Below are 55082 nucleotides of genomic sequence, written 5' to 3'. Positions count from 1 at the left end.
CCCGCCCCCACCGGGACCTGGACCTGATGCACGATGCCGCCCAGGAACCCGCCCTGATCAAGCTCCTGGAGAACGCCGGGTTCGCCGAGAAACACGACATCGTCCCTGGACGGCCTGTCCGGTTCGTCATGCGCCATCCTGACGAGCGGGAACTCGACCTGCACCCGCTGACCTTCCAGCCCGACGGCTCCGCCGTACAGCCGGCCAACGACCAGGGGGACGTCTTCCCCTATCCCGCCAGCGCCTTCACCACCGGCACGATCCTCGGCGTGACCATCGCCTGCATGTCGGTCGAGCAGCAGGTCCACTTCCACCAGGGCTACGAACCGACCGATCGGGACCGGCACGACATGGCACAGTTGCGCAGGGTGTACGGCGTCGCCACCCACTTCTGATTCCTGTCGGTCCTGCCGCGTGTCTTCGCGCCATACCTGACGCGGTCTCTCGTCCCACCGCCCGCAGGTCGCAGGCAATAACGGTCAGTGGGTCGAGGTGGCCACGCGCAGGCCCAGGGCAATGAGGACGGCGCCGCTGACAGCTTCCAGGCGACGACGGATCACCGGCCGGCGGAACCAGGCCCCGGCACGGCCCACCACGGCCGCCAGGGTGAGATACAGAGCGGTCTCGATCGCCACCTGTGCCAGCGCGAGCAGAGCTGTGGTGGTGAACAGCGGCCGGTTCGACGGCACGAACTGCGGATAGAAAGCGATCATGAACACTGCGGCTTTCGGGTTCGCGAGCATCACCACGATGCCCTCGCCGAAGGCCGCCCACCAGCCCCGCGCGCTGCGCGACGGCGCCTCTTCAACGACCTCCGGTGTGACTTCGGCCCCGCGGCTGCGCCAGGCCGTACGCCAGGCCTTCACCCCGAGATACAGCAGAAACAGCCCACCGATCACGCGGAGGACGACGAAGGCCACCTCCGAGGCGGCGACCAGGGCGGCCAGGCCGCCTGCGGCGCACAGCGCCCAGACATACAGGCCCGCCTCCAGTCCCAGCACCGTGGGCACCGCTCCGGTGAAGCCACGCAGCGCGGCGCGACGGAAGATCAGTGCCATCGCCGGCCCCGGCGAGGCCGAGATCAGCACGACAGCGACCACGAAAGCGGGCAAGGACGCGACCAGATCCATACGGTGATCGTGCCAGCGCGCTTTCCGCGAGCTCAACTTGTTTCCGACGCGGAGGCCGGGCTCAGGACATGAGTCACTCGACCCGCATACGCCCGGGCCGGAGGATGATTCCCGACCCGGGCCCTTGATCTTTCTGCAGGCCGCTTCCGTGCTGGAGTGGCCCGCGCGGGTCATCGGTTTCTTGAGCGTCGCGCCCGTGGCCGACGCGAACGTGTTTCCCGTGTACCGAAGGTCGTGGATGTCGATCTTCGGGAGTCCCGTCTTTACCGACGCCTCCACTCAGACTTTCGTGCTGCCGCGCTACGTTGGTTCGAACCCAAAACCTGTCATCACCTGCGAAAACGACTTGCCGGCCGCGGATACACGGCTACGCGAGCCGTTCTCACCCGTCCTGTGGCGCCGTGGACCGGCGGGGTGCGGGATCGAGCAGGTTGAGCGACCGGAGGAGCGGTTCTCCCATACCCCCAGCGACATTCCTGGCCGCGGGCCGACGGGCCCGGCCCGCGCATCGCTCTCCTCGGCTCTGAACGCTTTGGGGGGCGAGTTGGCAATTGCAGGACGGAAGGCAAGCAAAGTCGAGGAAGGTCATGACGACAGATGCAGAACTGATCGGCAGATCGCTGGCCGGCGACGAGGAAGCCTTTGTGGAGGTGATCCGCCGCCACGAGAGTGCGATCGGGGCTTACCTCGCGCGGCGGGTGGGGCGTGAGGCGGCCGAGGACCTGCTCGGCGACGTGTGGGTGGCGGCCTTCGAGTCCCGGAAGACCTATGACCGCTCGTTCGGTGAGGCGCGGCCATGGCTTTACGGGGTGGCACTGAACAGGCTGCGGCATTACTGGCGGTCCCGGCCGGCCGAGGATCTCGTACCGGACGTGTCGAGCATGGCGAACGGGTGGGATCCCTGGCCGGCGGTGGACGCCCGCGTGGACACCCAGGCGGTGCTCCGGGCGGCCCTGACGAAGCTCAGGCCGGAGGAACGAGAGGTCCTGACCCTGGTCGCCTGGGAGGACCTGACCGTCGCCGATGCCGCGCGGGCGCTCCGGATGCCGGCCGGGACGGCACGCCGCCTGCTGCATCAGGCCCGGATGACGCTTCGGAGCGCGCCGGAAGTGGCCGCGCTATTGACCGATCTCAACAGTGTGAAGGAGAGCAAGTGATCGTGGACGAGATGGACCTGGTCAGTCAGCTGAAGGAAACCGCGCCCCTGCGGCCCGAGGCGTACGAGCGAGCGCGGATGACGCTGCGAGGAGCGATGGCCGCGTCCGAGCCCGCACAGGTGCAGGAGATGGCTCCAGTGGCCGGCGCGGCTCCGGCGCGGAGAGGGAGACTCTCCGGGACGCGTAACCGCCGCTTGGGCATTCTGGGCAAGGTCAGCATCGGAGCCGGCATCGGCGCGCTCGCGGCCGCGGCGGCCATCGTGGTCGTCGCCCCGTCGACGCCCCAGCCCGCGGCGCCGGCCGGGTCGACCTCCCAGGCGCCCACAGGCAACATCAAGCTGGTGGCCCTGGTGACCGACATCAAGGCAAGTGACGGCTCCCTGTCGGGAGACGCGTCGCTGGTCGTGAACAACCAGACCGTCAACGGCAGGTCGCCGTACGTCACCTACAGCCTGTACACCGACAGCGGCGAGTACTACGTGACGGACGCCGAGAGCGCCCTCCCTGCGGCGATCGCCGGTCATGACAACCTCGCCGAGGACGTGAACGCCCGTGAGGTGGCGGCGGCGCGCTTCGCGGCGACGGGCGACCTCGACACCGCTCGGAAGCAGATGGTCAACGCCACGCCCAACCCGTTCGGGCTGGGCCTCAGCCCCGCCGAGCAGAAGGCGGCATGGGACAAGGCCCTGGCCGAAGAGGCGCGCATTCTGAAGCAGAAGGGGGTCACGACTCCGCCGAAGCAGCCCACCGGCAAGGCCCTGCAGAACCTCATCAACAACCATCTCTGGATCAACAGCGTCGACGCGCTGGCACGCGGGGCGGCCAACCCGAAGATCCGGGCGGGCGTGCTCCGCCTGATCTCCACCATTCCCGATGTCACCGTCAAGGATTCGACGACCGGCGGGCAGCCCACGCTGACCCTCACGGCGGGACGGGCGCTGTTCCTCGGCAGCGACGAACAGGTGCTGACGATCGACGCCAAGACCGGGATGCCGATCCGCTCCGCGGTCGGCGCCCCAGGAAAGAAGCCCTCGTCCGTGACCACCTTCAAGGTCTCCCGGGTGACGGTGGCCGACGTCAAGGCCGGCAAGTTCTGATCCACACTCGGCGCCCGGAACTCAGCCGGGCTTGACCGTACGAGCCGTCCCTACTGGGGCGGACGGCCCGTACGGTCGCGTCGTCGTACCGGCCGCGTCGCCTTCGGCCACGGGACGTCGACGCCGGCGTGGCGCGGACACGCCCACAAGCCTTGCCCTCCCGGTAGCGGCTGTCGCCTATCGTCTGTCGGTCGAGTCCTCGGCGATCGTTCGATGAGTTTGCGTCCGGACGCCGGTCTACGTTCGTGCCGGAACAAGCCGGGAACGCAAGGAGGAGGACACCATGGGCACAATCCACATCGACCTGTTCGCGACGCTCGACCTGGTCGGCCAGGCGCCGGGTGATTCCGAGGAGGATCCCGACGGCTTTCCGTTCGGGGGATGGCAGGCGCCCTTGTTCGACGAGACGGTCGGCCGGCACGTCGGTGCCGGAATGGAGGGCATGGACGCCCTGCTGCTGGGCCGCAAGACCTACGACATCTTCGCCGCGTTCTGGCCGAACCAGGTCGACGGCGTCGACGGCGGGATCGCCACGCTGTTCAACAGCCTCCCGAAGTACGTCGCCTCGCGAGGCAACCCGGATCTGGACTGGGCGGGCTCGACGCAGTTGGCACCCGACTTGGTGAGCGCCGTGCACGAACTGCGTGACAAGCACGAGCACGTCCACGTGATCGGAAGCCTGAACCTGGTGCAAACCCTCCTGCACGAGCGCCTCTTCGACCGGCTCGACCTGTGGCTCTTCCCCCTCGTGCTCGGTGTCGGCAAGAAGGTGTTCGACGGTGGTGTGGTGCCTGCCAACCTGATGCTCCTCGAACCACCCGTCACCTCGTCCACAGGCGCTGTGCTCCTGCGTTACGGCCTGGGTGCGGGAACCCCCGGCGTCGGAGACATGCGACGCGAAGACCGCGGCGTCGGTTCGAGCTGAACAGTGGCCCTGTCGGAACGGCATCGCGGAGCTTTGTTTCCACGATGCCGTTCCGATCGCCGACCACCGCGGTTCCTACGCCTGGCCTCTACTTCGACCTCCGATGGTGACGGGCATGGCGACCGGCCGGTAGACCAGACCATCGGTCCAGGTCACCGCGTCGGGCGAAATCGTCAGACGGAGAGTGGGCCGCTGCATGACCAGAGCTCTGATCGCCTCGGTGAGCTCGACCCTGGCGAGGCTGGCGGCCAGACAACGGTGTGGGCCGTAACCGAATGCCACATGCGGGTTGGGAGGGTGGTCGGTGAAGCGGTGGATGTCGAACCTGCCCGGGTCGGGAAACGCCTGCGGGTCGTGGTTGGCCGCGTTCAGGTTCGGCATCACGACCGTCCCCGCGCTCAGCGAGCCGCCGGGGACATCGGTGTCTTCCGTGATCCGCCGCATGAAGGCACTGGCGGGTGGCCCGTCAAAGCGCAGGATCTCCTCGACGGCGGTCGCCGCCAGGGCCGGGTCCGCGACCAGCTCGGCCCACTGTCCGGGATGCAGAAGCAGCCGGAAGACCCCACGGCCGATCATCGATGCCGTCGTCTCGTGACCGGCCGTGATGAGAGAGAAGACGGTGTTGACGAGCTCGCCCTCTGACAGCCGGTCATCCTCGTCCCTGGCCTGGATGAGCAGGTCGATGAGGTCCCTGCCGGGCTCGGCCCGATGCTGGGCGACCAGTTCCGCGGCATAGGCCATGAATTCGGTGTAGCCCTCGTAACGCGCCTGCTCGGTGGCCGTGGAGGTGGTCAGGAACATGTCCGTCCACCGGACGAACTGCTCGTAGTCGTCCATCGGCACGCCGAGCATCTCGCAGATGACGCGGCCTGGTAACTGCAGCGCGTATCCCTCGACCAGATCGAAGTCGTCGCCCAAGCCGTCGAGGAGCTCTCGGGCGATCTTCGCAATGCGAGGGCGCCACGGTTCGATCTGGCGCGGGGTGAAGGTGCCGTGCATGATCCGGCGGTAGCGGGTGTGGTCCGGCGGGTCCTGATTGATCAGCGCGTCCGGGTCGTCGTCGATGCCGACGCCGCTCACGAACCGCGGCAACCCCGGCAGACGCAGGTTGCGGCTGGAGGTGGGCGAGGCCAGCAGGGCCCGGACGTCCTCGTACCTGACGGCCACTGGGACACGGTCGCCGCTGGGCATGGGTGCCGGCTCCAGCGGCCCCGACTCCCGCCTGCGGGCGAACTCCGGTGACGGCGTCGCAAGTGGTCCCGGCACGATATCCGGCCAAGTTCCGTTCGGATCCAGCTCGGTGGTCATCGCAACCCCTTCCGGTTCCGGGCACCAGGGGAAGGCCCACGCGCAACGTATGAAATGCCATGTCGACCGTCAACAGGCGAATCAGGGGCGCAGAACAGGGAGGTAACCAGGTCAGCGTTTCTGCAGCTCAGAGCACATGCTGTTTGAAGACTTCCCACGTAGACGGCGCGGGTTCGATTCCCGCCACCCGCTCCACACACGAAGACCCGGCAGGATGCCGCCGCCTTGTACTGCATGCTCCGCTGAGGGCCGTTTCGATCGATTCGATGCTAGAAGGTCATAGATTGCGGGGTTAGAGGTGTCGGGAAGGAACGAGGTTCGCGGGTGACGAGGCTGGAACTCCGGCGATATGGGTGGATGCTCACGCTGGCCGCAATAGTTCTGCTCGCAGACCAGATCTCCAAGTTCTGGGCGATCTCGGCGCTTTCGGACGGCGAGCACATCACGGTGATCCCGCAGGTGATCCGGTTTCGGCTGTTGTTGAACCCCGGTGCCGCGTTCTCGATCGGCGAGGGGTCGACGTGGGTGTTCACCCTGGCCGCGGCCGCCGCGGTCGCCGTCATCCTGTATGTCGCGCGTCGGCTGCAATCGACCGCCTGGACCATCGTGCTGGCCGCATTGCTGGGCGGCGCCGCCTCCCATCTGCTCGACCGGCTCTTCCGCGCTCCCGGCTTCGCCCAGGGGCACGTCGTCGACTTCATCGACTATGGCGGCCTGTTCGTCGGCAACGTCGCCGACATAGCGCTCACCGGGGGCTGTGCCGTTCTCATGCTGCTCAGCCTGCGTGGCGTGCCTCTCGGTGTCGTGGCCGACAACGCGCATGCATCCTCTCCAGAACGTGCGCCCGAGCCGGAATCGTGATCCTGCCGGCCGTAGACGTGAGTGGATAGGCCCACCACCTGGGCGCGGGCTCATCCTTGTTCAGGAACGCGCCAGCACCTCGAACAGGGTCTGCACCCCGCCAAAGATCTCCACAGCGGCGAAGGCAGCGATCAGGAATTGAAGGCAGATGGCCATCAGGCAACCTTGACCGCCGGCCATCCGGCCAGAGGCAGGTCCCTGGGGTCCGAGCCCGCGCCACACCGCACGAGGCTCGAAGAACAGGAACAAGATGGCACCGATGTCTCCGACCGTGAAAAGCCAGAACCACGCCCACCGATTGCCCAGACGGGGCCGTGCCGTACCGATCATGATCACGAACGTGGCGATCCATGCCACCTTGACCAGCCAGCCCACGTGCGGAACGGGAACCTGGAACGGCCAATCAGGAAACAGCCCCTCGCCGTCGTCGCTTGAACCCCACCGCACCACCGGACGTGGAGCCACCGCGCTGAGATCGTCCATCAGATCGCGCCTCATATAGGTCAGCGTCGACGGCTCTTTCGCCTGGTACCAGAACAGAGGGCCACTGGACCAGCGCAAACCACGCAAGTGATCATCACTGGCCTCGTAGATCACATACGTGATCTGCCCAGCGCGTAGCGCCGCCTGGAAGTCCGTGGCAGAACGCTCCCGGGGATTCGCGCTGAGAACGGTTAAAAGAGCGCCCCAGAGCAGCACGACCAGAAGGACCACACGCACCCACAAGCCCACGATCCGATACGGCCCCCGCATGACCAGCGTTTCCTGCTGCAGGCGCACGTCTCCCCCGGCATGTGATTACGTTTGAACCATAAGCATTCTCCTCGAAACGGGCACAGTCTGCTCGTTGGGCAATAGACGCCGTTAACCGGGGCGACAAGGGAATCCACAGTCACTCATAACCGGCCTGACGCCCAGGTCGGCGCCGCTACGAGGCGCGATCGGCACACTTCCCGAGGTGACAGCGCGGGTTCGATTCCCGTCACCCGCTCTACACACGAAGGCCCAGGTCAGCCAAGCAGTTCCGGGAGAAGCGTGAACGCTGGCACATGCCGAGGTCGGATGAATGTGAAATCCCGGCGGTCGAGCGTCGCGATTTGAGTGACATCCAGTCGTTCTGCGATGGCAACCACAGACACGTCAGCGGGGTCCAGCCGAGCATCTCGGTAAGCGCGGACGAGTTCTGCCATCCGTCGGACATCGGCCGACAACAGGTCGACTAGTTCGAACTCCTCGGTCACCAGATCAAGAAACTGCGCATGCACGCGAGGCCCCATGTGCCTGTTGATGGTCCACCCAGCCTCGATCAAAACGGTTGGAGGCAACAGGAGCGGCCCCTCCAGCTCCTCGAGGAGGCGCACGCATGAAGCGTGGTGCTTGTCATCCCGATCGACGACAGCGATCAAAGGGCCGGTGTCCAGGAGTGTGGCAGTCACGTTGACCGATTGAACCGCTCCGCCAGCAGATCTTCGACCCGTTCTGATAGATCCCCTTCACCGGAGGCACCGATCCCCGCGATCGACAACCTTCGACGACGAACCGGCTCAGACGGCTGTTCCTCCGCCACCTCAGCCAAGGCGGGATCTGTCTTCACCAAGCGCAGGAGGCGACGCGCCTGGTCCGGCGATAGCCGATCCACCAGGTGATGAAGCTCCTCATGCGCATGCCCGGCGCTCATAGCCACGAGTCTACGCAAGCGATTCTCCCTGCGTCAGTGACTCGCCCTCCAGGGCCGGCCCCACTGTCGCTCGTCAACAAGAAGCCGTATGTCGAGGTTCACGCCGTCCTCGCCCACGGGGTACGTGCAGGTCATGGGCTGATCCTCGGCCATTAGCGGTCCATCGTCTCTGACGCCGTTTCGAGCAAAGAGCAGGGTCGGGCTCAGCGGTCGTCGGCAGTGCCCACGATCACGTCAACCTCTCTCGTGGGCCGCCTCGCCGAGGTACCGCTCCGCGAGTTCGCGTGCCCTGGAGCGGACGCGAGCGATCCCCGTCGGGCTGTTGAACGCGGCGTAAGGCGGCCAGAGGAAGACCAGGACGGCGAGTTCTTCCGCCACCAGAGCGCATTCCAGAGCCTTGCGGTCCCCGGGGCGACGGTCCAAGTAGGCATGGATCAGCGCCGAGGGGACGACCACGCCCGAGGGGGTCGCGCGCACGCTGAGAAAGGCCAGGTCGGATACGGCCCGGCCGACTCCGGCCGACTGCCAGTCGCAAAATACCGGCGGGCCCTCGGCGTGCACGATGTTGTCGGTGTGACAGTCCCCGTGGACGAAGACCGGCGGTAGCGCACTGATCTGATCCCGAAGTTCGGCGCGACGGGCGATGAGCTCGCGAAGCTGGGGAAGCGTGGCCGCCCAGAAGGCGGTGATCTCCGTGAGATTCCGGGCGGCGAGGGCCTCCAGCAGCGCATCGGGCCGGTTCCAGTCGCCCGCTGTCGGCAGCGGCATGCTGTGCAGGGCGGCCAGGTGCCTGCCCAGGTCGGCCCACATGCCCGGAGTCCATGACGCGACGCCTCGTGGCCGGCCCGCCGCCGCGAGCAGTACGGCCACACCCTCCTCGATGTCCAGAAAGTCGAGGAGGCGTGGGGTGCACACGGGAGCCGTCGGTGCGAGGTACCGGTAGAAGCGCAACTCCCGCCGGGCGGCCGCCAGCGACTGCGTACCCAGCGTGGCCGACGTGGCCTTGAGATACGCGGCCTCACCGTCGATCGTCCGCACGGGATGGACTCCGGCGCCGGACCGGGATTCGACCCGCACGTCGCGCCGCTCGGCGGCCACGCGAAACTCTCGTAACGCCAGTTCGACGAGTTCCCTTGGCACGAGAACAGCATGCCACCGTGATCAGCGACGAAACGAACCCACACGGTGAGGTCGGATCTCAGCTGTCGAGCGGACGGATCATCAGCCGCTCGCGGAGTCCGGGATCGTTCGGATGAGGCTGTGTCTCCCCGGTCATCGTGAACCCGCTCCGCGCATAGAGCCGTTCAGCCTGGTCGTTCCCGTCCACCACCCACAGCTCGACCACAGGGTGGCCCTCTGCGGCCGCCCAGGCGACGACCTCCTCCACCAAGAGCGCCCCGACGCCCCTTTCCCGCGCGGCGGGGCTGACCCACATGCTGTACAACTCGACCGCCCCGCCCCGATCTTCGGGAAGCCAGCCGCCGACCAGCCCGACCGCCGTCTCACCGGCGCGTGCGACCGCCTTCAACCCACGCTCGGGCCGCATCCAGTCGCGCCAATGTTCCTCGTCGTACGCCTGCTCCCGTTCCAGCGTGGAGGAGAAGGCATCTGGAGACTCGGCCAAGGCCTCCAGCCGGACGTCGCGGAACAACGCCCAGTCCTCGGGTGACAGCCGGCGGACCTCAGTCGTACGGATGGACATCTCTTCATTCCCCAGGTCGTAGGTCACATGACCGTACGGCGCGCAGGCCAGGACACCAAACGGTTTACGCGTTCCGAGGCTCCTGTACGTGCGGCGAGCTCAGCGCATCAGCCGCGAAGTCAGCCCTGATCGATGCGGACCAGGTTGCCCGCAGGGTCACGCACGGCGGCGTCACGGGCGCCCCACGGCCGGCTGGCGGGCTCCTCCAGCACCTCGGCGCCGGGCGCGGCGACGACCTTCTCGAAGGTCGCGTCCAGGTCGTCGGCGCGGAACTGGATCATCTGCAGCTCACCTTTGGCGAGCAGGGCGGCGAGGGCGTCGCCGTCCTCCTGAGAGCGGCCGGCGTGCGGCTGCGAGAGCACGATCGTGATCTCGGGCTGGCTGTCGGTGACGAGGGTGATCCACCGGAAACCTTCGCGGGCGACCTCGTTGCGCACGGTCAGACCCAGCGTGTCGCGGTAGAAGACGAGGGCGGCGTCGGGATCGTCGACGAGGACATGCACGCCACTGAGTGAAACTGTCATGCCCCTGACATTAGGCGGACGCGGCGACGGATGAAGTGTTCTGCTGCCCGCGCCCCCGCCGCGGCCGGGTCAGCACCATCGCCTGGCAGCCCGACAGGAGGCGGAGGTCGTCGTGGTCGCCCGCGCGGTACGCGCTCGGCGTCTGCCCGACGAGCTCGGTGAAGCGGGCGCTGAAGGATCCGAGGCTCGTGCAGCCGACCGCGAAGCAGACGTCCGTCACGCTCAGGTCGCCGCGGCGCAGCAGCGCCTTCGCCCGCTCGATGCGCCGCGTCATGAGATAGGCGTACGGGGTTTCGCCGTAGGCGTCGCGGAAGCGGCGACTGAAATGCGCGGTCGACATCAGCGCCGTACGAGCGAGCGCGGGCACATCGAGGGGTCGCGCGTACTCGCGGTCCATCCGGTCGCGGGCCCGCCGCAGCCGCCGGAGCTCGTCGAGGTCGGAGGTCATACGACCATTGTGCCCGCACCGGCCGATCCGCAGCCAGAACGAACGGGATCTACGCGGAACGAGGCGTCTCGTTGGCCGGGCCTGTGCGCTGGGGTTCCCTTCGGCCGAAGGCGCCCGGTCCGGCGTGGAACAGGCCGATGAGAAGTACGCCGAACGCGGCGGAGCCGAAGGCCCAGACGGGATGGCGGTCGGCATGCGCCCAGCAGACGAGCAGCACCGCCAGGACGAGCCCGGCCCACCCGCTGATGAAATTGGTCACCGGTCCGTTGCCGGTCATGTTCGGATAACGCTCCCTGGTGATGCCACGTACGAAATGAGGGAGGGCGTTCCCGCCCATCACTCCCCCGAGAAAGCTGAGGATGATCGTCTGACCCACGGCGTCTCCTTAAGGGGCGCTGGACTGGTGATCGAGGAGAGGGAGAAGCACGGCGTCGACCAGGTGGCGGATGAAGGCGTCGTCGAGTGGTTCGCCGGTGACGAACAGTCTCGAGAACAACATGGCCGAACTGATCTCCACGAACAGGGTGTCGTCGACCGACGCGGAGAGCTCCCCACGTCCGACGGCCTGGGCGATGACCGCGCCGAAGACCTCGCGCTTGTCATCGACGAGTTGCGCTCGCACCGTTCCGGCGAGCCCCTGATCGCGGTGCATCGCGATCATGAGGCCGAGGATGAGGGCGGCGTCCTGACCGACCAGGTTGTCCCGCATGAGGTGCAGGACCGCCAGCAGGTCCTCGCGCAGGTCGCCGGTGTCGGGCGGTGACTTCGCCGGATTGCCGGCGCGCCGCCTGACCGCGGTCACCACCAACTCGGCCTTTCCTGGCCATTTGCGGTAGATGGTGGCCTTGCTGGCCTGGGCCCGCGCGGCCACGGCGTCCATGGTCATCTGGTCGTAACCGACCTCGGCCAGCAGCGCCAGCGTGGCCGTCAGGATCGCCTCCTCACGCAACTCGCTGCGCCTGGGCGTCTCCATTGCCCGTCACCCCGATTCGAAACGAAACCGTTTCGTACGGTACTCCGAAGATGGAGTGTACGCAATCGTTTCGTTCGCGCATGACCCGCGGGACCACGCCTCGGCTTCTGAACGTGGCGCTCATCCCGCAGCCGGATCGGCCCGAGTTTTCAGCCGGCCGCGACCATTCGGCGGCCGAACCCGACAGGCAGGGGCATACGAAGGCCGGCGGCTACGGACATCGCCTGAACGATCACGGGGTTCAAGGGACGGGAGCCGATGGTGGCCAGGACGAAGTCGGTGGCGAGCGCCCAACAATCCGGGGCCCTGTTGAGCAGATAGTGGTTGGCGCCGGCCACCTCGAACCTGCACACGTCAGGAGTGATCCGCCGGGCGCGCTCGGCATAGGCGAGAGACTGTTCGGGAGTCGCCTGGCTGCGGTCCGCGTCCCCGTGCATGATCAGTACTTTGCGGCCGGCGAGTTGTTCGGTCGCGTCCCCGGCCGGGAGCCACGGGGCGACTCCGGTGACGCTGACGACACTGGGATGGCCTGCCGTCCAGAAGGCGGCGCGGCCACCGAGAGAGTTGCCTATGAGCGCCACCGGCACCTCGCCGTACCGCTGTTGGATCTCCTCCAGAGCCCACTGCGTGTCGACGGCGGTGTGAGCTTCACCGCCGTTCCACCCTCGATAGCGGTAACGGAGCAGATGCACCGCTATGCCGTCCTCAGCGCCCTGGTCAGCGATCTGCGCCATCAGACTCCGCAGGCCCCATTCGACGATCTTCAGATGACGCCCGCGGCTGTTCATCGAACCGCCGGGCAGCACCAGTGCCACCGCCCGTACGCTCGCCGCGCCCTGCCGCTCGGTCAATTCCGGTGTACGTTCCCGCTGCCACATCGCGACTCCCAACGATCCGATCTGATGGATCAAGGCTCTCAGCGCGAGATCCTTGGCAACAGAACGATCGATACGCGACAGGTGAGGACAAATGTCACACCTCCTCAGAACCGCCGTCAGAGTGCGGGTGGCAGGTAGGGGAAGTTCCGCGTCGGCTTGGCCGTGACCGACTCCTTGGTGATGCCGAGGGTGACCGGGGTGTTGCCGGCGAAGGAGAACATGACGTCCGGTGCGTTGTCGGTGAGCGAGCGGCCGTTCCATCCGGCGAACCCGAAGGAGGCAGGGGTGCCGACGGTGTAGGGCAGCACGTTGGGGAAGATCCTTCCGACGACGGTCCGCGCGTAGGCCTCCGGGTTCTCGGCGGTGCCGTACGCCCGCACCACGCCGGCCACCATGTCGGCCACCGTCTCGCCGTGGATCTCCATGTCCTCGGCCGGCCGGTTGGTGTTCAGCCAGTCGCCGAGGTCCTCGTTGAGCTGGGTGAACAGTGGATGGATCATGGGTAGGCCGGCCCGGTTGATCGGGCGCCGGCCTCCTGCGTCGGTGGCGAGGGAGGCCAGGCCCCACACCCCCAGTGCGCGGTCCGGGCCGGCCACCGGCAGCAGTTCCTCGTCGGCGATCTCCAGCACGATGGAGTAGACCGTGTGCCCGGCGAACGCGTTCTTCGCCTTCTCGGGGTTCCAGCCGGAAAGGTCGATCGTGGTCCCTTCCTGGAACGCCCTGCCGACCGCGTGCAGGACGTCCGGCTCGATCCAGAACGGGTCACCGGCCTCGCCGACCCACACCCGGCCGCCACCGTCAAGCTCCACGGTCTCACCGGTACGGCCCTGGGCGATCAACGTTCCGGCGGTGAAGGCCTCGGGCGCCTCGGGGCCGGCCAGGCGCCGCACCTGGTACGTCTGCGTTCCCTGCCCGTCGCGCTCGCCGAAGGTGAAGCGGTAGGTCAGGTCCTCGACGGCGTCACCGTTCGCATCGATCTTGAACTCGTACGTGCCCTCCGGGTGCAGGCCCCGGGGAATGTCGTCGCCGGCGAGCGAGTGACTGTGGTTCGTGACGAAAACGGTGCCGCGCTCGCCCCGGAAGACATAGAGATCGGTGATGTCCAAGCGCGGGTCCTGGCGAGCGATCGGCGAATCGAGGTGATGGGACATGTCGCACTCGCTTTCTCTGAATGATCCAGCAGGGCAGGAAGTGGCCGCCGAAGGGGGCCGGATGCGTGGCGCGGAGCCGCCGGCAGGCCATCGCCACGATCCTGGCCAGGGATGCTCGAGGCCGGTAGCCGTCAATCCGGAATGAGGTAATAACCTGCAGTTATGGGTGGGACGCCGCCGGATTTCGAGAGCCTCCTGCTGTTGACCCTCGTCGCGGAGTTGGGCAGTCTCGGGCAGGCCGCCGAGCGGATGGGGATCAGCCAGCCCGCCGCCAGCAAGCGCCTGGCCATGCTGGAGCGGCGGCTGCGGCTTGCCCTCGTGGACCGGGGCAGCCGTGGTTCGGTGCTCACCACGGAGGGCAAGGCGGTCTGCCAGTGGTCCGAACGGGTGCTGGCGGAGATGGAATCGCTGATGGCCGGTGTGGCCGCGCTACGCGCCGACCGGGACGACGACCTGCGGGTGGCCTCCAGCATGACGCTGGCCGAGCACTTCCTCCCGCGGTGGATCGGCGCTCTGCGGCAGCGGTCGCCGGACGTCCGCGTCAGTCTCAAGGTGACCAACTCCGAACAGGCGGCGGCGATGGCCGGCCGCGGTGAGATCGGCATGGGCTTCATTGAAGCGCCGGCGGTTCCGCCCGGGCTCAGCTCGCGCCAGGTGGGCGCCGACCGGCTGGTCGTCGTGGTCGCGCCGAACCATCCCTGGGCGCGGCGACGCCTGCCGGTCGAGCCTGCCGAACTCGCCCGTACGCCGCTCATCGTCCGCGAGCCGGGATCAGGCACCCGGGAGACCCTGGAGCGCATCCTCACCGGTATCGACGTGGAGCCGGCGCGGCCGCTGATGGTGCTGGACGCGAACGCGGCGATACGCGCCGCCGTGGTCGCGGGTGTCGGACCGGCGGTACTCAGCGTGATCACCGTGCGGGAGGAACTCGCCGACGGGCGACTGCTGGAGGTCCCGGTAGCCGGAGTGGAACTGCACCGGCGCCTGCACGCGGTATGGCCGAAGGGCCGACGGCTGACCGGCTCCGCCCAGGAACTCCTGAGCATCGCATCACGTCGGCGGCGGGCGCGCGCGACCTCTGTCCGTGAGTCGTGAACCTTCTTTCACGCAGGTACGTCAGATGACTATGCCCATCGATGTGCCGGGCCGGATACTACGGCGGGAATTCTTGGCGGTTTCCCTGCTCGCGGCCGCCGCGGCGGCCTGTGGAGGTGTCGGAGGTGATTCGCGGGTGCTGACGGTCGAAGGCGTGAGCCGTGAGGTTCCGAAGAACGCGCCCCTCGCCGAGGTCGTGCGGGGGCTGACCGCCTTCGGCCATGCCTTGTACGAGACGACGGCGAATACGACGGCCAACACGGTGATCTCGCCGCTGAGCATCGCGTACGCGTTCGGCATGGCCAGGGCGGGAGCCGCCGGCGCCACCGCGTCGGAGCTGGACAAGGTCTTCGGTTTCCCCGCTGCGGGACCGCACGCCGCGTTCAACGCGCTGAGCAGGCAGATCGTCACGGTCGACGGTCCGCCGCCGGCACCTGACCGCAAGGCCGTGAGGGACGCGCAGAGCAGCGAGCCGAGTGCACCCGTGGTCGGGATCGCCAACGGGCTGTTCACACAGCAGGGCATGCCCGTCAAACAGGAGTTCCTTCGTACGCTCGCCTCCCAGTACGGCGCCGGTGTGCGCACCGTCGACTTCGGCGAGGATGCCGCCGGCGTCATCAACGCGTGGGTCGACGAGCAGACCGCGGGACGTATCAAGAAGCTGTTCGAGCGGCTGGACGCGGCGACCCGGCTGGTCATCGCCAACGCCGTCTACCTCAAGGCGGAGTGGGAGCAGGGGTTCACCGACCAGCCAGAGGAGAACGCCACGTTCACCAGGGCCGACGGATCCACGGTGCGGACGAGGCTGATGCGTCAGAGCTCCGACCTGAGGTACGCCTCCGGCTCGGGCTGGCAGGCCGTCGAACTGCCGTACGCCAAGAGCGACCTGGCCATGTGGGTGCTCGTACCCCAGAGCGGTGCGTCCCCTGCCGAGCTGCTCAAGCCGGACGCCCTACGGCAGGTGGCCGCCGGGCTGACGACGACCGGTGTCGACCTTTCCCTCCCCGGCTGGGACTTCGGCACCGACCTCGACCTGAAGGCGGCGCTGAAGAAGCTGGGGCTGAACGCGGTCTTCGACGATGCCGACTTCTCCGGCATCGCCGACGACCTTGTCATCAGCCAGGCGGTCCACCGCGCGAACATCACTGTGGACGAGTGGGGGACCGAGGCCGCCGCGGTCACCGGGCTGGCGTTCGCCGTATCCGCTCGGGTCCGTCAGGACATCGAGGTCCGCGCCGACCATCCCTTCGCATTCGCGATCATGCATCGGCCCACGTCGACGCCGTTGTTCATCGGCCATGTGGGGGACCCGACCGCATCGGCCTGATGACGTATGAGGGAGACGGGCAGAGGTGCGCTGGCCGGGCTGATGGTCGGCGCGGTGCAGGCCGCCATGTGGGCGACGAGCGCCCGATGGGACGGACATTCGGGCGTGCGAGGTCCCTACTCTCTCGGGATGACGGCGGCGGTCTTCCTGGTCGGCGCGGTCGCGGCGGCTCTGGTCCGGTTGCGCCGCCGGCCCCTCGTCGTGTTCGCCGGCGGGGTCGCCGCGCTGGCCCTGGGCCATGCTCTGTGGAGGATCATGCCCCAGACCACCGACTACGGCTTCGAGCGCTCGCTGCTCGGTGGGGTGCACCTGCTGGCCGCGGTGGCCGGGTTCGCCATCGCTGCCGGGGCACTGGCCGCAACGCGACGGTGGTGGTCCGGGATCGCGACGCTGGGCGCGCTCGCCGGCGTCTGTGTGCCGGCCGTTGCCTTGGAGGAGCCCGCCCGGCGCTGGCATCTGGCACGCGGCTTCGAACGGCTCGGAGTGCCCCTGGTCGCGCCCGACGTCTCCGGGCACAGGCTCTTCGCGGTCGAGGCGCCGATCCTCGGTCAGCCGGGCGAGCCGGTGATCATGCTGGACTACCGGCGCGACAGCGCGGAGACAGTGGGCGAATGGCGCCTGGGCTTCCAGGTGACCGTTCACCGGGGCTCGGTCGCGACCGCCGCGGAGGCGTGCGCGACGCCGGAGCCGTGGGAAGACGGGAGCGGGTCCTGCCGCGAGGCCTCACGGGACCGGTGGATCCGCCACGGATCGCAAGGCCGGATCGCGGTGTTCACCCACAGCGGTGGTGCGTTGGTGGAGCTTGAGAGCTACGGCGCCGAGGAGACCGCCCTCCTCGCGGCCGGGGAGACGATCCGGCCGATCTCCGCCGAGGCTCTCGCGGAGCAGGTCCGCCCGGTGCGGTGAAGGCGACGGCGATCGTCGCGGTCGGCTCCGCACCGCAGGCGGGCGGTCAGCGCGCCTGCGTCTCCTGCTCGCGGAGCGCCTGCTCGACGGCGTCCCGTACGCGGGCGTCCTCACGCAGCTTGCGCCGTACGCGGCCGCGGCGCGAGAGAAGGAAGGCCGCGACGATGACCGCGATGAGGACGACGACCATCAGCGACAACGTCCACGGGACGGCCCAGCCGCCCGCCGTCACCTGGACCGGCTTGAGCGCGGTGATGGACCCCGACGCGTCGGTGAGCAGGGGCGTGATGGTCGCGGTCGCGCCCAGCCTGACCGCGGGTGCCGCACCGTGGACGGGCACCGTCACCTTCCAGCTCTCACCGGGGAGCAGTTCCGGGGGTGCGGCGATCTTGCCGGCATCGGCCTGCAGCCACCCGAACGGGCCCGAGACCGACACCGCCTGCTGGGCGGACAACACGGCGTTGCCGGTGTTGTGGATCGTGTAGGTGACGGTGGCGTCACCCGTGGCGAACGGGCTGAATGAGCCCGAGTAATCCATGGAGAGGTTCTCGATCGCGAGGATCGGCTTGAGCTCGCCGCTGACCCGCAGCTTGACCCGGATGCCGAGGCGCCGATCCACGTTGATGCCCTCGGCCTCGTCGGCCTGCGTCAGGGAGGTGAGGATGCCGCCCACGTAGTCGCCGGGCGTGGCGTTGTCCGGCACGGTGACCGTGAAGGGAATCTCGACGGACTTGCCGGGCTGGATCGTGACGCTGTCGCGGCCGGCGTGGAGCCAGGCACCGATCGCGGCGGATTTCTTGTCCTTGGTGAGCAGGTCGAGTTGACCCGTGTCGGTCGTGAAACCGTCGGCGGCGTAGACGCCGAGTTTGAGCGGGGACTTGCTCTTGTTTGCCACGACCATGGCGTCCTTGACCTGGCCACCGGGGTTGACGGCATAGCTGTAGCTGGATCGGTCGGCGCCGTAGTTGTTCGAGACCGTCCTGACCGTCCAGGTGACGTTGCCGTCGTCCGCCAGAGCGGGGCCAGCACCCAGGCCGGCGACCGCGAGGGCGGTGAGCATGGCCAGGACGGCGGTACGGACAAGGGCGGCGATGGTGGTCTTCCGGCGCGTAACGGGCATCTCGGAGTCCTCGGACGATCTGTGGTGAGTCTGGAACGAGAGGCGGGGTAGGCCGCCCGAAGGCGCCTACCCCGCCAGGTCAAACGAGTGCGATCAGCTGCTCAGCGCAGTGACCGTCAGCGTGGCGCGGTAACCACCCTTGGTGACGCTGTCCGGGATCTTCAGATCCAGGTCGGCGCCCAGCTTGGCCGTACCGCGGGGGTGACCCTGCTCGGCCGAACCGAGGCCGCGCGAGACGGACAGGCCCTGACCGTGGTCGTCGTAACCGGAGGCAACCGGCTTGGCGGCCGTGGCGCCCGCGCCGCCGTCGAGGACGTACGGCGTCCAACCGAGGTTGGAGCCGGAGAACGTCTTGTCGGCGTCCTTGAAGTCGCTGACGTTGGCCGAGATCGACCACGGAGCGAGCGAGCGGCGGCTGTCCGACACGAGGATCGGGTTGATCTTGCCCGACGCCTCGAAGTGGTCGCCGTTGCTCTCCTTGGCGGTGCCGAGGTCGACGAGGCCGTTGTAGCCGTCGATCGTCCAGCCGAACTCACCCGGAGCGACGTTCGGCACGTTGACCTGAAGGGCCTGGCCGTCACCGTTGTACGGGTGAACCGTGACCTTGTCGACGAGCGAGCCGACGGGCTGGCCCTCAGCGGTGTTGGTGCACGAGAGGCCCTTCTCGACCGCCGCGTTCGGGGCCGCACAGGTGCCGCTCCGGACGTTCTCGACGACGAGCTTGTCGTTGCGCACCTGCACCTTGACGTAGGTGCGGACGTGCTCCTGGTTCTGAACCGAGTTGTACCAGTAGCGGTTCGGGTCCAGCGGGTCGGCACCGTTGCCGGCGCCGCTCGTGCCACTGCTGTCCGGCTTCGTGATGTCGTAGTACTTCGAACCCGAAGCCGAGTTGCCCGTCACGTAGAGGACGCCGCCGGGACCGGCGTAGACGTCGGCGGCACCGGGCTGCTCGTCCGGGTTCGCCTTCTCGCCGTTCTTGATCAGGTAGCTACGGGAGTAGCTGTGGTCGTGGCCCTGCAGGACCAGGTCCACGCCGAGCTTCGAGAAGGTGGTCGGGAAGTCGACACGCCGGACCTTGTTGTCGCTGTCCTTGGCGTGGTCGGCCGGCGAGTAGATCGCGTGGTGGTAGGTGAGCACCTTCCACTTCGCCTCGTCGCCGTGCTTGTTGATGACGTCGGTGACGAAGCCGATGTGCGCCGCGTCGCCGCCGCCGTTCGCGGAGTTGTAGCTGTTGCTGTTGAGGTCGATGAACAGCACATCCTTGTAGATGTACCAGTAGTCACCGCCCGACTTGGTTCCCGCCGGGTTCCCGTTGTCGTAGTACGGGGCCGTGCGGTCCGTGTTCGGGGTGGTGAAGTGCTGCTCGTAGGCCTTGCCGCCGACGTCGTGGTTGCCGATGGTGGCGGCCCACGGGTACTGGCGGAGCTTGTCGGACGTGAGGAAGGCGTTCCACTGGGTCTCGGTGTTGGCCGTCTCGACCTGGTCGCCGCCCGACACCAGAAGCTCGGCGTTCGGGTTGGCCGCCAGCGCGACGTCCAGGGTGTCCGCGAAGCCGGCCCCGTCCTTCACCGCGTCGCCGGACGAGCCGATCTGCGGGTCGCCGAAGAACAGGAAGTCGTAGTTGCCCTCGAAGTCCTGCGTCTTGAAGGAGTACGCCGGAGACCAGTTGCCCTCGGAGCCGACACGGTAGGAGTACGCCGTGTCCTCCTTCAGGTTGGTGATCGTCGCGTGGCGGTTGAAGCCACCGCTGGTGGCGATGTTCGCCGCGCCGGTGGCGTCGAAGCTGGCGGCGTCGGTCGGGAACTCGCCGTTGACGACCTGCGCGGTCGGGGCGAGCTGGACCTTCTGCGCGTTGTCGGCCGAGGAGTACCAGGTCACGGTGCGCTGGGCCTCGTTGGAGCCCACGCCGAGGATGATCCCGGTGTACGTGGCGGACTCGGCGGCGCTGGCGGGGGTCGCCATGCTGCCGACGACGGCCACACCCAGGCCCAGGAATGCCGCCGTGGCCCCTGCGGCCACGCGGCGCCGCACAAGGCCGGGGGCCTGTGCGGAGTTGCTCGATGTCATCGGTGTTGTGTTCCTTCTGCCGATGGGTGGAGAGAATCGCCCATCAACTTGTCGTCTCCAGGTAAACCGACCGTTAATGCGATCTAGCAGGTCAGCTGAACCTCCCAAGAACCTGAGAGGTCACAACCCGAACACCCGTTGCACAAACCAGACCAGCCCCATAACGGACACGCCCGCAGAAATCACGCCTGTAGCCCAGAGGCCGGCCCTCGGCGAACGGTGACGAAGCACGGCCAGCAAGGGGAAGACGACGGCGATGATCGCCAGCTGCACGGTCTCGATGCCGACGTTGAACACCAGCAAGGACCACAGCAGGGTCCACGACCAGGCCTCGTTGATCCCCAGCGCGCCCGCGAAGCCCAGGCCGTGCACGAGGCCGAAGCAGAACACGACACCGAGGCGGGTCCACCCCGCACGATCCAGACTGAAGTGGCCGCGTCCTGTCGTCTCAAGGTCGGTGGCGTGGCCGCCGCGCCGCCAGATCCGCCACAGGTGCCAGCAGGCGACCGCGGCGATCGACAGTGCGATGACGGGCTCCACGACACTCGCGGGGACGTCGACCAGCCCGAGGGCGGCGAGCATGAACGTCACCGAATGCGCCAGGGTGAAGCTCGTGGCCGCGAGCACGATCTCACGCAGGCGCCGCGACCCGGCGATGAGCGCCAGCAGGAACAGGATGTGGTCGATCCCGGTCAGCAGGTGCTCGGTGCCCAGGCGGAAGAACTCCCAGAACCGCTCGTACCACGCCTGAGCGGTGGAGAAGGACGGGTGCGCGGCGTCGAGCGCGGCGCTGCCCGAGCGTCCGTCGAGTTCGTAGGTGAGGATCGTCTTGGTGCCTTTGACGTAGGTCTCGGCGTCGGGGAACAGCCCGCTGCGCACCTCGTGATCGTCGCCCCGCTCGGGACAGACCCAGTCGAGCAGCAGACGGGTGTACGGCACGCCCTCCCGAGAGGTCATCGTGAAGTCGCCGACCTGCGCCGGTGTGCAGGCCCTGCCGCCCGAGGCGATGGAGAAACGATCGGCGACGTACTTGACGGCCGACTGCGTGTGGGCGTTGAGCGCGGCGGCCTGTCCTTCGGTGTCCTGGGCGTCGAACGCGGCGGTTCCCGACTCGAAGAGGGGATCGTCCTTCTCGTAGTCGGCGGCTGACACGACGAAGAGGTCGTACTCGAGTTCCAGCGTCGTCCGTACGTGACCGTCGTCGCCCGCGGCGACGTTGACGTACACGGTCGACGTGAACCCGTGGGCGAGCGCCGGGCCGGCGCTCAATAAGGCGATCACCGCCGCTGTGATCGCGATGACGATCCCGACGACGGTGCGGCGCACCCGCTGTGACATGTGGCTCCTTACGTTGCCAGTGCACGTTGCACGTCACGGGTGAATGAGAGCCAGACCGCCGACGAACTGCGGAAAAACAAATTCCTGAACGGCTCCTGAGGATGGAAGGCGGCATGACCTGGGATAGGAGGATGTAGGCGCACCATCCGCCATCACTCGGAGGACGATCGCCTTGCGCCCGCTGCTTCGGGCCGTCGCCACGCTGGCCGCGGCCGCAACTCTGATCACCGGATGCGGATCCGGCGGCGACTGGTCACGACCGCACTCCAAGCCCACCCCCGTCGGCGCTCTCGGCACGGGGTTCATCGACCCCTCCGTCACGCCCGTCCCGGAGTCGACCGTCACGCCGCGGCCCGGCTCCTGGACCGAGGTCCGCCCGTCGGAGGACTACCGCGTGGTGCTTCTCACCGCAGGGGACGACCGCCCGACCAAGGCCCTCGTGACGGCGGTGAAGGGCTGGGCCGAGGACGAGGACGTCGACCTCAGAACGGTGGTCGCCGACCCGGCCAACCTCGTCACCGGCATCACCAAGGCTCTCGCGATGGGCCCCGACCTCATCGTCAGTGCGGGCAACGACCTCATCGACCCCCTCGCGCTGGTCACCGCGAACCACCTGTCTCAGCAGTTCCTCGTCGTGGGCGCGGAGTTGGCCGAGCCCACCCACAACGTCACGGCGGTCGACTGGTCCGGCGCGTCGTTCCGCGGCGAAGGGCTCGGCATGTCCTCGACGTACGACCCCGAGTCGTTCACGGCCGAGCGTTGCGCGGCCGCCATCAGGTCGGGCGTCGCGGCCGTCCTCAACGACCTGACCGGGATCGTGATCTGGCTCGACTAGCTCCAGCCTCGGTCGGGAGTGACCGGACCCTGAGCTCGGGTCAGCCGATCGGTGGATCGGCTCAGCCGTCCGGTTGGGCCGCCGGTTCAGCCGCGCCCTCAGGAGATCGGGCGATGCGTGACCTGGTGTGACATTGCGACGCTTGAAGCCGACCAGAGAAGGAAGGCTCGCAATGAACACCCCCATTTCGCTTCCCGCCCAGATCTCCGACGAAGCCCTGAACCACCCCCGCAGCCTGACGGCGTTCCGCTCGGTGAAGCTCCTCGTCAGCGGCTACGTCGCCATCAGTGTGCTCACCCTCGTGGCCGTCTACCTGCTCCGTGACGACGCCGGATTGGTGACCGACACGGTCTGGGTGCGCGGCGTGATCGTCGCCCTCAGCTCCCTGCTGATGCTCGCCTTCGCGACGGGCACCACCCGCGGTCGTCGCCGGGCGTATCTGCGGTTGCGGATCGCCTCGGGCGCCATGGTGGTGGCCGTCGCGGTCCTCGTCGCGCTCCCGGGATTCCTGCCGATGTGGATGAGGATCGAGCAGACCGTCTGCGGACTGCTCCTTGTGGGCGTCGTCGCGATCGTGAACGGCAGGCACCTGCGCTCGTTGTTCGCCACCAGATAAGACGCCCCAATACAGCTAGATTTGTCCGATATGAACATGAGTCGCACAGGAGGACGCGGATGAGCGGTCCGGTGCGTCGCTGGCCCGTCCCGGCAACCGTCCTTCCGTACGCCTTGCTGGCGATCCTGGTCGTCGTCACGGTGGTCGCCAAACGGTCGGCGGGCGCGTCCCTTCTCATCGACCTGGCTCTGTGCGCGCTGGCCGCGGCGTGGATGTTGTGGGTCTTCACGCTGCATCCCGCCTGGCGGGAGCGCACGCGGGTGATGGCGGTGTTCTTCACCGTACTGATCACGATCATGGCGGTCCTGGTGGCCAGGGACCCGTGGTTCGGTTTCTTCACACCCGCCGGGTACATCTACGCGTTCGGGGTCCTGCGCTGGCCGTGGGAGCCGGTCGGCGTCGCCGCGGTGGCGATGGTGTCAGGCACGGCGCAGGCGTACGGCGTGGAGAAGACCTCACTCTTCGGCGTGACCATGTGGGTCGTCATCATGGCCGCGAACGTGATCCCCCTGTGCGGCTTCGCCTGGTTCGCCAGGCGAAGCGCCCAGCAGAACGACGAGCGCGAGCAGGCGCTCGCAGAGGCGCGCGAGGCGAACCGCAGGCTGGAGGCGACGCTGGCGGAGAACGCGGTCCTGCACGAACAACTGCTGGCGCAGGCGAGGGAGGCCGGCGTGCACGACGAGCGGCAGCGGATGGCGCGGGAGATCCACGACACTCTGGCGCAGGGGCTCACCGGCATCGTCACCCAACTGCAGGCGGCCGAGCACGCCGTCGACGATCCAGCAGGATTGCGCCGGCACATCCAAGCCGCGATCAGACTGGCCAGGGAGAGCCTGTCCGAGGCTCGCCGGTCGGTGCACGCGCTCCGGCCCGAGCCGCTGCGGACGGCACGGCTGAGCGACGCGCTGGCGAAGGTGGCCGGCCACTGGTCGTCGCTGCACGAGATCCCGGTGCAGGTCACGACGACCGGTACGGCACGGCCGATGCGGCCGGAGGCGGAGGTCGCGCTGCTCAGGACCGCACAGGAGGCGTTGGCCAACGTGGCCAAGCACGCACGGGCGACGAGGGTGGGAGTGACGCTGTCGTACATGGAGCACGAGGTGGCCCTGGACGTGCGCGACGACGGCGGCGGCTTCGATCCGGCCCGGCTCGGTGACAGTGCCGCCGACGGTCTGCACGTGGATCGCGGCGGGTTCGGCCTGGTCGCGATGCGGCAGCGGATCGAGGGCCTGTCCGGGACGCTGCAGGTCGAGTCGGAGCCGGGCGCCGGCACGGGAATCTCGGCCTGCGTCCCCGCCGAACCGGTGGAGGTCTCCGCGTGAACGCCGTTCCCGTGATCAGGCTGCTGATCGCCGACGATCATCCCGTGGTCAGGGACGGCTTGAGCAGCATGTTCGCGCGCGAACCGGGGTTCGAGGTGATCGGTGAGGCCTCCGATGGGGCCGAGGCGGTCCGGCTCGCCGAGGCCCTGCGGCCGGACGTGATCCTGATGGATCTGCGGATGCCCGGCATGGACGGGGTGAGCGCGACAAGGGAACTGGCCGGGCGCGGGAGCGGCGCGCGCGTGCTCGTGCTGACCACGTATGACACCGACAGCCACGTGCTGCCCGCGATTGAGGCGGGCGCCACCGGCTACCTGCTCAAGGACGCTCCCCGTGACGAACTCCTGCGGGCGGTCCGGGCGACTGCTCGGGGCGAGGCGGTTCTCGCGCCGTCGGCGGCGGCCCTGCTGATGAGCCGGGTACGCTCCGCCGTCCCGGGGCCGCTCAGCCAGCGGGAACTCGAAGTCCTCCAACTGGTGGCGGCCGGGGCGACGAACCGGGAGGCGGCGGCCAAGCTGTTCATCACCGAGGCCACGATCAAATCCCACATGCTGAACATCTACGCCAAGCTCGGTGTCAGCGACCGCGCGGCCGCCGTCACCGAGGCGTTCAACCGTGGACTACTCGTCCCGCGAGCACCGGAACAGCCCTGACCTCGAGGTCGACCCAGGCCTATCTTTCGGCGACCGGCTGGTAGGTGCACACGTGCACACCCGCGTCGCTGATCACCGTCGAGACCAGTTCGAGCGTGCGCAGCGTGCCCTCGCCGGGGAAGATCGTCTTACCCCCGCCGAGGATCACCGGCATGATCATGAGCCGGAGTTCGTCGACCAGGCCCTCGCCCAGGAGGGTGCGGACGAGCGTGGGGCTCCCCATGACAACCAGGTCGCCGCCGTCGGTCTTGTGCAGTTCCCGGAGGCGGGCGACGGCCTCGTCACCGGGGATGCGTGTGGTGTTGTTCCACGTCAGGTCGGCATCGCCCAGCGTCTCGGACACGACGTACTTCGGGATGGCGTTCATCCGGTCGGCGAACGGGTCGTCCGCTTGCTCAGGCCACGCCGCGGCCATCGTCTGCCACGTGCGGCGCCCGAACAGCAGCGCCTCGGCCTTGCTCAGCGCGTCGTCGAAGGCGCCACCCACCACATCCAGATCGAAGAACGGGTGCGACCATCCGCCGTGGGCGAAGCCGCCGTCCCTGTCCTCGTCCGGCCCTCCTGGCGCCTGCACGACGCCGTCCAAGCTCATGAACTCAGTGATCACGATGCGCACGGGACTCGCTCCTCGGGGGTTGTGTCGCCGGGATGGCAGTTGACCTTCTGCCAGGGCAGGCCGACCTTGGCGGCCGCGTGATCGCAGGCTATCTCCGACAAATAATCCTGTCAAGGATGCTTTATTTGTCGGTGCTGACAAACCGGCGCGACCTACGCCCCCGTCGGTCAATAGGCTGTCGAGCATGCTGAGGCTGGAGCGACTCCGGGATGACCACGTACCTGCTCTCCTGGCTTTCGAGCGGGAGAACCGGCAGTACTTCGCGCGGTCCGTGCCGGATCGCGGCAACGCGTACTTCTTAGAGTTCGCCTCACGCCACCGCGCCCTGCTCGCCGAGCAGGACGCCGGTCTGTGCCACTTCCATGTCATCGTGGACGACCAGGGGAACCTGATCGGCCGGATCAATATCGTTGACGTCGAGGAAGGGTCGGCTGAGCTCGGCTACCGGATCAGCGAACACGCAGGAGGCCGGGGCGTGGCGACGGCCGCGGTCGGGGAAGTGTGCCTCCTGGCCGCCTCGGCATACCGGCTCACCGCGCTCACCGCGGTCACCACCCTCGACAACCCGGCCTCCCGGACCGTGCTCGAACGTAATGGGTTCACTCTTGTCGGGGACATCACCCTCGAGGGGCGTGCCGGCGTGCGATACCAGCGCCGGCTCAGCGTTTGAGGCAGGTTCAGAACTACGGGGCGAGCCCGATCCGTCGCAGCGCCAGCGAGGGCGACGGCCGCGGTGAGCTGAACGCCGTAGGAGTCGGCGGCCAACTGTCGGGTCAGATGCCGATCGACTTCCCGGTCGGAGCGAGGTGGGCGAGGGTGATTTGCAGCCCACGCCCGCGCTCAGTCCGCGTGTCTCGCCTTCGGGATCGCCCCCGCGGGGCCACGTGGGTCAGCGGCCGAAGAGGAGGCGCACCTGGGGAGTCGCATGACGAAACGAGCCCCTCGTTCACTGTCCTGGATGGTCAGGGTGCCCCCGTGTGCTTCGGCGATCTCCCGTGCGATCGCCAGCCCCAGCCCGGTCCCCCCTGCGTCCCTGTCGCGGGAGGCGTCCAGCCGGGTGAAGCGGTCGAAGACCATCTCCCTGTGTTCGGGGGCGATCCCCGCGCCGTCGTCGGCGACCTCCAATATCGCCGTGGAATCCTCGGCCCCGACGCTGACGGTGACCCGTGAGCCGGCGTGACGCTCGGCGTTGTCGAGCAGGTTGACCAACACCCGGGTGATCCGCAGCCGGTCGCAGTAGACGGAGACGTCCTGCCGTAGATTCTTGACGATCTCGGTCCGGTAGGTCCGGCGGCCCAGTTCCTCGCCGACCAACCGGCCCAGATTGGTCGGCTTGCGGCTGAGGGGGGCCCGCGCGTCCAGTCGAGCGAGGGTCAGCAGGTCGGTCACGATCGCTTGAAGCCGTTCCACCCCGACGAGCACCGCCGCGGTCATCTTGGGCCAGTCGGTGTGGTTCGGGTACATGAGCGCCTCCTCCAGTTGCGCCCGCATGGCGGTGATGGGGCTGCGCAGGTCGTGGGAGGCGTCCGAGGTGAATTGGCGTAGCTGCTGGTAGGCGCCTTCAAGGCGGTCCAGGGTGTCGTTCACCGTTTCGGCCAGGAACTTGATCTCTTCGTACTTCCTGGGCACAGGGACCCGGCGGTCGAGGTCGGTGGCGGTGATCTCCGCCAGTTCCGCCCGGATGGCGTTCACCGGGGCCATGGCCTTGGTGAGATCACGGAACACCCAGGCGCTGATCATCGCCGTCACCAGCACCGACATGCCGATCGCCAACAGCAGCGCCGTGGTGGTCCCGTACCAGAGGACCACGGGAACCGCTATGTAGAGGACCCAGAACCCGTCCGGCTGATAGACCTTGTAGGCGACGACGGTCACGCATCCGTCCGACAGTCCCTGCGGAGGGCACAACACCTGTGTGGCGCGCACGTTGCCTTTGCTCGAGTGGAAGGTGGCCATCCGCGGCTTGCCCACGAGTTGCGGGGTCGCCGCGACGACCCGCCCCTGTGAGTCCACGACCTGAATCGCCTCGACACTGCCCTGCGTCAGCACGGACGGGAGAGGGCCTTCTCGGATGAGGGGAACGACGCGGTCCCAGGCCGAGGTGACCCGAGTCTGGGCGCCGTCGGCCTCCTTGTTACCTGCGAACAGGAGGAAGAGCAGGCTGACTCCGATGCACAGCAAAGCCGCGAAGGCACCGGTCCCCGCCGTCCTTCGCGCCCGGAACGATGGTCGGTACCAGGCCGGCATCATCACCCCCCCGAACGTGAATTGCTCACCTCCCGCTAGATAAAGAAACCGCACAATTCGGATATAACGTCCCACAGCCAGGCAAAACTTTGCGTCAGGCCGGTGGGCAACCGGTGGCGGGAAGGCGATCAGCGCACCCGCACCGACGATCTCCGCGACGTCGCATTCCCGCCCCAGCAGGTGAATCGAATGCCCGCGATGTGATCGTTAACACGAAACGTGGCGCGCCCGACTCCAGTGGCGTCATCCCCAGACCACCGCCTGCCCGCCGTTCTGGGCGTTGACGCCGACGGATCCACCTGTCAGTCTGAACTTACAGGTGGAATATCGAGACGACAGGAACAGGATTCTGACCAGTGAGGAGCTGCTGGCCGTGCTCGCCGCCATCGGCCATCCGCAGCGGCTACGGATCATCGCCGGGCTGTCCGAAGGCCGGGTCCACGTCAGCGAACTGGCCCGGCGGCTCGGCATATCCCGCCCCCTTCTCTACCTCCATCTGGAGCGCCTGGAGAAGGCCGGGCTGGTCACCGGAGACCTGGAACTGGCGTCGGACGGCAAGGCGATGAAGTATTTCGAGCTGGTGCCGTTCGATCTCCACCTGACAGAGGACGTGGTCCTCGCCGCACTCCGAGCAGATGAAGAAGAAGGGCTCAAAGACGTGCAGGAGACTCCGAGATGAAGAACATCATCGTTCCCGTCGCGGCACTCTTCGGCGTGTTCGCCGTAGTCGTAGTAGGCCTCATCTACTACTTCCGGTTTCTCCAGCATCGTGCGGATGCGGCCGTGATGGCGAGATACCAGGAGCTAGCCGAACAGTCAGGTCAGAACCAGGAGCGACTACACGCTCAGCTCGCCGAGCTGACGTCGCGGCTCGCCGCCGTCGAACAACTCCTGCGAAGCGTCGGATGAGCCATCTGCGGCCCGTGAGCTGAATTCACTCGATGAAGGCCCAGGGTGGCGAGCGGCAACTCGCCACCCCGGGAAACAGAAGTCGCGCGACCACGCCGTTACGGCGTGCCTTGAACCGCACGAACATCCAAGGAAAGGAGAGCAGCTCATGCTGCTCGCACGCAAATCCCCTCGTGCATCCGCTCTGGCGATCTCCCGGCATCCCAGCCGCTCGGCCCAGGTTCCCGCTGCGTCCGTGCTGTCGCGATCGGGCCGATGTGGGGGTGCGGCCTGATGACGGCATACCGGAAAAGGCTGCCACTCACCGTACGGGTGGCCGGTTGGAGTGCGACTCATCCATGGCGGGCGATCGCCGCGTGGTTCGTGTTCGTGGTGCTATGCCTGGGCACGGGCTCGCTGGCCGGAACCCACAGCGCCACAAGCGCGGACTACCGGGTGGGGGAAGCAGGCCGCGCAGAGGCGATCGCGGCGGAGGGCCACCTGGCGCGCCGGCCGACGGAGCGTGTCCTCATCGGGTCCCCGTCCGGTCCTGTGGACGACCTGGCGGCGGACCGCGCCGTTCGCGATCTGACGAGCCGGATGCGCGCCCTTCCCGAGGTGGATCGGGTGGAAGCCCCGGTCCGCTCCGAGGACGGCGCGCTCGTGATGGTCACGATCGTCATGAAGGGCGAGGAACTGGCCGCCAAGCGGCACATCGGCCCGTTGATCGAGCAGACCGCGGCGGTGCAGGCGGCCAACCCGGGCCTGCTCATCACGGAGACCGGCCGGCCTTCGATGAGCCAAGGCCTGGACAAGCAGCGCGCGGATGACCTCTTCCTCTCCGAAGTGATCACGCTGCCGGTGACGCTGGCGGTTCTGCTGCTCGTCTTCGGGTCGGTGCTGGCAGCCGGTGTGCCGTTGTTGCTGGCACTATCCTCGATCGCCGCATCCATGGGGTTGGCGGCGATCGCCTCACACGCGCTGCCAGACGCGGGTGTGGGCAACAGCGTGATCCTTCTGATCGGCATGGCGGTCGGCGTCGACTATTCGCTCTTCTATCTCAAACGGGAGAGGGAGGAGCGTGCGCGTGCCGGAGGCCGCGTCAGCCCGTCGGCCGTGGTCGAGCTTGCCGCGGCCACCTCGGGACGGGCGATCGTGGTGTCAGGTCTGGCGGTGATCGTCTCGACGGCCTGTCTCTATCTGGCCACCGACGTCATCTTCTCCTCCTTGGCCACCGGCACGATAATCGCCGTCCTGGTGGCCATGATCAGCTCGCTGACCGTCCTGCCGGCCATCCTGGCCAAGGTCGGCAACCGGATCGACCGCCGCCGGGCCCGCCGGGCCGTACATCCGCGTTCCGGGCGCAAGGACGCCGGACGGGTGTGGGCGGCGATGTCGCGGCCGGCGACGCGGCACCCCCTCGCCACACTGCTTGCGGCCACGGCGGTGATGTCGGCGCTCGCGCTGCCCGCCCTGGCCTTGAGGCTGAACGTGCCGGGCACCGACACGTTCTCACGGAAGATCCCGGCAGTGCGGACCTGGGACCGGCTGACCGCGGCCTTCCCGGATCTGAACGTGACACATCTGGTCGCGGTCCGCGCCGACCCGGCACACTCCGGCGAGGTCGTCACCGCGTTGAAGGATCTCGCGCGACGTGTGGCGGCCGATCCACGATTCGCCGGAGATCCGGTCGCCGATCCGAAGACCTCCCCGGACAGGCGCGTCAGCACCCTCGAACTGGCGGTGCCGTTCCCTGCGGGATCTGATCAGGCGCAACAGTCGCTCCAGCGGCTGCGGTCCGAATACATCCCGGCCACGGTCGGCAGGCTGACCGGAGCCGAGGCCGCCGTGAGCGGGGACGTCGCCAGAGACGCCGACTATCTCACGCACCAGAACGAGAAGCTCCCCTGGGTGATCGGGTTCCTGCTGCTGGTGACCTTCCTCGTGACGGTCGCGGCGTTCCGTTCGGTGGTGATCGGCCTTCTCGGAGTGATTTTGAATCTGCTGTCAGCCGGGGCCGCCTTCGGGCTGCTGGTCCTGGTCTTCCAGTACTCGTGGGCCGAGGGCCTGCTCGACTTCACCTCCACCGGATTCATCGGGTCCCGGGTGCCGTTGTTCCTGTTCGTCATCCTGTTCGGGTTGTCGATGGACTACCAGGTGTTCGTGATCAGCCGGATCAGGGAGTCCGCTCTGCGGGGCCTGCCGACCCGTGAGGCGGTGATCGAGGGCATCAGCGGCTCCGCCGGTGTGATCACCAGTGCCGCGGTCGTCATGGTGTCGGTGTTCGCCGCCTTCGTCTTCCTCTCGCTCGTCGAGATGAAGCAGATGGGCTTCGGCCTCGCCGTCGCGGTGTCGCTGGACGCCTTCGTCGTACGGACGATGATCCTGCCGTCGATCATGACGCTGCTCGGCGAGGCGAGCTGGTGGCCGTCACGGACCATGCGGCGCCGCCGAGCCGTACCCGGCCTGGACGTCCAGCCGGTCGGTGTCGGCGGTTCAGCGGATTGACGCTTCGTCCGGACGCCTGGTCACTGATGCGTTCCCTGCTCTGCGACCAGGCGTTCGACGACCTTTTCGAGCGGGGCCCGGAGTCGGGTGACCACCTCGTGCCGGCGGGGGGTGCCCAGGGCCGCCCTCGCGGTCAGATATGCCTCGGCCAGTTCCGGCTCATCGACCGCGTTCAGCCGGTCAGCCTGGCGCTCCAGCGCATTCGACGCACCCCGGAACGGGTCGCTGGGCAACAAGGTGGGCTCGATGAGGCCCGCGTAGCCCTCGGCGGCGTCCTGGAGTGCGAGCAACGCCTCCGCCGCGGCGGAGTCGGCAGGGCCGAGTTGTGCCGCGAACAGGGATGCGGTCAGGCAGAACCGTTCCAGGGTCTGGGAACTCAACCAGATCAGATGGCGGTCGAATCGTGTGGTCCACAACCACCCGTCCTGCCCCGCATCGGGCCGGGAGAGCTCGATGGATCGGCGCCGGGCCGCCAGGGCGTCGTCGGTCGCGTCGGCTGCGGTCACGACGTCGGCGTATCGAGACAAGGCTCGCGCGAATTTGAGCAGAGTGTCGCGATCATCGGTGTCACAGTGCCGCCGGTAATCCGCGATGGCGGACTCCGCCAGTTCCCTGGCCCTGGTGAGGTCGCCGGCCATTTGGTGCAGTTCACTCAAGGTCAGGCGTACCTCCGCCGGTCGCACGGGAAACGGTGCGCCCGGCGCCGCCACCAGTTTCTCGAACAGGCTCAAGGCCCGGGTCGCATCCGCGATCCCTCCCTTGATCAGGCGTCTCGCGGAGGCCGTGTTCCACACGTCCGGCGTCCGCACCCACGACGACTGGGTCTCGGCGCGGTTGCGCAGATGATCCGCAAGGACCTCGACGACGTCGCGGTCGCCCCTGTCGCTCTTGTGAAGCTTGCTCGCTGCCCTGATCGCCCGGTCGGCCGCTTTCATCGCGATCTCGTAGTACCCGCTGAGATAGAGCCGCGCGGCCTGTTCACCATGGTGGTTGCTCTGCCGGGCGAGCTTGATCCAACGCTTCTCGGAAAGACGCATGGGGGCATTCCTCCGTCGTCCTGGCCGATCATGCCCGATGGCACGGGCCGCCGCAATGAAGATCGAGACCTTCCCGCCTTCGTCGGGCGTGACCCCGAAAACCATGGAAGTACGCTGGTCAGCGTGCCGGCCGTGACCACGAACAAGCTCGGGGAGTTCCTCCGGGCCCATCGCGGACGCCTTGAGCCCGCGGATGTCGGCCTGCCGGGGGGCGGCGACCGCAGAGTCACCGGGCTTCGTCGCGAGGAGGTGGCCGTGCTCGCCGGAGTGAGCATCGACTACTACGCCCGGCTGGAACAGGGACGGGAGCGCAACCCGTCCGCACAGGTCCTGGACGCGATCGGCCGGGCGCTCAGGCTCGACGCCGACGCCCGCGGCCACGTCTTCCGGCTCGCCGGGCTGAACCCTAGCCCGGCACCGGGCACCTCACGAGACCTGGTCCACCCGGCCCTGCTCCAACTGCTGGACTCCTTTCCCTCCGCGGCCGCGTACGTGCTGAGCCCGGCGTTCGACGTGCTCGCCGCCAACTCCGTCGCCGCCGCCCTGCTGTCCCCCTTCTCCGGCATGACCAACATGGTCAGGGTGCTGTTCCAGCATCCGCAGGCGCGAACCGTGTTCGTCGAATGGCCGACCCTCGCGGAGAACGTCGTCCACGCCCTGCGCCTCAACGCGGGCCGGTATCCGGATGATCCGGAGATCCATGCGCTCGTCGAGGAGTTCCTGCGGAGTTCGCCCGAGTTCCGAGCCTTGTGGCTCGACCAGACCGTCAGCGGACTCACCCGCATGTTCAAGGTCTTCGTCCACCCCGAGGTGGGCCGGGTCGAATTGACGTACCAAACCTTCGACGTCCGCGACGCCCCCGGTCAGCAGTTGCTCGTCGGCACGCCGGAGCCCGGAAGCCGCGGCGCCCTCGCCCACCTGAGTTCCCTGCAGGCGAGCGACGTGAGCCGGACCTGATCCTCAAGGCTCAGACCTCGTGGGCGCCGGCCTGCTCCCATCGTGCTTGGCCGCCCGCGAGCACGGAAGGCCGCGACTACCTGGGAGTGCCGCACCCAGGAAGACACGGCCTTCTCCCGGCGCGACAACGGCCGCACGCTGGGTCCCGCGGCGCCTCTGCCGCGACTTCGGCGTCTTCCAGGAGTTCTCATGAGCAGCCCGTCGGCCATCGACAGCAAGATCGTTCTCATCACCGGAGCCAGCAGCGGCATCGGTGAGGCGACCGCCCGCCGCCTGGCCGCGGACGGCCACCACGTCGTCCTCGGGGCGCGACGCGTGGACCGGCTCGCGGCGCTCGCCGGCGAGATCCGCGCAGCGGGCGGCCGGGCCGACCACCGGGAACTCGACGTGACGAGCCTCGACAGCGTGCGCGCCTTCGCGGAGGCCGCTCATGGTCGACTCGGTCGCATCGACGTGCTCGTCAACAACGCGGGCGTGATGCCGCTGTCGAGGGTCGACGCCCTGCGCGTCGACGAGTGGAACCAGATGATCGACGTGAACCTGCGCGGCACCCTGCACGGCATCGCGGCCGTTCTGCCGCACATGCGGTCACGAGGTGCCGGCCACATCGTGAACGTCGCCTCGACCTCGGCCCACCGGATCGACCCCACGGCGGCCGTCTACTGCGCCACCAAGTACGCCGTCCTGGCGCTGTCCGAGGGATTGCGCCAGGAGAGCCGGGACATCCGCGTGACGGTCGTGAGCCCGGGCTTCACCCACTCGGAACTCACCGACCGCGGCGGCGACCCGGAGGCACAGGCCGCCGCGCGGGCCGCGTCGCTGGAACTCGCCATCCCGGCCTCCGCCGTCGCGGACGCCATCGGCTACGCGATCGCCCAGCCCGGCGATGTCGACGTCAACGAACTCATCGTCCGCCCCACCGCGCAAGGCTGATCGTGATCCCGGCGGCTACCAGGCCACCGCGAGTTCGCCCGCCAGGAACTTGCGCGCGTTCTTGATCTGCGCCTGATTGATGATCTTTATCCGGTCCAGCCGAGCCTGATTCTTCAGGATGATCCTGTGCTGGCTATCGCGGTATGCCGCCTGCCGTACGCCGTAGTAGTTCGTGTCCATCCTGCACTCCTCATCGGCGCCGGCCGTCGCGATCTCCGCGCGGGTTCCCCGAGGCTTGGGAAACTGATCAGTCGCCGCGTTGTCGCCCCATCTCGGATCTCCGGCGGCGGCCACGGGGTCCGGGTAGTCGAAGCCCGCGTCCAGCATGCAGTCGCTCCACACCCGCTCGGCATCCCGGATACGCCGATCGGTGTACGCGTCCTGAGCCGCGTCGTCGGCCAGCATGAAGAGGGCCTGCTCCTCACCAAGCTGCGCCGCCTTGCCTCCGAGGAGTTCCAGCGAGCCCTGATCAAGAAGCGCTTCCGTCCTGCCGGTGCAGCCGCCTGGGGGCAGGGCCTTACCGTGGAATGTCCGCCTTCTTCCACGCAGGACGACCATCTGCTCATCGGACACGGAGTATCCGGTGTACCCGGCGCTCTCCATGAGTTGCTCGGGCGGACCCGCATAGCCGTACTTCTCCACCTGGAGGTCCGCCTGCCAGTCGAGATAGTCGGCGTTCTTGTGCCTCGGCCGGGCGGGGATGGGGTGAGTCTTCAGCTCCACGCCGAACTTCCGGGTGCAGTCGGCGAGCATCAGGAATCTGGCCTTGTCGACGACCTCGCGGTCGGCCGCGGGCAGATCGTAGGCATCCAGCGGGAGCGCCAGGTCGGCGGTGGTGCGCGGAGTCGGAATCGCACCCGCGGTCCCACCACCGCCGGTGGTGGTGGTGCAACTCGTCGCACCGACGAGCACGAGAATGCCGGCAAGCAGACGGCGGGCAACCACGGCGGTCGCAACGGTCACGGCACGTCTCCATCCAGCATTAACGGCATTTCCGGAGATACTGCCAGCCAGGCGCCGACCTGGCGGCCACTTTTGATCATGAAGTAGCTCTTAGGACTCCAAGCGTCCGCCTTGGTCGGAACAGTCGGCCTCAGACCAGGTCGCCGTCGGGTGCCGGCACGTCACCGCCGGGTGCCCGGCCGGATCGACTACCGAAGCCGGGTTCGGAGGGCGTCCCGGGCGGCGGGCCACTCGCTGTCGATCATCGAGTAGACGACGGTGTTCCGCTGCGAGCCGTCCGGCATGGTCTTGTGATTGCGGAGGACACCTTCGCGTCGGGCGCCGAGTCGCTCGATGGCCCGCTGCGACCGCAGATTGTCGTGGTGGGTCATCCAGCCCACCCGCAGCACGCTCAGGGCGTCGAAGGCGCGCTCGAGCAGCATCAGCTTGGCCTCGGTGTTGATGCCCGTCCGGTGCCAGCGACTGCCGATCCACGTGGAGCCGATGTGAAGCGCCCGATCTTTGGGGGTGAGGTCGTGGTAGGTGGTGACTCCGGCCGGTTCCCCGGTTCGAACGTCGATCTGCGCCCACGGCGTCAGCGTTCGGGCCTCGTGCATCGTGAGCAGTCGCGTCACGTACGCGCGCATCGCCGTGAGGTCGGTCGGCTGACGGTTGTTGAGCCAGGTCCACACCTCGGGGTCCTTGCCGGCCTCCAGCAGTCCCTCGGCATGCTCGAGGGTCAACGGCTCCAGTCGTACGTGACGGCCGGACAGGACAGGCCGGTCGAAGTATGCGCTGCTCATGTCCGAGAGGGTAGGCCGGGACGAGACCGGGCGGAAACGGGTTTCCCGGCAGGTGAGCGACCCATGGCGGCATGATCGGATGACGGCCTACGGCGTGCCGAGGAGGTAGCGCTGCAGGGTGGGGCCCAGCCAGGCAGTGATCTCTTCGCGCGTCATCTCGACGACAGGCGGCAGTCGCAGGACGTAGCGGCACAGGGCCATGCCGAGAATCTGGGTGGCGACGAGGCCGGCCCGTCGTGCGGCGGTCGCCGGGTCGCCCGACAGTGTGGCCGCCAGCGGACCGAGTTGCCCCGCGAAGATCGCGCGCATCCGCCCTGCGACCTCCTCGTTGGTGACGCCGGTGCGCAAGAGCACCATGAGCGCCTCGTCCGCCTCCCAGCGCTCCGCGAAGTGGGCCGCCAGCGTCGCTCCGATCCGGTCACGCGGGACATCGGCCAGGTCGGGAAGCTGAAGGTCGAAGTCCGCCGCGGCCGCGAACAGTTTCTCCTTGTTGCCGAAGTAGCGCATCACCATGGCCGGATCGATCGCGGCGTCCGCGGCGACGGCGCGGATGGTCGTGCGGTCGTAGCCGTCGGCGGCGAAGCGCTCGCGGGCCGCGGCCAGGATCGACGCCTTGGTGTCCTCGGACGATCTCCTCATGTCAACGAGTGTAGGCCAACAGCTGTTGACATAGCCAGGCAGGCGGCGCATAGTTATGCCAACACCCGTTGACCAACAAGCGTTGACCTACGGAGGTCGCAATGCTTCCCACCACCACCGATGTGCTGGTCGTCGGCGCCGGCCCCACCGGGCTCACCGTGGCCGTCGGCCTTGCGCGGCAGGGCCGCCACGTCACCGTGGTCGACGGTCAGGCCAAGGGCGCCGTCACCACCCGGGCCGCCGTCGTCCACGCCCGCACCCTGGAGTTGCTGGAGCCGTACGGCGTGGCCGCGAGGCTCGTCGCACGGGGCATCCACGCGCCCCGCTTCACCATCCGGGACCGGGACAGGGTGCTCGTGCCGGTTTCCCTTCGACGACCTGCCGACCGCCTATCCGTACACGCTGATGATCTCCCAGGAGGTCACCGAGGCCGCGCTGCTGGAGCGACTGACCGAGCTCGGCGGCCAGGTGCACCGCCCGTACACCGTGATCGGGCTCGAACAGGAGGGCGCGGGAGTGAGCGTGACGTTCGCGAGCGGTGAGACCGTCCGCGCGTCCTATGTCGTCGGTGCCGACGGAATGCACAGCACGGTGCGCGAGCAGGCCGGCATCGGCTTCACCGGCGGCGCGTACGCCGAATCCTTCAGCCTCGCCGACGTACGCCTTTCGGGTGGAGTGCCGGACGACGAGGTGATCCTTTACTTCTCGCCCGCCGGGTTGGTCGTCGTCGCGCCGCTTCCCGGCGGGGTCCACAGAATCGTGGCGACCGTGGCCGAGGCGCCGAAAGAGCCCGGCATCGAGTTCGTCCAGCGCCTCCTCGACACCCGCGGCCCGGAGGCGAGGCGGGCGGTCGTCCACGAGGTGCTGTGGGGATCACGGTTCCGCGTCGAGCACCGGGTCGCGGACGCCTATCGAGCGGGGCGGATCCTGCTCGCCGGAGACGCCGCCCACGTGCACAGCCCCGCAGGCGGGCAGGGCATGAACGCCGGCATCTCGGACGGGGTCGCACTCGCCCAGTCCCTCGACGCCGTCCTCGGCGGCGACTCCCCCGACCTGCTCGACGCCTACGGCGCCGTCCGCAGACCCGTGGCCCAGCAGGTCATATCCCTCGCCGACCGGCTCACCCGGCTCGCCACCGCCGACCGGCGCGTCCGGCCGTTCAGGAACGCCGTCCTCCGCCTGCTCGCCACGATCCCGGTCTTCCGGCGCCGACTCGCGTGGCGGCTGTCCGGTCTCGTGTACCGGTGAACCCCGGGAGACGCCGCCGGATCACCCGGCCGACGCCGGCTCAGGCGTCTCGGCCACAAGCCGCCTCACCTGCGGCACGACCTCCTCGCCGTACAAGCGGATCGTGTTCATGAGCTTCTCGTGCGCGAGCGTTCCAGAGCTGTACTTGAACTCGAAACGGTCGACGCCGAGCGTGCGCACGGTCTTGGCGATCTTCGCGGCCACCGTCTCCGGCGAACCGACGTACAGCGCGCCCTCGTCGGCCTCCGCCTCGAAGCGGTCGCGGGTCGTGGGACCCCAGCCGCGCTCGCGGCCGATGCGGTCGTGCATGGCCCGGTAGTGCGGCCAGAGTTCCTCGCGCGCCTGCTTGTCGGTCTCGGCGATGTAGCCCGGCGAGTGCACGCCGACCGGCAACCGCGGAACCTCCAGTTGGGCGAGGGCGCGGTGGTAGAGGTCGACGTACGGCGCGAAACGCTCCGGCTGGCCACCGATGATCGCGAGCATGAGCGGCATCGCATAGCTCGCCGCCCGCACGACGGACTGAGGGCTTCCGCCGACGCCGACCCAGGTGCGCAACCGGCCGGACTCCGTCTTCGGGTACACGTGCTGGTCCTTCAGCCCGGGGCGGAGCTTGCCCTCCCACGTGACCGGCCCCTCCGGGAGCAGGTGGAAGAGCAGGTCGAGCTTCTCCTCGAACAGTTCCTCGTACTGCGCGAGGTCGTAGCCGAACAGCGGGAACGACTCCGTGAACGAGCCGCGGCCGAGGATGATCTCCGCCCGCCCCTGGGACACCGCGTCCAGCGTGGCGAACTTCTCGAACACGCGCACCGGGTCGTCCGAGCTGAGCACGGTCACCGCGGTGCCGAGACGGATGCGTTCGGTCCGGCCGGCGATCGTCGCCAGCACGATCTCCGGTGCCGAAATGGCGAAGTCGTCGCGGTGGTGCTCCCCGATGCCGATCGCGTCGATCCCCACGCTGTCGGCGAGCACGGCCTCCTCCACGACGTTACGGATCACCTGCGCGTACGGCAGGCGGTTGCCGTCCGCGTCGAGAGTGACGTCCCCGAACGTGTCGATACCGAACTCCAGTGGTGCGGACATCCTTCGCCTCTTTCTCTCCGGCACAAGCTGTAGACCAAACCACCGTGCCGCGGCGAGAATTCCGGCCCGCGAGTCCCCGTCCCACCTGCACGAAGGGCGGTTCAGCCCTGGGCGTCCTGCGGGTACCAGCGCAGTTCGACGGTGTTGCCGTCGGGGTCCTGCACATAGACCGAGGTCGCCCTGCCGCGCGCGCCGAACCGGCCGACAGGCCCTTCGAGGACGGTGAAGACACCCGAATCGATGACCTCCTGCCAATCCAGCGGTTCCACGACCAGGCAGATGTGGTCGACGTTCGACTCTGCGCGGGGGCGGCGCACGAAGTCGATGATGGTCTCCGGAGCGACCCTCGCGGAGGGGAACCCGACATCGCCGGCCCGCCACTCGGCGACGCGTACCGGCTCCAGGCCGAGGAGCCCGCAGTAGAACTCCAGAGCACGCTCGACGTCCTGAACGTTGAGCACCAGGTGGTCGAATGCCTTCACACGCATCGTCGTCACTCCGATTCCAGGTCGCAGGCCTGACGCAGCCAGTCGGTGAACAGGGCGGGGTCGATGTCGTCGACGGCGTGGAGCTTGACCGCGGCCATCTGGCGTGCGCCCGCGGCGAGGCGCCCGGACGGATCGGCGACCTCCTGCCCACGCCACAAGCCGAAGGCGACGTACGACCCGTACGCCTTGAGCAGGCAGACCGGGTTCTTCCCCGGTTTGTCACCGAGGCTCCAGGTCGGGTGACCGTGCCACATGGCGCCGTTGGCTCCGGGCAGGGCCGCGTCGATGACGGGACGCAGTCTCTCGCCGATCTCCCGTGTCCTGTCGTCGAGGCCGGCCAGATAGCCGGTGATGTCCGTCGTACTCATTGGGGGTTCCCTGTCTCAGTCGTCAACAATGTCGGACCGGCTGGTGGAGCAGGGTGTGAACCACGCCGGTGCCACCACCTACGATGCTCCGGACGACGGCGGCGACCAAGCCACGATGAGGCTACGATCGTTGACTCAGATTCAACGGTGGAGAGTCACATGCTGGAGCGGCACGAGATCGAGACGTTCTTGGCGCTCGCCGAGGAGCTGCATTTCGGCCGTACGGCCGAGCGCCTGGGGGTGACGACCGGACGGATCAGCCACGTCGTCAAGAAGCTCGAACGTCGCATCGGCGCTCCGCTGTTCGAGCGCACCAGCCGCGTCGTCCGTCTCACTCCGATCGGACGGCGACTGGCAGACGACCTGGCGCCGTTGGCGGCCCAGATGGACGAGGCGATCCGCAGGGCCGTCGAAGCCGGACGCGGTGTGACCGGACGGCTGCGGGTGGCGTTCCTCGGCGAGTGGACCGCGCCGGTGCTGCTCAAGGCCGTCGGACTGTTCGCCGAACGCCACCCCGACTGCGAGGTCGACGTCCACGAGGTCCAACTGTTCAACTCGCGATCGAGCCTGCTCGACGGCTCGATCGACATCCTCATCGCCTCCTACCCCTTCGACGGCATGGCGCGCGGGCCGGCCCTGCTGTCGGAGAGACGTTCACTGGCCGTGCCCGCCGAACACCCGCTGGCCCACGAGGAGTCGGTGTCCCTCGAAGTGCTCGCCGATCACCCGGTGGTGCAGTACCCGCAGGTCACCTCGGTGGAGTTCAAGCGCGACCGCACACCCGACCACACCCCGTCGGGCAGACCCGTCCCGAAGGGGCCGATGGGCAACACGTTCTCCGAGATGTTGTCCCTCGTGGCGATGGGCAGGGGCGTCCTCCCCGTGGGCGAGCACAGCCGGCGGTACTACCCCCGCCCGGACGTCGCGTACGTGCCGATCCACGACGCGCCGCCGATCGAACGGGGACTGGTCTGGCTGGAGACCAACACGACCGCCCGGGTGCGCGAGTTCGTGCGCGCCGCGACGGACGCCAACCGCCCGGCCGCGGCGCCGTCCCCGCGACCTCATCGAGCCGGCGGGGCCGGCGGCTGAGTGCTCTGGGCCTGCGACCCGAAGGCCGTCAGGAACCGGTCGCGGAAGTCGCTCATCTGCCAGACCGGAGCCTTCGGGCCGGGCTTCAGGCCGTCCTGCCAGCCCCATCCGGAGATCCGGTCCAATACCGCCGGGTCGTGGGCGACGATGGTGATCGGCACGTCATGGTCGGCGCCCACACCACTGATGAGCGGCGCGGCCTGGTGGTCGCCGAGGAAGACGAGCACGAGATTGTCGTCTCCGTACGTCTCCACGTAGGAGATGAGGCTGTTGAGCGAGTACTCGATGGAACGCCGATAGTCGGCGCGTACCTGGGTGAAGTCGCTCCACACGCCGCCCTGTCGCTGGTCGGCGGTGGTCATGCCGTTGAAGGCGGAGCCGTCACCGACGGCGTTCCAGCCGATGAGCTGGGGGATGGGCGTCCAGGGCGCGTGGCTGGAGACGAGAACCGTCTCCGCCATCACCGGGGCATGGCCCGGCTCGGCGCGCTCGGCGCGTTGGAAGCTGGACAGGGTGTACTGGTCGGGCATCGTGCCCCAGTTGAAGCCGGGGCCGTGATACCCGAGGTCCTGTGCGGTGTAGATCTTGTCGTAGCCGAAGAACGCCCCCTCCGGCCAGGGCTGGGTGGTGCCCGGCATGACGGCGACCGTCCGCCAGCCCGCGCGCCGGAAGGCGCTGCTGAGGGTCAGGCGGTCACTCGAGAGCAGACTGTCGGAGCGTTGCTGGTTGTCGATCCAGAGGCCGGACAGCAGCGTGTCGTGGGCCAGCCAACTGCCGCCGCCGTACGTCGGCGAGGTGAGGAAGGCGCTGCGGGAGTCGAACCCGGCCGCGCGCAGCCGGCGAGTCCCGGCGTCGAGCACGGCGCCGACCTGCGACGCGAACGCGGGATCCTCGACGGCGGCACGGCCGTAGCTCTCGACGAAGGAGACGATGACGTCTTTGCCCCGCAGGCCGGTCAGCAGTTGGTCGGCCGGGGTGTCGCGGAAGGCGTCGACGGAGGCCTCCGCGGCGAACGCCTCCTTGTCGTGCAGGCTCGCACTCACCTGGAGTAACTGGTCGTCGGCGAAACCGGCGACCAGCACGCCCGGGACGATCTGCACGCCGAGCAGTGCGCAGACGATCCAGCCGACCGCGAGCACCGCGACGCCGCGGGTCGCCGCGGTCTTGTGCCGGACCACCTGGCGGGTCAGGCGCAGGACCGACAACGCCATGAGGACGAGCACGGCCACGGCGAGAGCACCGACCCCGATCACGGAGCCGATCGCGCCGGCCTCGCCGATCGACGCCGAGAGGAAGTCCACGCCCGCCCCGAAGAAGCTCAGGTCGAACACCGGGTTGAACGGCCGGTCGAGGACCGCGGAGAAGCCCAGGTCAATGATCTTCCAGATGGTCAGCAGGCCGAGGGCCACCCCAGCGAGCACCGCCGCCACCCGCTTCGCCCTTCCGGGCAGGACGAGAATGAGGGCGACGCCGAGGAGCCCCTCCACCGGGATGCGCACGAACGCCCCAGGCGTGAGATGGCCGATCTCGTTCGGAGCCACGAGGGCGAACAGAACGAACAGACCGGCCAGGATGGTGATCACTCGCGCCGCGGCGGAGCGCAGGCCCCGGCGGGCACCGGCGCCGTCACCCGCCGCGCCGTCACCCGCCGCTCCGTCCTCCGCGGTCAGGTCCTCCCCCGTGGTCGTCGGTCCCTGATGCGGCGGCTGATGAAAGCGCGTGATGAGCGACAAGCCGAAGGTCCTTCCCTGCGAAACCCGATGGTGCCGCCGCCGGTCGATGTCGTCGTCCGGCGCGGCGGCGCCACCTGTTTGTACGGCTCGCAGCCGCCGCCGGTTCACGGGCGGGCTCCGGACCAGGCACGTCATCAGGCCCGCTCCCTACGAGCCCGGGAGCCGGGAGCCGGGAGCCGGGAGCCGTCAGCCGGGAGCCGGGAGCCGGAAAAACGGGCCTTCGGCCGGCCGGGCGCCGCGAGTAGTCTCGTGACGTCATGACGGACGAAGAGGTCCTCCAGAACTCACCGCATCGCCGGGTCGTGCGCGTCGGCGACACCGTCCGCAGGCCCACACAACCGTGGACGCCGGCCGTCCACGCCCTGCTCCGGCATCTGGAGGAGGTCGGATTCCCCTACTCGCCCCGCGTGCGGGGAATCGACGAACAGGACCGCGAGGTCCTCACCTACCTGGACGGCCGATCCGGCGCGCAAGGCTGGATCGAAGCGGCCGACGACGCGGGCCTGGTGTCCTCCGCCCGCCTGCTTCGCGACTATCACGACGCGGTCGCCGGCTTCCGTCCGCCCGATCGGCTCAGCTGGTTCACCGGCCAGACCGGGCTGGGCGACGACGAAGTGATCTGCCACGGGGACTTCGGCCCCTGGAACATCGTCTGGCGGGACGGGCGTCCGGTCGGGCTCCTCGACTGGGACTACGCCCGGCCGGCGGACCGCCTGTACGACGTCGCCTACGCGCTGGAATACCTCGCGCCATTCCGCGACGACGACGAATCCCTACGCTGGATGGCCCATCCCCGGCCGCCCGACCGGCGCCGACGTCTGGAACTGTTCGCCGGCGCCTACGGCCTGACCTCCGTCACGGGTCTGGTCGACGCCGTCCTCGACGTCCAGCAGGACGGGATCGACCAGGTGCGCCGCCTGGCGGACGCGGGATGTCAGCCGCAGGCCGGTTGGGTCGCCGACGGCTTTCTCGCCGAACTGGAGCACAAGCTCGCCTGGAGCCGCGCCAACCGGCACCTGTTCGAGTAGCCGCCGTCCTGGCGGCTACTCGACTGACGAACCCGCATCGGCTCCCGGCGGTCCACGATCTGATCACGTTTCCGTCCCGCCAGGAGACAGGACTGCCGCCGCGACGGACATTGATCTCATGCTTACACGGAGAGTGATCTTGGGTGTAGTGCTGGCTCTGGGCGTGGCCGGCTGCGGCGGGGGCACGACGAGCGGGCAGGAAACGCGTCCCGCTCCCGCGGCGGCGGCGCCTTCCGACGCGCCTGCGCTCGTCGGCTGCAACGGGGGCCCCTCGGTGGCGTTCACTCCCATGACGGTGACGAGCCCGGGCACGGGCGCCGGTCTGGCCGTGGGAGTGGCCGGTGAAGGACCCGTCGGCGTCGTGATCGCGAACACCCTCACGGGATATCACTGCGACTGGCTGATGTGGGCCGACCACCTGGTCAAGGGTGGTTTCCGCGTGGCCGTGTTCGAGTACGGCGACAATCCCCAGACGGTCGGCATCCCGGCCATGCTGGACCGCGGCTCCGACGAGATGGCGGCCATCGGCGCCGGGCTCAGGAAACTCGGCGCACAGAAGGTCGTCTATGCCGGCGGCTCGCTCGGCGGTTCGGTCGCGCTCGCGACCGCCGCCGACCCCGCCGCCCAGGCGGCGGGCGTCATCTCCTTGTCCGGCGGCCTGGACGGCATGGAGGAATTGGCCGGGGGACTGTCCGTGCCCGCGCTCTACGCCGCCGCCGAAGAGGACTTCGGAGGCGGCGTCGCGGATCTCGCCAGAAGCCTCCACAAGGCGACGCCCAAGGGCAGGAGCACCTTGTTGGTCTACCCCGGCGCCCAGCACGCCGGTGAGATGTTCAACGACGAGCGCTACGCCGACCAACTGCAGTCGAAGCTCGAAGCCTTCCTCCGGGGCATCTAGCCCGGCAGGCGGCCCCGCGCCCTCCGCAGGTTCAGTGGAGCGGAGCCGTTCCGGCAGGGTCCGGCGCTTCAGCCCGGTGGACGGGACCGTGAGGATCCGCGCAGTGACGCTCGGCCCGGTCGGCGGCGGGCCGTTCGGCTCTGCTGTGGTCGACCTGCAGGGTCGTGTGGTCGATGCCGTATTCGTCGTGCACGAGGCGTTCGGCCGCCTGCCGTACGGTGTGGCAGTCGGCCTGCGGCTCGACCAGGATGTGGGCGGACATCGCGGCGTAGCCGGAGGTGACCTCCCAGATGTGCAGGTCATGCACCTCGGTGACCTGGTCGAGAGTGGCGGTTCTCTGACCGATCTCCGCGGGGTTCATCCCGACCGGCGCGGCTTCCATGAACACCCGGCCGGCATCGCGGACCAGGCCCCAACCCGCTTTGAGCATCAGTCCGGCGACGACGAGGGCGGCGATGGCGTCCGCCCGCCCCCAGCCGGTGAGCACGACGACCACTCCGGCCGCGGTGGTGGCGATGAAGGCGTACAGGTCGTTCAGGATGTGCTGGAAGGCGCCCTCGACGTTGAGACTCGAGCGGTCTGCCCTGCTGAGTAGCCAGGTCGCGGCAAGGTTGACGGCGATCCCCGCGCCTCCCGTGATGACCACGTACAGTCCCTCGACCTCGGGCGGGACGACCAGTCGCCGGACGCCCTCGTAGATGAAGTAGACGCTCAGCAGAAGCAGCGTGATGCCGTTGATCTGCGCGGAGACGATCTCAGCGCGCTTGAGTCCGTAGGTGAAGCCGCCTTGTGGCGGCCGGGCGGCGATTCTCATCGCGATCAGGGCGAAGACGATCGCGATGGCATCGGTGAGCATGTGGCCCGCGTCCGAGATGAGCGCGAGTGACCGGGCGATGAACCCGATGACCACTTCCGCCGCCATGAAGGCGACGATCAACGCGAGGGCGCCGGACAGGTAGCGGCGGTCGGCCTCGGCGCTGACCCCGTGCCCGTGCCCGTGCCCATGCCCGTGCCCGTGGCCGCGCCCGTGACGATCCCGGTCTCTGTCACTGCGTCGGGTGACGGTCTGCCGGTCAGTCATCGCCGCGGTCTCCTTCGTCATGCCCGATGTGGGTGATGGCCAGGTCGAACAACATCCGCACGTGTGAGTCGGCCAGCCGGTAGTAGGCCATCCGCCCCGCTCGGCGGACCTTCACCACTCGGTCGGCGCGGAGCAGTCGCAACGCGTGCGAGGCGGCCGACATGCTCTGCCCCGTCGCCGCCGCCAGGTCGCACACGCACATCTCGCCGCCCTCGAGCAGCGCCGATATGAGGCGGAGCCGTCCGGGGTCGGCGAGCAACCCGAAGACGTGCGCGAGGTTGCGCACGGAGTCGTCGGACGGCAGCGCCCTCTGGACCGCGGCCACCCGATCGGCGTCCACGACGGACAACGAGCAGGCGTCCGCGGCGATCGGCACGACATTTGAACGACTATTCACATGTACAAGCATAGGGAGGGGTCCCCATCTGTCAAGACATTGAGTGACCGGCAAGTCGCACATGGTTATCGCTGCAAACTCGCCGCAACGTAAAGAAATGATCGATCATCCAGTCACGGGTGTAAACGCTAAGTAAACAGAGCACTACTTAGAGTGAGCATCGCGGATCGGGTCCTCCTGACCCTGACCATCACACTGACCACCCCGGCCAGGGCGATGCGAACGAAGGGAGACATTCGTGAAAGTCGCCAAGAGGGTCGTCCCCGTACTGACCATCTGCGCCACCGCAGGCTGGCTTGCGGTCACCGCCCCTCCGGCCCACGCGACCACCACCCCGGCCGGCGCATCCGCCCCCCAGACCGGTGCCTGCACCTACCAGGTCACGAACCTGCGCGCCGGGGGCTACCTCAACGTCCGGACCGCGCCCGCTTCCAACTCACGGACGGTCGGCACACTGAAACGGACCGACGGGAGCTTCACCGGAAGCTGCACGTCCACCCGCGGCTGGTTCACCGTCACGTCCTCCAACGGCCGATCCGGCTGGGCCTCCGGCCACTACCTGCGCAGGAGCGGCGCGGTGCATCGGGCCGCCGTTCCCAAGCTTCCGGCCATGGCCTGCACCTACCAGGTCGCCAACGTCCGGCGGTCCAGCTATCTGAACGTGCGCACCGCCCCCGGCGTCGGTGCCCGACGGGTCGGCACGCTGAGGGCATCCGACGGACGGTTCGCGGGAGGGTGCACCTCCAGCCGGGGCTGGATCGCCGTCACGTCCTCCAACGGCCGATCCGGCTGGGCCGCCGCGCACTACCTGCGTAAGACGACCAGGACTCCCCTTGCCGCCTCCGCGTCCCGTCCCTGGGGATGCACCTACCAACTGACCCATGTCCAGCCGAACGGCGTCGTCACCGTCTACAACGGTCGCGGCAACACCTACCAGCCGGTCGGCACGCTGAGGCTGGCCGACGGACGGTTCGGCGGCGGCTGCACCGCCACCCAGGGCTGGGTTCCCGTCACGTCCTCCAACGGCCGGCCCGGCTGGGTCTCCGACTACTACCTCCAGCGGGTGACCAGCTAGCACGGACCGCGAACGACGCCCGCACCAGAGATGGAGGCCTCCATGGAGGCGGAAACACCCAGGCAGCACGCGCACGCGTCATGCGAGGACTCGCCGTGCACCGGACCCGCTCCGGCGGACGCCCACGCCGATCACGGGCATGAACACCACGAGGATCACCACGATGGGCACGACGCCTGCCACCCGGCCTCAGGCACCGGCTGATCGGCACCCGCCTGCCATGCGGGATGCGGCCTGCTTCCGAACTCGCCGGCGCTCGGAAGCAGGCCCACCACGGGTCTTCACGGCAGCTCCGGCCCGATCAGGGCGGGCACGAGCTCGTCCAGGGATCGGATCACGGTGATCCCGTCCAGAGGGGTGATTCCCGTGGCCGCCCTGTCGAGCCAGTACGAACGCAGCCCGGCCTCGAGCGCGCCGACCGCGTCGATGTCGTATTTGTCGCCGACGTACGCCACCTGATCCGCCGGCAGGCCGAGGGTCGCGCATCCCGCCAGGAAGATGCCGGCGTCCGGCTTGGGGGCACCGTGCTCGACGGCGCAGACGATCGCTTCGCCGAAATGGTCGAGCAGGCCGATCGCGCGGAGTTTGCCCTGCTGGTACGCGAGGGAGGAGTTCGACACGACCCCGAGCCGGAACCTGGGCGCGAGTCTCCTGAGCACGGGATCGGCGTCGGGGAAAGCCTCCCACACGGCGTTGCGCAGTTCCCTGTACCGCCCGAACCAGAGGTCGGCCTCCTCGTCGGAGAGGCCGCCGACCGGGAGGCGCCCCAGGTGCGACAGGAACCGCCTGGTCCGCGTGAGTTGCTGCCCGGCGAAGGTCAGCTCACCGGTGAGATACCGCGTGTACTCCTCCTCCATGATCTCTCGCCAGACGGTCACGGCGTCGGCGGGCGACGGGAAGAGCCCCAGCAACCCCTCAGCCGTCAGGTGTCCCAGCAGACCTGCCTGCTCCGACGACGTGTAGTCGAAGAGCGTGTCGTCGACATCGAACAAAACCCCGCGGATCGTCACTCACCCACCATGCCATCAGCATGCCGACCGGCTCCAATCCCGGCCGGCCCGCGGTCAGCCGGAGATGGGGCGGCCGAAGGTGACGGCGCCGAGGACGGCCGGCGGCGCGGTGGCGCCCAACTCCGCGTCGGGACGGGCGCCGAGCGCGTCGTTCACGGTCGAGAACGCGATGCGCAGCGCGACGAACACCGTGATCGCGAAGATCATCGCGTCGTCGAAACCGGCGTCGCGCAACTCCTGGACGTCCGCCTCGCCGGTGTGGTTCGGGTCGCGGGCCACCTTCCGTGCCCACCCGGCCAGCGCCCGCTCGGCGGCGGTCAGCCCGTCGTCATTCCCCTGGAGCACCCCGGCGGCCGCCTCCTCTCCGGCCGCGTCGGCCAGTCTGACGCCGTATGCCAGCGAGCAGTACGAGTCGCCGAACGCCGACGCGCAGGCGGCGACGAGGACGGCCCGCTGGCGCGGGGTGAGACCGTGGCCCGCGAGGGACCTCCGCATCAGGTCGAACAGCCCGTCGGCCGTGGCAGGCTGGTGGGCCCATAGCCGGGTGAGGTTCATCACGTAGCCGAGATCCGCGACGTCCTCGTCGTAGAGGCGCCGAGTGTCGGCGGTGGGATCCGGAGGCCGGAGAAAGCCGCTTCTGTCCATGGCCGTACGTTCCCCCGGGAGTGAGGCCCGCGCAACCAGGTCAGGCTCGCCGGACACCGACCGCTTCCAGGTACTCGGCCTGCGCGACGACCGTGCCGTCGTCGGCCCGGTTGTACTCCCGGGCCACCTCGGCGAGGTCTTCGGAGAAACGGTCCAGGTCCTGGCCCGGCAGGGTGCCGGCCAACCTGGTGATGGGTCCGTAGTACCGGCGGAACCACTCGGAGTAGTGCTCGGGCGAGTGGTACCGGAATGCGTACTCCCGTGTGGTGAGGCCGGTCCACTCCACCCGGTCCCCGAAGAGTTCGGCCAGGTGCTCAGGGGAGCCCCACAACGTCGCCGGTCGCACTCCGGCCGGCGGCGGCGCCCATCCGCCCACCGTCCTGAACAGCCGGCCGATCATGCCGCTCGGCGTCCAGCTGGCCAGCGCGATCTTCCCTCCCCCGGCCGTCACGCGGACCAGCTCGTCGGCGGCCTTCTGATGGTCGGGCGCGAACATGACCCCCACCGTGCTGAGCACCAGGTCGAAGGACTCGTCGGGGAATGGCAGCTGTTCGGCGTCGCCTTCGGCGAACGTCACCGTGAGGTGCTCGACCGCCGCCCGTTCCCTGCCCTGGGCCAGGAGGTTGGCGGCGTAGTCGACGCCCGTGGCCTCGGCGAACCTGCGGGCCGCCGCGATCGCCGCGTTGCCCTGGCCGCAGGCCACATCCAGCACCCGCTGTCCGGCGCGTACGTCGGCCGCCTCCACCAGTTGTTCGGCGATGATCTGAAGGGTGTTGCCGACGCGCGGATAGTCACCCGTCTCCCAGCCCGCCCGTTGTGTCTTCTTGATCGACTCGAAGTCGACGTCCATGCGTTCCTCCTCGGGCGGCGCCATCGGTGGCGGCGCTCTCTCCGTATTCGATCCCGAGGCCGCGTCCGGCACATCCGTGCTCAGTACGGAAGTCAGGTCCGTGGAATTCGGGAGGACTCGTCCGTACGGAGTGATACTCACTCCATGGGGCCAGATGTCTTGCCGGACCCGCTGCGCGCGGCCGGAGTGACGCCACGGGAGCTCGAGGTCTTCTGGCTCGTGGGGGACCGCCTGCACAACCGGGAGATCGCCGACAGTCTGCGGGTGTCGGAGCGGACCGTGGAGAGCCACGTGTCGTCCCTGCTGCGCAAGCTCGGCGGCGCCGACCGCCGGGCCCTGGTCGACGCGGCGGCCCGGCTTCAGACGCGGCGGAATCCCGGCGACGTGCTGCCGAGACCCCTGTCGTCCTTCGTCGGCCGGATCCAGGAGACCGAGGACCTGTTCCGGCTCGTCGGCGACCACCGACTGCTGACGTTGACCGGTCCCGCGGGAGCAGGCAAGACGCGACTGGCACTGCACGTGGCCCACTCGCTGACCACGCTGCCGCCCGCGATCCTGGTCGATCTGGCAGCCGTGGCGCCCGGTGACCCCGTGGAACGAGCCTTCGCGGACGCCCTCCAGGTCTCCGGCGACGAACGCCGGCTTCACGTCCTGCTGCGCGAGACGCTCTCCGGGCAGCGGCGCTGGCTGGTCGTGGACAACTGCGAGCACGTGGCCGCCAACGCGGCGTCATTGCTCGCCGATCTGCTGGCCACCACCGAACTCCGGGTGCTGGCGACCAGCCACGGGCCCCTGGGCATAGCCGGGGAGGTCGTGTACGAGACCCCGCCCCTTCCGCTTCCCGAGGAGTCGGACGATCCGTCGGCCGTGCTGGGCGCGGCCTCCGTGCGGCTGTTCGCCGATCGCGCGGCCGCGGTCTCCCTCGGCTTCCGGGTCACCCCGGGGAACGCCCGGCACGTCGCGATGATCTGCCGTCGGCTGGACGGCCTTCCACTGGCCATCGAACTCGCCGCCGCCCGGATCCGCTTCTTCTCGCCGGTCGAACTGCTGGCGCGCCTGCACGACCGGTTCGCGCTCCTGACCGATGGCGCCCAGGGCGCTCCGAGCAGGCATCGCACGCTGGAGGAGGCCCTGCGGTGGAGCTACGAACTCCTCGGCGACGACGAACGGCTGTTGTTCGAGCGCTGTTCGGTGTTCCCCGGCGAGTTCGACTACGACACCGCCGTGGAGATCCTCGCCTATCCCCCGTTGGACTCCTCTGACCTCGTACGGCTCTTCCCGCGCCTCCTGGATCGTTCCCTCATCTCCCGCCGCCGCGGGGACCAGATCACCGAATACCGCCTGCTCGACAGCGTCCGCCAGTTCGCACACCGTCAACTGGTGGCACACGGCGCCGCCGACACGGCACACGAGCGGCATGCCCGCCACCATCTCGACCACGGAGTGGCCGTGCTGGCCGATCTGCGCGGGCGGGACCAGGCCGCCGCGTTGCGCTGGTTCGACCGGCACTGGGCGGATGTGCGTACCGGGATGAGGTGGGCCCTCGAACAGGGGGACACCACAGCGGCGTGGAGGTTCCTCGCGGGCATCGGCACGGGATGGGAGATCCTGGGCGCGCGCGGCGAGTTGTTCGACTGGCTCGAAAGGCTGCTCGAGCATCCCCTGCCGCCGGACGGCCTGGGCATCCGGGCCGCGGTCACCTGCTCCATCCTGCTGGCCTATCAGGACACGGGCCGGGCACGGGAGTTCGCCGACCACGCGTGCGAACAGGCCGAGCACGGCACCGAGCGGGATCAGGCCCTCGCCCTGCTCGCGCTCGGCTGGGCGATGGTGCACGGCGCCCCCCGCTCGGCCGCGCTTGAACCCTTGGAACAGTCGACCTCACGTTTCGAGCGACTGGGCGACGGATGGCATCGCGCCCTGGCGATGTCCTGCCTGGGGCTGGCCACTCCGGACATCACCACCGGCCTGGAACGGATGTCGGAGGCGGCCGCCCTGTTCGGGCGACTCCACGACGGCGTCAAACGCGCCAACTGCCTCAACCAGATGGCCATCCGCGCGATCGAAAACGGAACCCGTCTCGACGACGCGGCGGCCTGGCTGACCGAGGCGCGGCAATTGGCCCGGTTGAGCGGAAACGACCACGAACGACTCCACGCCGAGGTCTTCCAGGCCACTCTCGAGCAGCACCGGGGGGACCATGCGACCGCGCGGTACCGGTTCGACGGCCTCGTCTCCGAGTTCCGTCGCATCGGCGACCGCCGCTGCACGGCCCGGTGCCTTCTCGGCCTCGGTCGCGCCGCGGCGTACGACGGGGACCACGAGCGGGCCCGGCGCCATCTCGCGGACGGTGTCGAGATCGCCGTCGGCCTCGGCGACCACCGCGCCACCGTGACCGGCCTGCGTCTGCTCTCCGGCGCCGAACACGCGATCGGCGACTCCAGACGCGCCGCCGTCCTGCTCGGCGCCGTCGAACGCCTCGATCCCGGCCACCGGGATGAGCGCGTGACCATCCTGCGGACGGCCCTGCGCGAGGAGCTCGGTTCCGCCGATTTGGCCTCGGCCCTCGAGTCGGGACACCGGACGCCGCTCACCACCCTGCTTCTCCGCTGACCGCGTCGGCCACTCAGGTGAGCAACTGCTTGTAGAAGAAGCTGCAGTCTTCGAGGACGCCGCCCGGGCTGGTCGCGTAGTCGGGGACGACGCCGAACCGCGTCCAGCCGGCGGAGTGGTAGAGGTGGTCCGCGGGGCTGCCGGTCACGGTGTCTAAGAGCAGGAGGGTCGCTCCCGCCTGGGAGGCGGCCTGTTCGGCGGTGGCGAGGAGCTCTCGGGCGAGTCCCCGGCCGCGCGCCTCGCGGTGGACCATGAGCTTGACGATCTCGGCGCGGTGCCGGCCGTTCGGCTTGGGTTCCAGGGCGAGGCTGATGGTCCCGGCGACGCCGTCGGGACCGTGGGCGGCCCAGACGATGAGGCTGCCCTCGGACACGGCGGGCCGCCGCGTCCGCCACCAGGCCGCCGCCGCGTCCTGGTCGAACGGGAGGATGAAGCCGAGGGAGGCTCCCCCGGCGACGACGTCCATGAGGAGGTCGGCCAGGCTCTTCACACTGCGGTCGAAGTCATCGGCGGACAACCGGGTGATGGTGTGCAACGGGGATTCCTTTCACGGCAGGACGATCATCAGGGCGTAGCGGACCGGATCAGGGCCGGGACAGCGGAACCGCGACCGGTCCCACAGCCGGAACCGCAGGCAGTCCCCCGCGCGGATCTCGTGCACACCGCCGCCCGCGGTGACCTCCAGCACGCCCTCCAGCACCCAGATGTGCTGCTCAAGACCCGGCACGGGCGGGACCTCGTACGAGATGTCAGCGCCCGGTCGCAGAAGTCCCTCGACCAGCTCACCGCGTAGTCCGGGGTGCGGCGGGGAGACCGACCGCCGGGTGAAACCCGAGTTCTCATCCCGCCACACCATCTGCTGACCGGCACGCACCAGTTGCGGCGGCTCCTCCTCGACCTCGGCCAGCAGTTGCGACATCGTCCGTCCGTAGGCCGCGCACAACCTGTTCAGCAGGGCCGCGGTCGGGCTGATCTCCGTGCGCTCCAGCCGCGACAACGTCGAACGGCTCACGCCCGTCCGCTGTGCCAGCTCGTCCAGGGACCAGCCGCGCTCCTCACGCAACCGTGCGAGCCGACCGGCCAGGCGGGCCTCCACCTGGTCGTCGCCGGCGCTTCGCGGTGCGACTTCATCTCTCACATTAGAGACGATATCCCATATCTGAGACACGGCTCAGCTGGAGGCACCCCGCGGAAAAGGAGCGACCCCCGGGAACCTGTCCATGTCCCGGGGGTCTGTCGATGCCGCCACATCACGGTGCCGGCGGCGTTTAAGAGAGTGGATCAGTCCTCACGATGTGCGCTCTGCCATTGAGCTACCGCGGCATGCTTGGAGCCGCGCGCCGGACTCGAACCGGCATCTCAACAATCACAGTCCACTCCCGGTCGATCCGGCACTCGACGGCGATGCTGAATCTGGAGCGAGAGTCTGAGTTTGACCGGCTGCCTCTGCCAATTGGGCTACCCGGGCCCGCGTGCCCGGGGGAGGAATCGAACCTCCGCTGAAACCGTCGTTCAGGCTGAGCTTCATCTTCAGTTTGCGCTCCTTGCGCACCCATCCACGCAGGATGGGGGTCTGTGGGCTACCCCAGCAGGTAACCGAACACGGCGTCACCGATCCGGCGGTCGACGACCTCCGTCCCGTTGGCCTCCTCACGGGCGTACTTCACCGCGTCCTGGAGCTTCTGCACCCTGCCCAGAAGCTCGTTGACACGCCGCTGCGGCAACGCACCGGAGAAGGTGACCTTGGTCCAGTAACCGACGACGACGTCCTCGTTGTAGACCTGCACCTGGGCCGGGTGCTTGTCGGTCGCCTCGGCGAGCACGTGGTTGCGCGGAACCTTCTTCGTCCGCGTCGTCTTCACCGGCTCCGTGCGCCAGGTGTCGGTGTTCTCATCGAGCGTCCACGTCTCGGACGGGTCCAGTGTGGGCAGCTTGCTGATGAACGTGTGCAGGTCGACCAGCTGCTTCTCCAGGAACAACAGGTAGGTGACCGGGACATCGTCCAGGAGGGTCTCACCGTCCACCGTGACGCTGGCCCTGGCCGAGCAGTTCGTCCAGTCCTTCGTCGCCGTCACGTCGAACAACCGCGTCAGCGCGACCCCAACGTCTTTCAGGACGTTGCCACCCTGTACCTGCACCCTGGTCGACTCGGGCGGAAGCTGCTCGCCCTCGTCGTCGATCGGCTGATACGACCGCGAGATGCCCGACAGAAGGGGACTCTTCTGGATGGTGTGGTAGGCGTCGGTCACCTTGCGCTGAGCGTCGGCCTTGACGCCCTTCTCCACGGCGAGGATCTGGTTGAGCTTGGTCACGGGGGTTTCCCTTCCGTCGAGACACGGCGGGCGACGCCGGCCGACGGATCAGTTGCGGCATTTCGGGCCGCCAGTACAGCCGACCAGCGGATCTTGCGTCAACCCATATACGCCGGGCCGGACTCGAGGCCGAACTCCGAAGCCCGACGCCGGGGCGGAGCTCCCCGCAGCCGCGGGAACCGGCGCGTGGATCTACGCCTCGGCGACCTGATCCCGCGGCGTCAGCGAGGCCAGGCCACGCCACGAGAACGTGAGGCAGCCCGCCAGGAGGCTCACTCCTGACAGGACGCCGCTGACGAAGGGCACCCACGCGACGGCGGATGTCGCCGCCAGCACGAGACCGATGACGCCGAGGAGGGTCAGGACGACACCCGGGACGGCGATGCCCGACTGCTTCCAGACCGGCGCCAGCACGATGAAGTGCACACCCACGACGAAAGCGATCCAGGCGACGTTGGTCTGCTCGGGCCGTCCCCAGGAACG

The 55082-nt window shown here is 68.6% G+C and carries 58 protein-coding genes and 2 pseudogenes (2 of these 60 only partly in view); 25 read left to right on the top strand and 35 right to left on the bottom strand.

The window, feature by feature from the left end:
• Positions 1-395, top strand: partial view of a nucleotidyltransferase domain-containing protein gene (locus Pmi06nite_RS35830; protein ID WP_203957643.1) — the 3' portion only. 109 nt of this gene lie to the left of the window's left edge; 395 of the gene's 504 nt are visible here — the last part of the coding sequence; its start codon lies off the left edge, out of view; its stop codon occupies positions 393-395.
• A gap of 84 nt (positions 396-479) precedes the next feature.
• Here the strand turns inward: Pmi06nite_RS35830 and Pmi06nite_RS35825 are convergent, their stop codons facing one another.
• Positions 480-1130, bottom strand: coding sequence for a LysE family translocator (locus tag Pmi06nite_RS35825; RefSeq protein WP_203957642.1), 651 nt, complete (start codon positions 1128-1130; stop codon positions 480-482).
• Between the two features lie 587 nt (positions 1131-1717).
• Here Pmi06nite_RS35825 and Pmi06nite_RS35820 point away from each other — a divergent pair.
• The 3 genes from Pmi06nite_RS35820 to Pmi06nite_RS35810 all read left to right on the top strand — a co-directional run bounded on the left by Pmi06nite_RS35820 (position 1718) and on the right by Pmi06nite_RS35810 (position 4309).
• Positions 1718-2287 (top strand): RNA polymerase sigma factor, encoded by a 570-nt coding sequence (locus tag Pmi06nite_RS35820; protein ID WP_203957641.1) that lies wholly within the window; start codon positions 1718-1720, stop codon positions 2285-2287.
• Positions 2284-3384, top strand: coding sequence for a hypothetical protein (locus Pmi06nite_RS35815; protein WP_203957640.1), 1101 nt, complete (start codon positions 2284-2286; stop codon positions 3382-3384). Before Pmi06nite_RS35820 ends, Pmi06nite_RS35815 begins: the two co-directional genes overlap by 4 nt.
• Positions 3385-3667: 283 nt before the next feature.
• Complete coding sequence (locus tag Pmi06nite_RS35810) at positions 3668-4309, top strand: dihydrofolate reductase family protein (protein WP_203957639.1); 642 nt, start codon at positions 3668-3670, stop codon at positions 4307-4309.
• A 75-nt stretch (positions 4310-4384) separates the two neighbouring features.
• Here Pmi06nite_RS35810 and Pmi06nite_RS35805 read toward each other — a convergent pair whose 3' ends face one another.
• Complete coding sequence (locus Pmi06nite_RS35805) at positions 4385-5617, bottom strand: cytochrome P450 (protein ID WP_203957638.1); 1233 nt, start codon at positions 5615-5617, stop codon at positions 4385-4387.
• A 324-nt stretch (positions 5618-5941) separates the two neighbouring features.
• Between Pmi06nite_RS35805 and Pmi06nite_RS35800 the strand changes: the two genes are divergently transcribed.
• Positions 5942-6478: a signal peptidase II gene (locus tag Pmi06nite_RS35800; protein ID WP_203957637.1), complete on the top strand. Its 537-nt coding sequence runs from the start codon at positions 5942-5944 to the stop codon at positions 6476-6478.
• Between the two features lie 60 nt (positions 6479-6538).
• Here the strand turns inward: Pmi06nite_RS35800 and Pmi06nite_RS35795 are convergent, their stop codons facing one another.
• From Pmi06nite_RS35795 to Pmi06nite_RS35745, 11 genes are all read right to left on the bottom strand, one after another.
• A complete protein-coding gene (locus Pmi06nite_RS35795; protein ID WP_203957636.1) occupies positions 6539-7258 on the bottom strand; it encodes a hypothetical protein in 720 nt (239 codons plus the stop codon).
• A gap of 230 nt (positions 7259-7488) precedes the next feature.
• Complete coding sequence (locus tag Pmi06nite_RS35790) at positions 7489-7914, bottom strand: type II toxin-antitoxin system VapC family toxin (protein WP_203957635.1); 426 nt, start codon at positions 7912-7914, stop codon at positions 7489-7491.
• Positions 7911-8156 carry a hypothetical protein gene (locus Pmi06nite_RS35785; protein WP_203957634.1) on the bottom strand — a complete coding sequence of 82 codons (246 nt, stop codon included), beginning with the start codon at positions 8154-8156 and terminating at the stop codon, positions 7911-7913. The genes Pmi06nite_RS35790 and Pmi06nite_RS35785 overlap by 4 nt, the downstream gene beginning before the upstream one ends.
• A gap of 234 nt (positions 8157-8390) precedes the next feature.
• On the bottom strand, positions 8391-9296 hold the full coding sequence (locus Pmi06nite_RS35780) for an aminoglycoside phosphotransferase family protein (protein WP_203957633.1): 906 nt from the start codon (positions 9294-9296) through the stop codon (positions 8391-8393).
• Positions 9297-9354: 58 nt separating this feature from the next.
• Entirely contained in the window at positions 9355-9858 is a 504-nt protein-coding gene (locus tag Pmi06nite_RS35775) for a GNAT family N-acetyltransferase (protein ID WP_203957632.1), read from the bottom strand.
• Between the two features lie 119 nt (positions 9859-9977).
• Positions 9978-10382 carry a VOC family protein gene (locus tag Pmi06nite_RS35770; RefSeq protein WP_203957631.1) on the bottom strand — a complete coding sequence of 135 codons (405 nt, stop codon included), beginning with the start codon at positions 10380-10382 and terminating at the stop codon, positions 9978-9980.
• A 10-nt stretch (positions 10383-10392) separates the two neighbouring features.
• Positions 10393-10830: a helix-turn-helix transcriptional regulator gene (locus tag Pmi06nite_RS35765; protein WP_239114431.1), complete on the bottom strand. Its 438-nt coding sequence runs from the start codon at positions 10828-10830 to the stop codon at positions 10393-10395.
• Positions 10831-10879: 49 nt separating this feature from the next.
• Entirely contained in the window at positions 10880-11206 is a 327-nt protein-coding gene (locus tag Pmi06nite_RS35760; protein WP_203957630.1) for a hypothetical protein, read from the bottom strand.
• Between the two features lie 9 nt (positions 11207-11215).
• On the bottom strand, positions 11216-11803 hold the full coding sequence (locus tag Pmi06nite_RS35755) for a TetR/AcrR family transcriptional regulator (RefSeq protein WP_203957629.1): 588 nt from the start codon (positions 11801-11803) through the stop codon (positions 11216-11218).
• Positions 11804-11952: 149 nt separating this feature from the next.
• Complete coding sequence (locus Pmi06nite_RS35750) at positions 11953-12681, bottom strand: alpha/beta hydrolase (protein ID WP_203957628.1); 729 nt, start codon at positions 12679-12681, stop codon at positions 11953-11955.
• A 116-nt stretch (positions 12682-12797) separates the two neighbouring features.
• Entirely contained in the window at positions 12798-13832 is a 1035-nt protein-coding gene (locus Pmi06nite_RS35745) for a DUF4331 family protein (protein WP_203957627.1), read from the bottom strand.
• 162 nt (positions 13833-13994) lie between these two features.
• On the opposite strand from Pmi06nite_RS35745, the gene Pmi06nite_RS35740 reads away from it, so the two are divergent.
• From Pmi06nite_RS35740 to Pmi06nite_RS35730, 3 genes are all read left to right on the top strand, one after another.
• Complete coding sequence (locus tag Pmi06nite_RS35740; protein WP_203957626.1) at positions 13995-14927, top strand: LysR family transcriptional regulator; 933 nt, start codon at positions 13995-13997, stop codon at positions 14925-14927.
• A gap of 154 nt (positions 14928-15081) precedes the next feature.
• Positions 15082-16254 carry a serpin family protein gene (locus Pmi06nite_RS35735; protein ID WP_203957625.1) on the top strand — a complete coding sequence of 391 codons (1173 nt, stop codon included), beginning with the start codon at positions 15082-15084 and terminating at the stop codon, positions 16252-16254.
• 6 nt (positions 16255-16260) lie between these two features.
• Entirely contained in the window at positions 16261-17160 is a 900-nt protein-coding gene (locus Pmi06nite_RS35730) for a hypothetical protein (RefSeq protein WP_203957624.1), read from the top strand.
• Between the two features lie 46 nt (positions 17161-17206).
• On the opposite strand, the gene Pmi06nite_RS35725 is transcribed toward Pmi06nite_RS35730, so the two are convergent.
• From Pmi06nite_RS35725 to Pmi06nite_RS35715, 3 genes are all read right to left on the bottom strand, one after another.
• Positions 17207-18280, bottom strand: coding sequence for a WxL protein peptidoglycan domain-containing protein (locus Pmi06nite_RS35725; protein WP_203957623.1), 1074 nt, complete (start codon positions 18278-18280; stop codon positions 17207-17209).
• Positions 18281-18373: 93 nt separating this feature from the next.
• Positions 18374-20347: a purple acid phosphatase family protein gene (locus Pmi06nite_RS35720; RefSeq protein ID WP_203957622.1), complete on the bottom strand. Its 1974-nt coding sequence runs from the start codon at positions 20345-20347 to the stop codon at positions 18374-18376.
• Positions 20348-20467: 120 nt separating this feature from the next.
• Positions 20468-21685 (bottom strand): HupE/UreJ family protein, encoded by a 1218-nt coding sequence (locus Pmi06nite_RS35715; protein WP_203957621.1) that lies wholly within the window; start codon positions 21683-21685, stop codon positions 20468-20470.
• Between the two features lie 172 nt (positions 21686-21857).
• Here Pmi06nite_RS35715 and Pmi06nite_RS35710 point away from each other — a divergent pair, with 172 nt between their 5' ends.
• The 4 genes from Pmi06nite_RS35710 to Pmi06nite_RS35695 all read left to right on the top strand — a co-directional run bounded on the left by Pmi06nite_RS35710 (position 21858) and on the right by Pmi06nite_RS35695 (position 25111).
• Positions 21858-22520: a type 1 periplasmic-binding domain-containing protein gene (locus tag Pmi06nite_RS35710; protein ID WP_203957620.1), complete on the top strand. Its 663-nt coding sequence runs from the start codon at positions 21858-21860 to the stop codon at positions 22518-22520.
• Between the two features lie 172 nt (positions 22521-22692).
• Positions 22693-23136: a hypothetical protein gene (locus Pmi06nite_RS35705; RefSeq protein ID WP_203957619.1), complete on the top strand. Its 444-nt coding sequence runs from the start codon at positions 22693-22695 to the stop codon at positions 23134-23136.
• A gap of 59 nt (positions 23137-23195) precedes the next feature.
• Complete coding sequence (locus Pmi06nite_RS35700; protein WP_203957618.1) at positions 23196-24458, top strand: sensor histidine kinase; 1263 nt, start codon at positions 23196-23198, stop codon at positions 24456-24458.
• Positions 24455-25111 (top strand): response regulator transcription factor, encoded by a 657-nt coding sequence (locus Pmi06nite_RS35695; RefSeq protein WP_275409638.1) that lies wholly within the window; start codon positions 24455-24457, stop codon positions 25109-25111. The genes Pmi06nite_RS35700 and Pmi06nite_RS35695 overlap by 4 nt, the downstream gene beginning before the upstream one ends.
• Before the next feature lie 19 nt (positions 25112-25130).
• On the opposite strand, the gene Pmi06nite_RS35690 is transcribed toward Pmi06nite_RS35695, so the two are convergent.
• Entirely contained in the window at positions 25131-25727 is a 597-nt protein-coding gene (locus Pmi06nite_RS35690; protein ID WP_203957617.1) for a dihydrofolate reductase family protein, read from the bottom strand.
• 184 nt (positions 25728-25911) lie between these two features.
• Here Pmi06nite_RS35690 and Pmi06nite_RS35685 point away from each other — a divergent pair, with 184 nt between their 5' ends.
• Positions 25912-26397 carry a GNAT family N-acetyltransferase gene (locus tag Pmi06nite_RS35685; RefSeq protein ID WP_203957616.1) on the top strand — a complete coding sequence of 162 codons (486 nt, stop codon included), beginning with the start codon at positions 25912-25914 and terminating at the stop codon, positions 26395-26397.
• 170 nt (positions 26398-26567) lie between these two features.
• On the opposite strand, the gene Pmi06nite_RS35680 is transcribed toward Pmi06nite_RS35685, so the two are convergent.
• A complete protein-coding gene (locus tag Pmi06nite_RS35680) occupies positions 26568-27908 on the bottom strand; it encodes a sensor histidine kinase (RefSeq protein WP_203957615.1) in 1341 nt (446 codons plus the stop codon).
• A gap of 385 nt (positions 27909-28293) precedes the next feature.
• On the opposite strand from Pmi06nite_RS35680, the gene Pmi06nite_RS35675 reads away from it, so the two are divergent.
• The 3 genes from Pmi06nite_RS35675 to Pmi06nite_RS35665 all read left to right on the top strand — a co-directional run bounded on the left by Pmi06nite_RS35675 (position 28294) and on the right by Pmi06nite_RS35665 (position 31370).
• A complete protein-coding gene (locus tag Pmi06nite_RS35675) occupies positions 28294-28653 on the top strand; it encodes an ArsR/SmtB family transcription factor (protein ID WP_239114429.1) in 360 nt (119 codons plus the stop codon).
• Entirely contained in the window at positions 28650-28883 is a 234-nt protein-coding gene (locus Pmi06nite_RS35670) for a hypothetical protein (protein ID WP_203957614.1), read from the top strand. Before Pmi06nite_RS35675 ends, Pmi06nite_RS35670 begins: the two co-directional genes overlap by 4 nt.
• A gap of 273 nt (positions 28884-29156) precedes the next feature.
• Positions 29157-31370, top strand: a complete 2214-nt coding sequence (locus Pmi06nite_RS35665) for an MMPL family transporter (RefSeq protein ID WP_203957613.1) — start codon at positions 29157-29159, stop codon at positions 31368-31370.
• A gap of 20 nt (positions 31371-31390) precedes the next feature.
• Here Pmi06nite_RS35665 and Pmi06nite_RS35660 read toward each other — a convergent pair whose 3' ends face one another.
• Positions 31391-32407 (bottom strand): hypothetical protein, encoded by a 1017-nt coding sequence (locus Pmi06nite_RS35660; RefSeq protein ID WP_203957612.1) that lies wholly within the window; start codon positions 32405-32407, stop codon positions 31391-31393.
• Positions 32408-32539: 132 nt separating this feature from the next.
• On the opposite strand from Pmi06nite_RS35660, the gene Pmi06nite_RS35655 reads away from it, so the two are divergent.
• A complete protein-coding gene (locus Pmi06nite_RS35655; RefSeq protein ID WP_203957611.1) occupies positions 32540-33364 on the top strand; it encodes a helix-turn-helix transcriptional regulator in 825 nt (274 codons plus the stop codon).
• A gap of 189 nt (positions 33365-33553) precedes the next feature.
• Positions 33554-34297, top strand: coding sequence for an SDR family oxidoreductase (locus Pmi06nite_RS35650; RefSeq protein WP_203957610.1), 744 nt, complete (start codon positions 33554-33556; stop codon positions 34295-34297).
• 15 nt (positions 34298-34312) lie between these two features.
• Here the strand turns inward: Pmi06nite_RS35650 and Pmi06nite_RS35645 are convergent, their stop codons facing one another.
• From Pmi06nite_RS35645 to Pmi06nite_RS35635, 3 genes are all read right to left on the bottom strand, one after another.
• Complete coding sequence (locus tag Pmi06nite_RS35645; protein WP_203957609.1) at positions 34313-35260, bottom strand: hypothetical protein; 948 nt, start codon at positions 35258-35260, stop codon at positions 34313-34315.
• 188 nt (positions 35261-35448) lie between these two features.
• Positions 35449-36042: a GNAT family N-acetyltransferase gene (locus tag Pmi06nite_RS35640; RefSeq protein WP_203957608.1), complete on the bottom strand. Its 594-nt coding sequence runs from the start codon at positions 36040-36042 to the stop codon at positions 35449-35451.
• A gap of 87 nt (positions 36043-36129) precedes the next feature.
• Entirely contained in the window at positions 36130-36681 is a 552-nt protein-coding gene (locus Pmi06nite_RS35635) for a TetR/AcrR family transcriptional regulator (protein WP_203957607.1), read from the bottom strand.
• 101 nt (positions 36682-36782) lie between these two features.
• Between Pmi06nite_RS35635 and Pmi06nite_RS43095 the strand changes: the two are divergent.
• Both Pmi06nite_RS43095 and Pmi06nite_RS35625 read left to right on the top strand, forming a co-directional pair.
• A pseudogene (locus tag Pmi06nite_RS43095) lies at positions 36783-36956 on the top strand (FAD-dependent oxidoreductase); the annotation flags it as partial.
• Between the two features lie 91 nt (positions 36957-37047).
• Positions 37048-37929, top strand: a pseudogene (locus Pmi06nite_RS35625) (FAD-dependent monooxygenase); the annotation flags it as partial.
• A 21-nt stretch (positions 37930-37950) separates the two neighbouring features.
• Here Pmi06nite_RS35625 and Pmi06nite_RS35620 read toward each other — a convergent pair.
• The 3 genes from Pmi06nite_RS35620 to Pmi06nite_RS35610 form a co-directional block, all read right to left on the bottom strand.
• The gene (locus Pmi06nite_RS35620) at positions 37951-39009 is read right to left on the bottom strand and encodes an LLM class flavin-dependent oxidoreductase (RefSeq protein ID WP_203957605.1); all 1059 of its coding nucleotides are present in this window, start codon (positions 39007-39009) and stop codon (positions 37951-37953) included.
• A gap of 101 nt (positions 39010-39110) precedes the next feature.
• Complete coding sequence (locus tag Pmi06nite_RS35615; RefSeq protein ID WP_203957604.1) at positions 39111-39497, bottom strand: VOC family protein; 387 nt, start codon at positions 39495-39497, stop codon at positions 39111-39113.
• 5 nt (positions 39498-39502) lie between these two features.
• Positions 39503-39865 (bottom strand): DUF1801 domain-containing protein, encoded by a 363-nt coding sequence (locus tag Pmi06nite_RS35610; RefSeq protein ID WP_203957603.1) that lies wholly within the window; start codon positions 39863-39865, stop codon positions 39503-39505.
• Positions 39866-40024: 159 nt separating this feature from the next.
• Between Pmi06nite_RS35610 and Pmi06nite_RS35605 the strand changes: the two genes are divergently transcribed.
• On the top strand, positions 40025-40957 hold the full coding sequence (locus tag Pmi06nite_RS35605; protein WP_203957602.1) for a LysR family transcriptional regulator: 933 nt from the start codon (positions 40025-40027) through the stop codon (positions 40955-40957).
• Here Pmi06nite_RS35605 and Pmi06nite_RS35600 read toward each other — a convergent pair.
• Positions 40930-42825, bottom strand: a complete 1896-nt coding sequence (locus Pmi06nite_RS35600; protein WP_203957601.1) for a sulfatase-like hydrolase/transferase — start codon at positions 42823-42825, stop codon at positions 40930-40932. The genes Pmi06nite_RS35605 and Pmi06nite_RS35600 overlap by 28 nt on opposite strands.
• A 122-nt stretch (positions 42826-42947) precedes the next feature.
• On the opposite strand from Pmi06nite_RS35600, the gene Pmi06nite_RS35595 reads away from it, so the two are divergent.
• Positions 42948-43718 carry an aminoglycoside phosphotransferase family protein gene (locus Pmi06nite_RS35595; RefSeq protein ID WP_203957600.1) on the top strand — a complete coding sequence of 257 codons (771 nt, stop codon included), beginning with the start codon at positions 42948-42950 and terminating at the stop codon, positions 43716-43718.
• Positions 43719-43857: 139 nt separating this feature from the next.
• Entirely contained in the window at positions 43858-44616 is a 759-nt protein-coding gene (locus tag Pmi06nite_RS35590; protein WP_203957599.1) for a dienelactone hydrolase family protein, read from the top strand.
• 31 nt (positions 44617-44647) lie between these two features.
• On the opposite strand, the gene Pmi06nite_RS35585 is transcribed toward Pmi06nite_RS35590, so the two are convergent.
• Together Pmi06nite_RS35585 and Pmi06nite_RS35580 are read right to left on the bottom strand one after the other, a co-directional pair.
• A complete protein-coding gene (locus tag Pmi06nite_RS35585; RefSeq protein WP_203957598.1) occupies positions 44648-45697 on the bottom strand; it encodes a cation diffusion facilitator family transporter in 1050 nt (349 codons plus the stop codon).
• Complete coding sequence (locus Pmi06nite_RS35580) at positions 45690-46094, bottom strand: ArsR/SmtB family transcription factor (protein WP_275409637.1); 405 nt, start codon at positions 46092-46094, stop codon at positions 45690-45692. Before Pmi06nite_RS35580 ends, Pmi06nite_RS35585 begins: the two co-directional genes overlap by 8 nt.
• Positions 46095-46332: 238 nt before the next feature.
• Between Pmi06nite_RS35580 and Pmi06nite_RS35575 the strand changes: the two genes are divergently transcribed.
• On the top strand, positions 46333-47169 hold the full coding sequence (locus Pmi06nite_RS35575; RefSeq protein WP_203957596.1) for an SH3 domain-containing protein: 837 nt from the start codon (positions 46333-46335) through the stop codon (positions 47167-47169).
• Between the two features lie 281 nt (positions 47170-47450).
• Here the strand turns inward: Pmi06nite_RS35575 and Pmi06nite_RS35570 are convergent, their stop codons facing one another.
• The 3 genes from Pmi06nite_RS35570 to Pmi06nite_RS35560 are packed head-to-tail and all read right to left on the bottom strand — an operon-like array spanning position 47451 to position 49674.
• Positions 47451-48179 carry an HAD family hydrolase gene (locus tag Pmi06nite_RS35570; RefSeq protein WP_203957595.1) on the bottom strand — a complete coding sequence of 243 codons (729 nt, stop codon included), beginning with the start codon at positions 48177-48179 and terminating at the stop codon, positions 47451-47453.
• Between the two features lie 54 nt (positions 48180-48233).
• Positions 48234-48824 (bottom strand): carboxymuconolactone decarboxylase family protein, encoded by a 591-nt coding sequence (locus tag Pmi06nite_RS35565; RefSeq protein ID WP_203957594.1) that lies wholly within the window; start codon positions 48822-48824, stop codon positions 48234-48236.
• Between the two features lie 40 nt (positions 48825-48864).
• Positions 48865-49674, bottom strand: a complete 810-nt coding sequence (locus tag Pmi06nite_RS35560; protein WP_239114428.1) for a class I SAM-dependent methyltransferase — start codon at positions 49672-49674, stop codon at positions 48865-48867.
• 144 nt (positions 49675-49818) lie between these two features.
• Here Pmi06nite_RS35560 and Pmi06nite_RS35555 point away from each other — a divergent pair, with 144 nt between their 5' ends.
• A complete protein-coding gene (locus tag Pmi06nite_RS35555; protein WP_203957592.1) occupies positions 49819-52287 on the top strand; it encodes an ATP-binding protein in 2469 nt (822 codons plus the stop codon).
• A gap of 13 nt (positions 52288-52300) precedes the next feature.
• On the opposite strand, the gene Pmi06nite_RS35550 is transcribed toward Pmi06nite_RS35555, so the two are convergent.
• From Pmi06nite_RS35550 to Pmi06nite_RS35535, 4 genes are all read right to left on the bottom strand, one after another.
• A complete protein-coding gene (locus Pmi06nite_RS35550; RefSeq protein ID WP_239114427.1) occupies positions 52301-52822 on the bottom strand; it encodes a GNAT family N-acetyltransferase in 522 nt (173 codons plus the stop codon).
• A 12-nt stretch (positions 52823-52834) separates the two neighbouring features.
• Entirely contained in the window at positions 52835-53425 is a 591-nt protein-coding gene (locus tag Pmi06nite_RS35545; RefSeq protein ID WP_203957591.1) for a helix-turn-helix domain-containing protein, read from the bottom strand.
• Between the two features lie 442 nt (positions 53426-53867).
• On the bottom strand, positions 53868-54599 hold the full coding sequence (locus Pmi06nite_RS35540; RefSeq protein ID WP_203957590.1) for a DUF7873 family protein: 732 nt from the start codon (positions 54597-54599) through the stop codon (positions 53868-53870).
• A 192-nt stretch (positions 54600-54791) separates the two neighbouring features.
• A protein-coding gene (locus tag Pmi06nite_RS35535) for a hypothetical protein (RefSeq protein ID WP_203957589.1) crosses the window boundary here: on the bottom strand, positions 54792-55082 show its 3' portion. It continues 237 nt past the right edge of the window; only the last 291 of its 528 coding nucleotides appear in the window; its start codon lies beyond the right edge, outside the window — the gene reads right to left on this strand; the stop codon is at positions 54792-54794.

The sequence above is a fragment of the Planotetraspora mira genome, from assembly GCF_016863275.1.
Classification (GTDB): domain Bacteria; phylum Actinomycetota; class Actinomycetes; order Streptosporangiales; family Streptosporangiaceae; genus Planotetraspora; species Planotetraspora mira.
Note: the sequence above shows the minus strand (reverse complement) of the source record. Positions and strands in the feature narration are given on the sequence as shown.

What these genes read in the sequence shown, in the direction of transcription:
- Pmi06nite_RS35825 (WP_203957642.1), bottom strand. Translation starts at nt 1,130, where the DNA reads ATGGATCTGGTCGCGTCCTTGCCCGCTTTCGTGGTCGCTGTCGTGCTG.
- Pmi06nite_RS35820 (WP_203957641.1), top strand. Translation starts at nt 1,718, where the DNA reads ATGACGACAGATGCAGAACTGATCGGCAGATCGCTGGCCGGCGACGAG.
- Pmi06nite_RS35810 (WP_203957639.1), top strand. Translation starts at nt 3,668, where the DNA reads ATGGGCACAATCCACATCGACCTGTTCGCGACGCTCGACCTGGTCGGC.
- Pmi06nite_RS35805 (WP_203957638.1), bottom strand. Translation starts at nt 5,617, where the DNA reads ATGACCACCGAGCTGGATCCGAACGGAACTTGGCCGGATATCGTGCCG.
- Pmi06nite_RS35785 (WP_203957634.1), bottom strand. Translation starts at nt 8,156, where the DNA reads ATGAGCGCCGGGCATGCGCATGAGGAGCTTCATCACCTGGTGGATCGG.
- Pmi06nite_RS35775 (WP_203957632.1), bottom strand. Translation starts at nt 9,858, where the DNA reads ATGTCCATCCGTACGACTGAGGTCCGCCGGCTGTCACCCGAGGACTGG.
- Pmi06nite_RS35770 (WP_203957631.1), bottom strand. Translation starts at nt 10,382, where the DNA reads ATGACAGTTTCACTCAGTGGCGTGCATGTCCTCGTCGACGATCCCGAC.
- Pmi06nite_RS35765 (WP_239114431.1), bottom strand. Translation starts at nt 10,830, where the DNA reads ATGACCTCCGACCTCGACGAGCTCCGGCGGCTGCGGCGGGCCCGCGAC.
- Pmi06nite_RS35755 (WP_203957629.1), bottom strand. Translation starts at nt 11,803, where the DNA reads ATGGAGACGCCCAGGCGCAGCGAGTTGCGTGAGGAGGCGATCCTGACG.
- Pmi06nite_RS35750 (WP_203957628.1), bottom strand. Translation starts at nt 12,681, where the DNA reads ATGTGGCAGCGGGAACGTACACCGGAATTGACCGAGCGGCAGGGCGCG.
- Pmi06nite_RS35745 (WP_203957627.1), bottom strand. Translation starts at nt 13,832, where the DNA reads ATGTCCCATCACCTCGATTCGCCGATCGCTCGCCAGGACCCGCGCTTG.
- Pmi06nite_RS35740 (WP_203957626.1), top strand. Translation starts at nt 13,995, where the DNA reads ATGGGTGGGACGCCGCCGGATTTCGAGAGCCTCCTGCTGTTGACCCTC.
- Pmi06nite_RS35730 (WP_203957624.1), top strand. Translation starts at nt 16,261, where the DNA reads ATGAGGGAGACGGGCAGAGGTGCGCTGGCCGGGCTGATGGTCGGCGCG.
- Pmi06nite_RS35725 (WP_203957623.1), bottom strand. Translation starts at nt 18,280, where the DNA reads ATGCCCGTTACGCGCCGGAAGACCACCATCGCCGCCCTTGTCCGTACC.
- Pmi06nite_RS35720 (WP_203957622.1), bottom strand. Translation starts at nt 20,347, where the DNA reads ATGACATCGAGCAACTCCGCACAGGCCCCCGGCCTTGTGCGGCGCCGC.
- Pmi06nite_RS35715 (WP_203957621.1), bottom strand. Translation starts at nt 21,685, where the DNA reads ATGTCACAGCGGGTGCGCCGCACCGTCGTCGGGATCGTCATCGCGATC.
- Pmi06nite_RS35705 (WP_203957619.1), top strand. Translation starts at nt 22,693, where the DNA reads ATGAACACCCCCATTTCGCTTCCCGCCCAGATCTCCGACGAAGCCCTG.
- Pmi06nite_RS35700 (WP_203957618.1), top strand. Translation starts at nt 23,196, where the DNA reads ATGAGCGGTCCGGTGCGTCGCTGGCCCGTCCCGGCAACCGTCCTTCCG.
- Pmi06nite_RS35685 (WP_203957616.1), top strand. Translation starts at nt 25,912, where the DNA reads ATGCTGAGGCTGGAGCGACTCCGGGATGACCACGTACCTGCTCTCCTG.
- Pmi06nite_RS35670 (WP_203957614.1), top strand. Translation starts at nt 28,650, where the DNA reads ATGAAGAACATCATCGTTCCCGTCGCGGCACTCTTCGGCGTGTTCGCC.
- Pmi06nite_RS35665 (WP_203957613.1), top strand. Translation starts at nt 29,157, where the DNA reads ATGACGGCATACCGGAAAAGGCTGCCACTCACCGTACGGGTGGCCGGT.
- Pmi06nite_RS35660 (WP_203957612.1), bottom strand. Translation starts at nt 32,407, where the DNA reads ATGCGTCTTTCCGAGAAGCGTTGGATCAAGCTCGCCCGGCAGAGCAAC.
- Pmi06nite_RS35650 (WP_203957610.1), top strand. Translation starts at nt 33,554, where the DNA reads ATGAGCAGCCCGTCGGCCATCGACAGCAAGATCGTTCTCATCACCGGA.
- Pmi06nite_RS35640 (WP_203957608.1), bottom strand. Translation starts at nt 36,042, where the DNA reads ATGAGCAGCGCATACTTCGACCGGCCTGTCCTGTCCGGCCGTCACGTA.
- Pmi06nite_RS35635 (WP_203957607.1), bottom strand. Translation starts at nt 36,681, where the DNA reads ATGAGGAGATCGTCCGAGGACACCAAGGCGTCGATCCTGGCCGCGGCC.
- Pmi06nite_RS35620 (WP_203957605.1), bottom strand. Translation starts at nt 39,009, where the DNA reads ATGTCCGCACCACTGGAGTTCGGTATCGACACGTTCGGGGACGTCACT.
- Pmi06nite_RS35615 (WP_203957604.1), bottom strand. Translation starts at nt 39,497, where the DNA reads ATGCGTGTGAAGGCATTCGACCACCTGGTGCTCAACGTTCAGGACGTC.
- Pmi06nite_RS35610 (WP_203957603.1), bottom strand. Translation starts at nt 39,865, where the DNA reads ATGAGTACGACGGACATCACCGGCTATCTGGCCGGCCTCGACGACAGG.
- Pmi06nite_RS35605 (WP_203957602.1), top strand. Translation starts at nt 40,025, where the DNA reads ATGCTGGAGCGGCACGAGATCGAGACGTTCTTGGCGCTCGCCGAGGAG.
- Pmi06nite_RS35600 (WP_203957601.1), bottom strand. Translation starts at nt 42,825, where the DNA reads ATGACGTGCCTGGTCCGGAGCCCGCCCGTGAACCGGCGGCGGCTGCGA.
- Pmi06nite_RS35595 (WP_203957600.1), top strand. Translation starts at nt 42,948, where the DNA reads ATGACGGACGAAGAGGTCCTCCAGAACTCACCGCATCGCCGGGTCGTG.
- Pmi06nite_RS35585 (WP_203957598.1), bottom strand. Translation starts at nt 45,697, where the DNA reads ATGACTGACCGGCAGACCGTCACCCGACGCAGTGACAGAGACCGGGAT.
- Pmi06nite_RS35565 (WP_203957594.1), bottom strand. Translation starts at nt 48,824, where the DNA reads ATGGACAGAAGCGGCTTTCTCCGGCCTCCGGATCCCACCGCCGACACT.
- Pmi06nite_RS35560 (WP_239114428.1), bottom strand. Translation starts at nt 49,674, where the DNA reads ATGGACGTCGACTTCGAGTCGATCAAGAAGACACAACGGGCGGGCTGG.
- Pmi06nite_RS35555 (WP_203957592.1), top strand. Translation starts at nt 49,819, where the DNA reads ATGGGGCCAGATGTCTTGCCGGACCCGCTGCGCGCGGCCGGAGTGACG.